Annotated in this window: 59 protein-coding genes (1 of these 59 only partly in view); 25 read left to right on the forward strand and 34 right to left on the reverse strand. The window is 68.6% G+C overall.

All coding sequences use genetic code 11. From position 1 onward, the window contains the following. From V2S85_RS08830 to queC, 6 genes are all read left to right on the forward strand, one after another. Positions 1-761: the 3' portion of a cold-shock protein gene (locus V2S85_RS08830; protein ID WP_330702498.1), read on the forward strand. Its footprint begins 37 nt before the window's first position; 761 of the gene's 798 nt are visible here — the last part of the coding sequence; its start codon lies off the left edge, out of view; its stop codon occupies positions 759-761. A gap of 188 nt (positions 762-949) precedes the next feature. Next, positions 950-2,140: an aspartate aminotransferase family protein gene (locus V2S85_RS08835; protein ID WP_330702499.1), complete on the forward strand. Its 1,191-nt coding sequence runs from the start codon at positions 950-952 to the stop codon at positions 2,138-2,140. Then, a complete protein-coding gene (gene argF, locus V2S85_RS08840) occupies positions 2,137-3,075 on the forward strand; it encodes an ornithine carbamoyltransferase (RefSeq protein ID WP_330702639.1) in 939 nt (312 codons plus the stop codon). Before V2S85_RS08835 ends, argF begins: the two co-directional genes overlap by 4 nt. Further along, positions 3,072-3,980, forward strand: a complete 909-nt coding sequence (locus V2S85_RS08845; protein ID WP_330702500.1) for an Hsp33 family molecular chaperone HslO — start codon at positions 3,072-3,074, stop codon at positions 3,978-3,980. Before argF ends, V2S85_RS08845 begins: the two co-directional genes overlap by 4 nt. A gap of 81 nt (positions 3,981-4,061) precedes the next feature. Beyond that, complete coding sequence (locus tag V2S85_RS08850; RefSeq protein ID WP_330702501.1) at positions 4,062-4,460, forward strand: hypothetical protein; 399 nt, start codon at positions 4,062-4,064, stop codon at positions 4,458-4,460. A 38-nt stretch (positions 4,461-4,498) separates the two neighbouring features. Then, entirely contained in the window at positions 4,499-5,209 is a 711-nt protein-coding gene (gene queC / locus V2S85_RS08855; protein WP_330702502.1) for a 7-cyano-7-deazaguanine synthase QueC, read from the forward strand. 143 nt (positions 5,210-5,352) lie between these two features. Here the strand turns inward: queC and V2S85_RS08860 are convergent, their stop codons facing one another. The 19 genes from V2S85_RS08860 to V2S85_RS08950 form a co-directional block, all read right to left on the reverse strand. Then, a complete protein-coding gene (locus tag V2S85_RS08860) occupies positions 5,353-6,372 on the reverse strand; it encodes an OmpA family protein (protein WP_330702503.1) in 1,020 nt (339 codons plus the stop codon). A 189-nt stretch (positions 6,373-6,561) separates the two neighbouring features. Beyond that, entirely contained in the window at positions 6,562-7,020 is a 459-nt protein-coding gene (locus tag V2S85_RS08865) for a DUF2793 domain-containing protein (RefSeq protein WP_330702504.1), read from the reverse strand. A gap of 22 nt (positions 7,021-7,042) precedes the next feature. After that, a complete protein-coding gene (locus V2S85_RS08870) occupies positions 7,043-9,235 on the reverse strand; it encodes a phage tail protein (RefSeq protein ID WP_330702505.1) in 2,193 nt (730 codons plus the stop codon). A 1-nt stretch (position 9,236) separates the two neighbouring features. Next, complete coding sequence (locus V2S85_RS08875; RefSeq protein WP_330702506.1) at positions 9,237-9,650, reverse strand: hypothetical protein; 414 nt, start codon at positions 9,648-9,650, stop codon at positions 9,237-9,239. A gap of 8 nt (positions 9,651-9,658) precedes the next feature. Then, positions 9,659-10,483 (reverse strand): DUF2163 domain-containing protein, encoded by an 825-nt coding sequence (locus tag V2S85_RS08880; RefSeq protein WP_330702507.1) that lies wholly within the window; start codon positions 10,481-10,483, stop codon positions 9,659-9,661. After that, positions 10,480-12,822, reverse strand: a complete 2,343-nt coding sequence (locus tag V2S85_RS08885; RefSeq protein WP_330702508.1) for a DUF2460 domain-containing protein — start codon at positions 12,820-12,822, stop codon at positions 10,480-10,482. The genes V2S85_RS08880 and V2S85_RS08885 overlap by 4 nt, the downstream gene beginning before the upstream one ends. Positions 12,823-12,833: 11 nt before the next feature. After that, positions 12,834-13,394, reverse strand: a complete 561-nt coding sequence (locus V2S85_RS08890; protein WP_330702509.1) for a tail tape measure protein — start codon at positions 13,392-13,394, stop codon at positions 12,834-12,836. Beyond that, positions 13,384-13,575 carry a phage tail assembly chaperone gene (locus tag V2S85_RS08895; protein WP_330702510.1) on the reverse strand — a complete coding sequence of 64 codons (192 nt, stop codon included), beginning with the start codon at positions 13,573-13,575 and terminating at the stop codon, positions 13,384-13,386. Before V2S85_RS08895 ends, V2S85_RS08890 begins: the two co-directional genes overlap by 11 nt. Beyond that, on the reverse strand, positions 13,572-13,880 hold the full coding sequence (locus V2S85_RS08900; protein WP_330702511.1) for a gene transfer agent family protein: 309 nt from the start codon (positions 13,878-13,880) through the stop codon (positions 13,572-13,574). Before V2S85_RS08900 ends, V2S85_RS08895 begins: the two co-directional genes overlap by 4 nt. Continuing rightward, positions 13,877-14,284 (reverse strand): phage major tail protein, TP901-1 family, encoded by a 408-nt coding sequence (locus V2S85_RS08905; protein WP_330702512.1) that lies wholly within the window; start codon positions 14,282-14,284, stop codon positions 13,877-13,879. Before V2S85_RS08905 ends, V2S85_RS08900 begins: the two co-directional genes overlap by 4 nt. Positions 14,285-14,325: 41 nt before the next feature. Continuing rightward, the gene (locus V2S85_RS08910) at positions 14,326-14,715 is read right to left on the reverse strand and encodes a DUF3168 domain-containing protein (protein ID WP_330702513.1); all 390 of its coding nucleotides are present in this window, start codon (positions 14,713-14,715) and stop codon (positions 14,326-14,328) included. Between the two features lie 3 nt (positions 14,716-14,718). Further along, positions 14,719-14,892, reverse strand: a complete 174-nt coding sequence (locus V2S85_RS08915) for a hypothetical protein (protein ID WP_330702514.1) — start codon at positions 14,890-14,892, stop codon at positions 14,719-14,721. After that, on the reverse strand, positions 14,889-15,446 hold the full coding sequence (locus tag V2S85_RS08920) for a head-tail connector protein (protein WP_330702515.1): 558 nt from the start codon (positions 15,444-15,446) through the stop codon (positions 14,889-14,891). The genes V2S85_RS08915 and V2S85_RS08920 overlap by 4 nt, the downstream gene beginning before the upstream one ends. A 199-nt stretch (positions 15,447-15,645) precedes the next feature. Further along, complete coding sequence (locus V2S85_RS08925; protein ID WP_330702516.1) at positions 15,646-16,785, reverse strand: phage major capsid protein; 1,140 nt, start codon at positions 16,783-16,785, stop codon at positions 15,646-15,648. A gap of 144 nt (positions 16,786-16,929) precedes the next feature. After that, positions 16,930-17,334: an HK97 family phage prohead protease gene (locus V2S85_RS08930; protein WP_330702640.1), complete on the reverse strand. Its 405-nt coding sequence runs from the start codon at positions 17,332-17,334 to the stop codon at positions 16,930-16,932. Further along, positions 17,334-17,642, reverse strand: coding sequence for a DUF6127 family protein (locus V2S85_RS08935; protein ID WP_036529483.1), 309 nt, complete (start codon positions 17,640-17,642; stop codon positions 17,334-17,336). Before V2S85_RS08935 ends, V2S85_RS08930 begins: the two co-directional genes overlap by 1 nt. Beyond that, a complete protein-coding gene (locus tag V2S85_RS08940) occupies positions 17,639-18,787 on the reverse strand; it encodes a phage portal protein (RefSeq protein ID WP_330702517.1) in 1,149 nt (382 codons plus the stop codon). The genes V2S85_RS08935 and V2S85_RS08940 overlap by 4 nt, the downstream gene beginning before the upstream one ends. Positions 18,788-19,004: 217 nt before the next feature. Then, the gene (locus tag V2S85_RS08945) at positions 19,005-20,315 is read right to left on the reverse strand and encodes a DNA-packaging protein (RefSeq protein ID WP_330702518.1); all 1,311 of its coding nucleotides are present in this window, start codon (positions 20,313-20,315) and stop codon (positions 19,005-19,007) included. After that, positions 20,308-20,817 carry a hypothetical protein gene (locus V2S85_RS08950; protein WP_330702519.1) on the reverse strand — a complete coding sequence of 170 codons (510 nt, stop codon included), beginning with the start codon at positions 20,815-20,817 and terminating at the stop codon, positions 20,308-20,310. The genes V2S85_RS08945 and V2S85_RS08950 overlap by 8 nt, the downstream gene beginning before the upstream one ends. Positions 20,818-21,160: 343 nt before the next feature. On the opposite strand from V2S85_RS08950, the gene V2S85_RS08955 reads away from it, so the two are divergent. From V2S85_RS08955 to V2S85_RS08965, 3 genes are all read left to right on the forward strand, one after another. Next, the gene (locus tag V2S85_RS08955; protein ID WP_330702520.1) at positions 21,161-21,796 is read left to right on the forward strand and encodes a YqaA family protein; all 636 of its coding nucleotides are present in this window, start codon (positions 21,161-21,163) and stop codon (positions 21,794-21,796) included. A gap of 401 nt (positions 21,797-22,197) precedes the next feature. Then, positions 22,198-22,503: an usg protein gene (locus V2S85_RS08960; protein ID WP_271180815.1), complete on the forward strand. Its 306-nt coding sequence runs from the start codon at positions 22,198-22,200 to the stop codon at positions 22,501-22,503. Between the two features lie 77 nt (positions 22,504-22,580). Continuing rightward, the gene (locus V2S85_RS08965) at positions 22,581-23,126 is read left to right on the forward strand and encodes an NADPH-dependent FMN reductase (RefSeq protein ID WP_330702521.1); all 546 of its coding nucleotides are present in this window, start codon (positions 22,581-22,583) and stop codon (positions 23,124-23,126) included. A 137-nt stretch (positions 23,127-23,263) separates the two neighbouring features. Here V2S85_RS08965 and spt read toward each other — a convergent pair whose 3' ends face one another. The 3 genes from spt to V2S85_RS08980 form a co-directional block, all read right to left on the reverse strand. After that, the gene (gene spt, locus V2S85_RS08970) at positions 23,264-24,472 is read right to left on the reverse strand and encodes a serine palmitoyltransferase (RefSeq protein ID WP_330702522.1); all 1,209 of its coding nucleotides are present in this window, start codon (positions 24,470-24,472) and stop codon (positions 23,264-23,266) included. Positions 24,473-24,478: 6 nt separating this feature from the next. Beyond that, complete coding sequence (locus V2S85_RS08975; protein WP_330702523.1) at positions 24,479-24,718, reverse strand: acyl carrier protein; 240 nt, start codon at positions 24,716-24,718, stop codon at positions 24,479-24,481. Positions 24,719-24,806: 88 nt separating this feature from the next. Beyond that, a complete protein-coding gene (locus V2S85_RS08980) occupies positions 24,807-25,169 on the reverse strand; it encodes a response regulator (protein WP_008827772.1) in 363 nt (120 codons plus the stop codon). A gap of 51 nt (positions 25,170-25,220) precedes the next feature. Here V2S85_RS08980 and V2S85_RS08985 point away from each other — a divergent pair, with 51 nt between their 5' ends. Genes V2S85_RS08985 through V2S85_RS09005 form a run of 5 tightly spaced genes read left to right on the forward strand, consistent with a single transcriptional unit; the run spans position 25,221 to position 28,481 of the window. Next, on the forward strand, positions 25,221-25,505 hold the full coding sequence (locus V2S85_RS08985; protein WP_330702524.1) for a DUF3572 domain-containing protein: 285 nt from the start codon (positions 25,221-25,223) through the stop codon (positions 25,503-25,505). Then, complete coding sequence (locus V2S85_RS08990; protein ID WP_330702525.1) at positions 25,502-26,149, forward strand: HAD family hydrolase; 648 nt, start codon at positions 25,502-25,504, stop codon at positions 26,147-26,149. Before V2S85_RS08985 ends, V2S85_RS08990 begins: the two co-directional genes overlap by 4 nt. Then, complete coding sequence (locus V2S85_RS08995; RefSeq protein ID WP_330702526.1) at positions 26,136-26,600, forward strand: RidA family protein; 465 nt, start codon at positions 26,136-26,138, stop codon at positions 26,598-26,600. Before V2S85_RS08990 ends, V2S85_RS08995 begins: the two co-directional genes overlap by 14 nt. Next, positions 26,581-27,348 (forward strand): glycerophosphodiester phosphodiesterase family protein, encoded by a 768-nt coding sequence (locus V2S85_RS09000; protein ID WP_330702527.1) that lies wholly within the window; start codon positions 26,581-26,583, stop codon positions 27,346-27,348. Before V2S85_RS08995 ends, V2S85_RS09000 begins: the two co-directional genes overlap by 20 nt. Then, positions 27,345-28,481 (forward strand): GNAT family N-acetyltransferase, encoded by a 1,137-nt coding sequence (locus V2S85_RS09005; RefSeq protein WP_330702528.1) that lies wholly within the window; start codon positions 27,345-27,347, stop codon positions 28,479-28,481. The genes V2S85_RS09000 and V2S85_RS09005 overlap by 4 nt, the downstream gene beginning before the upstream one ends. A 1-nt stretch (position 28,482) precedes the next feature. Here V2S85_RS09005 and V2S85_RS09010 read toward each other — a convergent pair whose 3' ends face one another. Next, positions 28,483-28,806 (reverse strand): hypothetical protein, encoded by a 324-nt coding sequence (locus V2S85_RS09010; RefSeq protein ID WP_330702529.1) that lies wholly within the window; start codon positions 28,804-28,806, stop codon positions 28,483-28,485. A 349-nt stretch (positions 28,807-29,155) separates the two neighbouring features. On the opposite strand from V2S85_RS09010, the gene dksA reads away from it, so the two are divergent. The 5 genes from dksA to V2S85_RS09035 all read left to right on the forward strand — a co-directional run bounded on the left by dksA (position 29,156) and on the right by V2S85_RS09035 (position 32,486). Continuing rightward, on the forward strand, positions 29,156-29,614 hold the full coding sequence (gene dksA, locus V2S85_RS09015) for an RNA polymerase-binding protein DksA (protein ID WP_330702641.1): 459 nt from the start codon (positions 29,156-29,158) through the stop codon (positions 29,612-29,614). A 241-nt stretch (positions 29,615-29,855) separates the two neighbouring features. Continuing rightward, on the forward strand, positions 29,856-30,236 hold the full coding sequence (locus tag V2S85_RS09020; RefSeq protein ID WP_330702530.1) for a PilZ domain-containing protein: 381 nt from the start codon (positions 29,856-29,858) through the stop codon (positions 30,234-30,236). Between the two features lie 41 nt (positions 30,237-30,277). Further along, positions 30,278-31,786 (forward strand): ABC transporter substrate-binding protein, encoded by a 1,509-nt coding sequence (locus tag V2S85_RS09025; RefSeq protein WP_330702531.1) that lies wholly within the window; start codon positions 30,278-30,280, stop codon positions 31,784-31,786. A 46-nt stretch (positions 31,787-31,832) separates the two neighbouring features. Beyond that, complete coding sequence (locus tag V2S85_RS09030) at positions 31,833-32,246, forward strand: DUF4112 domain-containing protein (RefSeq protein WP_330702532.1); 414 nt, start codon at positions 31,833-31,835, stop codon at positions 32,244-32,246. A 24-nt stretch (positions 32,247-32,270) separates the two neighbouring features. Next, positions 32,271-32,486, forward strand: coding sequence for a hypothetical protein (locus V2S85_RS09035; protein WP_330702533.1), 216 nt, complete (start codon positions 32,271-32,273; stop codon positions 32,484-32,486). Between the two features lies 1 nt (position 32,487). Here the strand turns inward: V2S85_RS09035 and arfB are convergent, their stop codons facing one another. The 4 genes from arfB to pabB form a co-directional block, all read right to left on the reverse strand. Next, positions 32,488-32,898 carry an alternative ribosome rescue aminoacyl-tRNA hydrolase ArfB gene (gene arfB, locus V2S85_RS09040; protein ID WP_271180826.1) on the reverse strand — a complete coding sequence of 137 codons (411 nt, stop codon included), beginning with the start codon at positions 32,896-32,898 and terminating at the stop codon, positions 32,488-32,490. Beyond that, positions 32,895-33,569, reverse strand: coding sequence for an RNA pseudouridine synthase (locus V2S85_RS09045; RefSeq protein WP_330702534.1), 675 nt, complete (start codon positions 33,567-33,569; stop codon positions 32,895-32,897). The genes arfB and V2S85_RS09045 overlap by 4 nt, the downstream gene beginning before the upstream one ends. A 153-nt stretch (positions 33,570-33,722) precedes the next feature. Next, complete coding sequence (locus V2S85_RS09050) at positions 33,723-34,889, reverse strand: pyridoxal phosphate-dependent aminotransferase (protein ID WP_330702535.1); 1,167 nt, start codon at positions 34,887-34,889, stop codon at positions 33,723-33,725. A 141-nt stretch (positions 34,890-35,030) separates the two neighbouring features. Next, positions 35,031-36,827 carry an aminodeoxychorismate synthase component I gene (gene pabB / locus V2S85_RS09055; protein WP_330702536.1) on the reverse strand — a complete coding sequence of 599 codons (1,797 nt, stop codon included), beginning with the start codon at positions 36,825-36,827 and terminating at the stop codon, positions 35,031-35,033. A gap of 127 nt (positions 36,828-36,954) precedes the next feature. On the opposite strand from pabB, the gene V2S85_RS09060 reads away from it, so the two are divergent. Next, a complete protein-coding gene (locus tag V2S85_RS09060) occupies positions 36,955-38,565 on the forward strand; it encodes a helicase HerA-like domain-containing protein (protein ID WP_330702537.1) in 1,611 nt (536 codons plus the stop codon). A gap of 6 nt (positions 38,566-38,571) precedes the next feature. Then, positions 38,572-41,205: a M1 family metallopeptidase gene (locus V2S85_RS09065; protein WP_330702538.1), complete on the forward strand. Its 2,634-nt coding sequence runs from the start codon at positions 38,572-38,574 to the stop codon at positions 41,203-41,205. A 31-nt stretch (positions 41,206-41,236) separates the two neighbouring features. Here V2S85_RS09065 and V2S85_RS09070 read toward each other — a convergent pair whose 3' ends face one another. From V2S85_RS09070 to V2S85_RS09090, 5 genes are all read right to left on the reverse strand, one after another. Then, complete coding sequence (locus tag V2S85_RS09070; protein WP_330702539.1) at positions 41,237-42,682, reverse strand: sensor histidine kinase; 1,446 nt, start codon at positions 42,680-42,682, stop codon at positions 41,237-41,239. After that, positions 42,682-43,428 (reverse strand): response regulator, encoded by a 747-nt coding sequence (locus V2S85_RS09075; RefSeq protein WP_330702642.1) that lies wholly within the window; start codon positions 43,426-43,428, stop codon positions 42,682-42,684. The genes V2S85_RS09070 and V2S85_RS09075 overlap by 1 nt, the downstream gene beginning before the upstream one ends. Positions 43,429-43,460: 32 nt before the next feature. Further along, positions 43,461-44,171: an EF-hand domain-containing protein gene (locus V2S85_RS09080; protein WP_330702540.1), complete on the reverse strand. Its 711-nt coding sequence runs from the start codon at positions 44,169-44,171 to the stop codon at positions 43,461-43,463. A gap of 186 nt (positions 44,172-44,357) precedes the next feature. Then, entirely contained in the window at positions 44,358-44,759 is a 402-nt protein-coding gene (locus V2S85_RS09085) for a cupin domain-containing protein (RefSeq protein ID WP_330702541.1), read from the reverse strand. Position 44,760: 1 nt separating this feature from the next. Then, complete coding sequence (locus V2S85_RS09090) at positions 44,761-46,587, reverse strand: aminopeptidase P family protein (RefSeq protein WP_330702542.1); 1,827 nt, start codon at positions 46,585-46,587, stop codon at positions 44,761-44,763. A gap of 287 nt (positions 46,588-46,874) precedes the next feature. Here V2S85_RS09090 and V2S85_RS09095 point away from each other — a divergent pair, with 287 nt between their 5' ends. From V2S85_RS09095 to V2S85_RS09110, 4 genes are all read left to right on the forward strand, one after another. Beyond that, on the forward strand, positions 46,875-47,210 hold the full coding sequence (locus tag V2S85_RS09095) for a GIY-YIG nuclease family protein (protein WP_330702543.1): 336 nt from the start codon (positions 46,875-46,877) through the stop codon (positions 47,208-47,210). Between the two features lie 188 nt (positions 47,211-47,398). Then, the gene (locus V2S85_RS09100) at positions 47,399-49,459 is read left to right on the forward strand and encodes a S9 family peptidase (RefSeq protein ID WP_330702544.1); all 2,061 of its coding nucleotides are present in this window, start codon (positions 47,399-47,401) and stop codon (positions 49,457-49,459) included. 118 nt (positions 49,460-49,577) lie between these two features. Further along, complete coding sequence (locus V2S85_RS09105; RefSeq protein ID WP_330702545.1) at positions 49,578-49,970, forward strand: acyl-CoA thioesterase; 393 nt, start codon at positions 49,578-49,580, stop codon at positions 49,968-49,970. A 95-nt stretch (positions 49,971-50,065) separates the two neighbouring features. Continuing rightward, complete coding sequence (locus V2S85_RS09110) at positions 50,066-51,823, forward strand: cation:proton antiporter (protein ID WP_330702546.1); 1,758 nt, start codon at positions 50,066-50,068, stop codon at positions 51,821-51,823. Between the two features lie 21 nt (positions 51,824-51,844). Here the strand turns inward: V2S85_RS09110 and V2S85_RS09115 are convergent, their stop codons facing one another. After that, complete coding sequence (locus V2S85_RS09115) at positions 51,845-52,273, reverse strand: hypothetical protein (RefSeq protein ID WP_330702547.1); 429 nt, start codon at positions 52,271-52,273, stop codon at positions 51,845-51,847. Continuing rightward, positions 52,270-54,672: a DNA translocase FtsK gene (locus V2S85_RS09120; protein ID WP_330702548.1), complete on the reverse strand. Its 2,403-nt coding sequence runs from the start codon at positions 54,670-54,672 to the stop codon at positions 52,270-52,272. The genes V2S85_RS09115 and V2S85_RS09120 overlap by 4 nt, the downstream gene beginning before the upstream one ends. Between the last annotated feature and the right edge of the window lie 10 nt (positions 54,673-54,682).

Consider the following 54,682-nt stretch of genomic DNA (forward strand, 5'->3'; position numbering starts at 1 on the left):
ACAATAAGCGGGGCGGAGAAGACGAGTTCGATCCGTTCTTCGCCGGCCAGGATCGCTTCGGCGGCGGTGATCGCTTCGGTGGCGGCGGCTTCGGCGGCGGCGACCGTGGTGGTTTCGGCGGCGGTGGCGGCTACAGCGGTGGCGGTGATCGCGGCGGCTTCGGCGGCGGCGGTGGCGGCTTCGGCGGTGGTCGTAGCGGCGGTGGCGGCTTCGGCGGCGGCGGCGGTGGCTTCGGCGGCGGTCGTGGCGGCGGCGGTGGCGGCGGCATGCCTGCCCAGGTCGTTGGCCAGGGCAAGGGCGTCGTCAAGTTCTTCAACGCAGCGAAGGGCTTCGGCTTCATCCAGCGCGATGAAGGCGGCGACGACGTGTTCGTGCACATCAGCTCGGTCGAGCGCGCCGGCCTCGAAGGCCTGGCCGAAGGCCAGCAGCTCGAATTCCAGCTCGTCGATCGTGGCGGCAAGATCTCGGCTACCGACCTCGTGGTCGTTGGCGACGTGATCCCCGTCGCCAAGCGCGAGCCGGCGCCGCAGCGCCAGCTCACCGGCGAGAAGGCCACCGGCACGGTGAAGTTCTTCAACTCCATGAAGGGCTTCGGCTTCATCACCCGTGATGACGGTCAGCCGGACGCGTTCGTGCACATCAGCGCGGTCGAGCGTTCGGGCATGTCCGGTCTCAACGAGGGCGATCAGGTCGAGTTCGATATCGAGGTCGATCGACGAGGCAAGTACTCGGCGGTCAACCTGCAGCCGCGTCAGGGTTGATCCTGCCAGCACTACTCCCGGCCAGAACCCCTTAGGGACGTTTGACCGGGAGGCTGCAAACATCTAAACGCGCGCAAATGGCGGTCCGGTAGGGCCGCCATTTGTCGTTTGCGATCTTCAAAGCGAGATTTCTCTACGGCCCGCCAAGACCCGCGTTCTGGGGGCTCGATTCTGCAAGGAATGCCGACATGTCCATTACCCCGCTGATGCCCGTCTATCCCCGGAATGGCGTACGCCCCGTTCGCGGTGAGCACTGCCATCTCATCAGCGAGGACGGTCGCCGATTCCTGGACTTCGCCAGCGGCATCGCGGTGAACGCACTCGGCCATTCGCACCCCGGCCTCGTCGGCGCGATCCAGAAGCAGGCCGAGACGCTGATGCACGTCTCCAACCTCTACGGCAGCCCGCAGGGCGAGGCGGTGGCCAAGCGGCTGATCGACCTGACCTTCGCCGACACCGTGTTCTTCACCAATTCGGGCGCCGAGGCGGTGGAATGCGCGATCAAGACCGCGCGCGTCTATCACCAGTCGGTCGGCAACGATCACAAGTTCGAGCTGATCACCTTCAACAACGCCTTCCACGGCCGCACGATGGCGACCATCAGCGCGTCGAGCCAGGAGAAGATGCACAAGGGCTTCCTACCCCTGCTGCCGGGCTTCAAGTACATCGAATTCGACGATCTGGAGGCCGCGAAGGCCGCGATCGGCCCCAACACCGCCGGCTTCCTGGTCGAGCCGATCCAGGGCGAAGGCGGCATCCGTATCGCCTCCGACGAGTTCATGAAGGGCCTGCGCGCGCTGTGCGACGAGCATGACCTGATGCTGGTGCTGGACGAAGTGCAGAGCGGCGTCGGCCGCGCCGGCACGTTCTACGCCTATGAACAGTACGGCATCGAGCCCGATATCATGTCCACCGCCAAGGCCATCGGCGGCGGCTTCCCGGTCGGCGCCTGCCTCGCCACCGAGAAGGCGGCGCGCGGCATGACCTTCGGCACCCATGGCTCGACCTATGGCGGCAATCCCTTCGCCATGGCCGCGATCAATGCGGTGCTCGACGTCATCCCCGACGAGGCCTTCCTCGCCGACGTGCGCGCCAAAGGCGAGCGGATCAAGGCGCGGCTCGAGCAGTTCATCGGCAATTATCCCGAACTGTTCGATTTCGTGCGCGGGCGCGGCCTGTTCATCGGCCTGCGGATGAAGGTCGAACCGCGTGCCTTCGTGGCCCACATGCGTGACAATCACGGGTTGCTGACGGTTTCGGCCGCCGACAACGTGGTGCGGATACTGCCGCCGCTGGTGATCGACGACAGCCACATCGACGAATTCATGGAAAAGCTCTCCGCCGCCGCGGCGGACTACAAGCCCGAAGAGACTGCCTGATGGCCGATTTCCTCAATCTTGCCGACGCCGGCGGCGATGCCATCGCCGCCATGGTCAACGACGCGATCGACCGCAAGGCGGCGCGCCGTGACGCTGGCGGAGCCTGGCCGAAGGGCCGCGCCGACGCCGATGCGCCGCTCGCGGGCCATGTGCTCGCCATGATCTTCGAGAAGAACTCGACGCGCACCCGCGTCTCGTTCGACATGGCGATGCGCCAGCTCGGCGGCTCGGCGCTGATCCTGGAGGCGGGCAGCACCCAGATCGGGCGCGGCGAGACGATCGCCGACACCGCGCGGGTGCTCAGCCGCATGGTCGATGCGATCATGATCCGCACCGACGATCACGCCAAGATCGAGGAACTGGCGCACTACGCCGAAGTCCCCGTCATCAATGGCCTGACCGACCTCTCGCACCCGTGCCAGATCGTCGCCGACCTGCTGACGGTGGTGGAGCACGGCCATGCCCTGCCCGGCCTGCAGCTGGCGTGGCTGGGTGACGGCAACAATGTCGCCAACTCGCTGATCGAGGCGGCGGGCCTGATGAAGTTCACCATCCGCATCGGCGGTCCGGCCGGCTACGAGCCCGACGCCGGGTTCATCGCCCGGGCCCGCGCGGCCGGCGGCGAGGTGATCCTGACCAACGACCCGCGCGAGGCGGTGGCGGGCGCGCAGGTCGTCGTCACCGACACCTGGGTATCGATGGGCCAGCCCGGCGGCGAGGTCCATGTCGCGGCGATGCAGCCCTATCAGGTCGATGCGGCGCTGATGGCGGCGGCCCATCCGGGCGCGACCTTCCTCCACTGCCTGCCCGCGCATCGCGGCGAGGAAGTGACCGACGAGGTGATGGACGGGCCGCAGTCCGCCGTCTGGGACGAGGCCGAGAACCGCATCCATGCGCAGAAGTCGGTCCTGCTCTGGGCCCTGGGCAAGCTGTGACCGACGACGACCTGCTGCCGCGCGACGACACCGGGTTCGACCGCGTGCTGGCCTTCTCCGTGCCCGCGCGCAGCGTGCGCGGGCGCATGGTGCGGCTCGGCCCGGTGCTGGAGACGGTGCTGTCGGCGCACGACTATCCCAGGGTCGTCAAGCACGTCCTGGCCGAGGCGCTGGTGCTGACCGCGCTGATGGGCTCGCTGCTGAAGGAGGAGCATGCCCAGCTGACCTTCCAGGCGCAGGCCGAGGGCGGGGCGGTGGACCTGCTGGTCTGCGACTACCGCAACGGCGAGGTGCGCGGCTACTTGCGCCACGATTCGGCGAAGGTCGGGGCGCTGGAGGAGAACTGCTCGCTCGAGACGATCTTCGGCAAGGGTTACCTGGCGATCACCTTCGACCTTCCGACCACCAAGGAACGGTATCAGGGAGTGGTGCCGCTGGAAGGCGATTCGCTCGCCCACGCCTGCGAGAACTACTTCGCCCAGTCCGAGCAGGTGCCCACGCTGATCCGCATCGCCGTGCGATCGAACGGGCCGCGTTGCAGTGCCGGCGGGATGCTGCTGCAGCATCTTCCCGATGGCGAGGAGGGTCGTGCGCGCCTCCATGCGCAGGAACAGCATCCGGACTGGGAGCATGCCGCGATCATCGCCGGCACCGTGCAGGACGGTGAACTGGTGGACCCGGTGCTCAGTCTGGAGCAACTCGTCTGGCGCCTGTTCCATGAAGAAAGCGAAGTGCGTGTCGAGCCGCTGCTGCCGCTGCAAAGAGGCTGCCGCTGCACGGTGGAGCACTATCTCTCTGTTCTATCAGGTTTTCCTGAGGATCAACTGGCCGACATGCGCGATGATGACGGAACGATTCCGGTCGATTGCGCGTTCTGTTCCAAGATCCTGCGCGTGCCGGCCTGACGGCATGCCCGCGCGAGGCTTGAATTTGCGGCCTCGGCTCCCGATACAGAGTGCGATAGGGCGGTATCAGGAAGCGATGGAATGAATGTGAAGTCGATTCTCTTGCCCCTCGGCCTGGCCGGGGTGGCTGTCGCTGCTCCGGTTCATGGGCAGCGACAGTCGCTGGCGATGCTCGATGAACTCGATCACGGCGGCTGGGAACTTCGAGAGCGTGGCGGGCCGGTGCGCAACATCTGCCTGGACAGTGGCCGGCGGCTGATCCAGCTGCGCCATCCCGGCATGGCCTGCAGCAGCGTCGTGGTAGAGGACAGGAACGATCAGGTGACCGTGCAGTACACCTGCCGTGGGCAGGGCTACGGTCGCACGCAGATCCGGCGCGAAACCGATGCGCTGATCCAGATCGACAGCCAGGGCATCGTCAACGGGCTGCCGTTCTCGTTCTCGGCCGAAGGGCGCAGGACCGGCGATTGCCGCAGTTGAGTATTGTCCCCCCGGCGCCGGAGGCGTAGCGGGGGCACATGCAGGAAACGACTTCTTCCCCCTCCCACCCGGCCCCGGCCCGGCAGGCTGTGGTGCTGCTGTCCGGCGGCCTCGATTCGATGGTCTCGGCCGGCATCGCCCGCGAGCAGGGCTTCGCGGTCAACGCGCTTACCATCGATTATAACCAGCGGCACCGGCGCGAACTCGACGCCGCGGCCGAGATCGCGCGCGTCATCGGGGCGAGCCGCCATGTGGTGCTGCCGCTCGACTTGCGCAGGTTCGGCGGCTCCGCGCTGACCGACGACATCGCGGTGCCGAAGGAGGGCGTGGGCGCGGACATTCCGGTGACATACGTGCCGGCGCGCAACCTGGTGTTCCTGTCGCTCACCCTGGCATGGGCGGAGGCGATCGGGGCCGCCGACATCTTCATCGGCGTCAATGCGCTCGATTATTCGGGCTATCCCGATTGCCGCCCCGAATTCATCTCGGCCTTCGAGGATATCGCGACGCTGGCGACCAAGGCCGGGGACGAGGGCACGAAATTGCGCATCCATGCGCCGCTCCAGTTCATGAGCAAGGCCGATATCGCACGCGAGGCGGACCGGCTGGGCCTCGACCCCGGGATGAGCTGGTCGTGCTACGATCCGCAGCCCGATGGCCATGCCTGCGGCTTGTGCGACAGCTGCCGCCTGCGCAAGGCGGGCTTTGCCGAGGCCGACCTCGTGGACCCGACGCCTTACGCGGCCTGAGTTTCTCCGACAAACGCGCGAAAAGGGCCCCGGAATTCGATTCCGGGGCCCTTTTCGTGTCTGCGATCCGAAGTCCGGAGACGGGCAAAAGAAAAGGGGGCCGGATTGCTCCGACCCCCCGATCTTGTACCGTTGCCGGTCGCTTACATGCCCGAACCCGGACCGTAAGTGATCTCGACGCGACGGTTCTGCAGCTCGCGCACGCCGTCCGCGGTCGGAACGCGCGGGTTGGCTTCACCGAACGCCTGGCTCGAGATCGAGCCGTCGGGGATGCCGTGGCTGGTCAGGTACGAACGGACCGACGAGTTACGACGCTCGGACAGGCCGAGGTTGTACTTCGGGGTACCCGAACGGTCGGTGTAGCCGGCCAGCATGATCGGCACGCTATCGCAGTTCGCGTAGGCGCTGACGGCGCTGTCGAGGATGGTCGAAGCCTCGGGCGTGATGTCCGACTTATCCCAGTCGAAGAACACGATGTACGGGCCCTTGTTGCACACCGGCGGCGGAGGCGGCGGCGGCGGGGGGGGCGGCGGAGGCGGCGGCGGGGGCGGCGGGGGCGGCGGCGGAGCCGCTTCTTCGCCACCGAAGTTGTAGCTCAGCGTGCCGAGCAGCGAGTGCGAGCGCCAGCGGGTACGGCCCGAATCGCCGGCCGAGTCGACGAGGTCGACCTTGCTGACGTTCATGAAGCGGTACTTCAGACCCACGTCCCAGTGCGAGCTGATCGGAGCGCGGATACCCGCGATCGCCTGCCACGCGAAGCCGCTGTCCGAATCGTCGATCACGTCGGCATGGACGCGAGCAACGCCGGCACCACCGCCGACGAAGCCCTGGAGGCCGTCGTCGGGACCGAAGTCGAGCAGGCCGTTGACCATGAACGACAGGTTGCTGACGTCAGCGCCGCCGCTGTTCTTGATCGAAGCCTGGCGGTAGCTGGCTTCGGTTTCCAGACGGAACGGACCGAAGTCGTAACCGAGGACGCCGCCGCCATCGAAGCCCTTGTTGAAGTCGATCGTGTCGGCAGTGACGCCATCGACCTTAACGTCGGCGTCTTCGACGATCATGCCGCCGAAGTCGAGTTCGAGATACCAGGACTTGTCGCGCGCGAGCGCAGGCGTAGCGATGGCCGTCGAAGCCAGCGCCATGCCAAGGAGGAGTTTCCTCATACGTTTCCCCTACAAAGAGATTTGGAGCCACCGAGTGCGAGAGTGTCTAACCCCTCGGCTTTACGTGTGCAAGCGCACATTAAACGCGACTGTTGCAAATTTGTCGCGTTTTCGAGAGCTTGGGGGTCGGTTTCGACCTCATAGTCCAAAACTTGCAACACCCCATGCGTTCCCTGTTTCGTGCACCCGTCAAACCGATGGGAGAATACCCAAGGCTTTGAGAGCCGAGACCAGATCATTGATCGCGGTCCGAGCCTCCCCATCAACAATCGTCCCTCCAAGTGGTTCCACGGGCAGCGAAGCTTTTCTCCAGGAACCGAAAAACAGCATTTCGCCGCCGTGCTGCGTATCGAGCACGCGCATGCCGTCGCGCGGCTCTGCGAAGGCCCAGCCATCGCCCCGGCGGATCGCCAGGCAATCCTCACGTCCCGCCCATTCTCCGGTTGCGGGATTCGCAACCAGCCAGGTGTCGCCTTCCTGGTGATTTTCCGTAGGAGCCGGTGCCGAGCCCCTGATGGCGCAGTGCATCAATGCATCGGTCAGCATCAGCGCCTCGTTGACGAAGACCTCTTTCTGCGCCTGTGCGGCATGGAGCAGGGGAAGCGCGAAACGGGGGCTGGCGCTGGCGAAGTTCAGCGTATCGGGCATGCGGGAATCTCCGTGGTTGCGGTCAGTCCAGGGTGCCGAGCGGCAGCGGATGGGAAAGCGCGTGCGTACCCTGTTGCCGGACGTGCAGGGCGGCGCCGGCGGCAGAGCCGGTCAGCGAGGCGATCGTTGCGGCGTCGATTTCGAGCGAGGTGCCGGTCGTCGTCCATGCCGCGATGGGCGAATCGATGGGGCCGAGCGTCACCAGGTACTGCTCGGCCTGCTCCACCAGCGGCGCGTCCACGCCGTCCTGCCATGTCCAGGCGCCTCGCGCGCGGCGGGTCCAGCCGAGCGCCAAGCCTCCGTCCGGCGTCGCGGTGCGGCGGGGATGGACGGGCGAGAGCGGGCGCAGGCCGATGCCGTCGAGGTGAACGGGGGAACCGACCGGGTCCGCGTCGCCCCGGCCGACGGCGAAGACCTGCCGCGCCGTATCGGTCCCGAGCGTGGCGGCGTTGAGCGTCGTCAGGCCGGCTTCGAGCAGTGCGAACGGCTCGCTCGCGGCATGGGCGCCGATCGCCGCCTCGGTCCCGCCGCGTCCGCGCAGCAGGCCTGCAAGGCGCCACTCCCCGTTGCCGAGCGGGGTGGCGGCGAGGAACTGCACCAGTTCCTCGCCCACCAGCGCGAGGTTGGCGCCATAGGCGAGCTGGCGGGTGTCGACGCTCGCCAGTTGCATCGCGGGATCGGGCAGCGAGACGACGAGCTGCGAGGCACGGTCGAACAGCAGCGGGCTGGCCGCAGGCAGCGCGGTGAGCGCGGTGCCAAGGGCGGCGCGCGCGCGTCCGCTCGGCCCCAGGGGCGTCAGCGTGCCGTCGCCGGGATCGGCGTAGAGCGCGGCCCCGGTCCATGCTGCGGTAGTGCCGGAAACGGCGGCCACGGTGCGGGGCACGTCGGGCGAACCGGCGGCGGTGTCGCAGGGCAGTTCGAGCGCGACGATCCGCGTTTCGCCGGGAGTGACATCGAGCGGGGCGTTGGCCCGGCCCGGATCGGCGGCCTGTCCGGGCGTTTGTGCGGAGGCCACCGGCAGTGCGCGTTCCAGCGTCAGTTCGACGCCGCTGTCGCGCCATTCCCACTCGCGCACGCGCCAGTGGCCGGCGATGCCCGGCAGGCTGACGAGCGCGCCGGGCCCGACCTCGGGATCGAGTTCGCAGGTGCGCCAGGAAATGCGGTCGCGGCTCCAGTCGACGCGGCGCGAGACCTGCTCGATCAGGTCGCGGGCGCTGGCGGCGTCCAGTGCGGCGGGCAGGTCGATGGTGCCCGGTTCGCCCTGCCGCGCGCGGCCGGTCGCGCGCTGGACGCTGGCCTGGTAGTCGCGATCGAGGTCGTAGTAGCGCAGGATGCTGGGCGGGCTGTCGGACGGGGCGGCGCGCTGGCGGGCGAAGCCGGACGCGGCGCCGAAATCGCCGTCGCCGGTGGCGATCGCGGCTTCGGGCAGGGCGATGGCGCCGCCCTGCCGGCGTTCGCGGGCGACGATCAGTTCGTCCCCGGCGGCGTCGATCTCCAGCGGCATGATCTGGTCGAAGGTCTGGAGGTCGAGCGCCGGGTCGGCCTCGCTGGTGTAGCCGGTGATCGGCGTCAGCGGCACTTCGGCCGCGATCGCCTCGATGGCGTCGCCGATCACGTCCTGCAGGGTGAAGTCGTCGTCGGCGATGACCTCGAAGGTCAGCGAGGGGATGCGGTTGTAGAAGCCCGACAGGTCGAGATCCTCGAACACGACGTAGGCGATGCCGCGATAGGCCGGGCACAGGGCCTCTCCCTCGGCGGCGAGCATCAGCGGGTCGGGCGGCTGGTCGCCGGCGCCGGTATAGATGCGCAGGGTACCGGCGGCCTTGAGATCGCCTTCGGCCCCGCGCAGCAGGTTGCCGTCGGCCCAGATCCGGCCGATCCCGCGGATCGGGCGGCTGGCGAGGGCGACGGCGAAGTTCGCCGAATAGCTGTAGGTCGTGACCGAGGGACTGCCCTTGCCGCTGCCCTGCACTTCGCTGCGCTCGACGAGGTCGGTGGCCCAGATCACGGTGCCGGCGGTGCGCATCCGCCCGAAGTGGCGCGGTAGCGTCTGGCCGTAGCTGGAAGCGGTCACCGCCAGTTCCTTGAGGCGGGCACCCCGGCGCGAGGTACCGAACAGCGCGCTGTCGAACTGGCGGCCGACCAGCGTGCCGATCGCCCCGCCGACGGGGCCGCCCAGCATCGCGCCCAGGTTTCCGAAAGCAAGCGTCGCCATGTCAGTTCCTTGTATCCGGGGGAAGGCGCCAGTGACCGTAGCGGGACCACTGGTCGGGGAGCGGTCCGAGCACCACCTTGCGCAGTCCCGCATGGGCATGGACCACGGCGGCGGGCGAGACGGCGAGGACCAGGTGGAACTGGCAGGGAGATGGTCGCAGCAGCAGCACGTCGCCGGCCGCGATGGCGCCGTCCGTTCGTTCGAGGCCGAGGGCTGACGCGAGCGCCGCGGCATCGGGCAGGTCGCGGGCTCTCAGGCGATAGCCGTTGGGCAGGCGGCAGCGCATGCCGGCTTTCGCGAAGGCGGCCTCGATCACGCCCACGCAGTCCAGCCCCGAAGCGGGATCGCGGCCATGCAGGCGGAACGGACTGCCCACGAGCCCGCGCGCCGCGATGGCGAGGTCTTCCCCGGTCATTGCGCCCGTCACTGCAGGGGCCCCGGATAGCGGGTCAGCATGTCGTTGCCGGGCAGGAACGGCTCGCCCCGGAAGTTGACGGCATTGGCGAAGCGCGTCGCGCAGGTTTCGAGGGTATGGTCGCAGCCCTGGCGCAGCAGCGCGCGGGTACCGGCGGGGGACGCTTCGTCGAGCGGCAGGTCGAGCACCAGCGCGCCGTTCGAACCGCCACCGACGACCATGGTTTCGGCGCCGGCCTGCGGTCCGTCGAGCCAGCGCAGGCGCCCGCCGACATGCGGGGCGACCTCGGGATCGTCCTCGAAGAACGCCGCGTTTTCCGCCGGATCGATCCCGGCCAGGCGGACCTCGCGGGTGAAGGCCTGCGGGTTGAGGTTGCACCCCGGCGCGCAGAAACCGGCGCGGCAGGTCGGGCTCGTGCGCGGGGTGGCATCGCGGGAAAGTTCCGCCTTGCGTGAGACGAGTTCGGCGGAAAAGGCCCCGTCCTCTTCGCTGACGGTGCCGATGGTGCCGGCGTAGAGCACCTGGCGCTCCAGCGTCTCCCAGTCGACGAGGCCGATGCGCACGCGCGCGCCGTCGAAGCGTCCGGCGGCGAGATCGGCGCTGTCGATCGCCTCGTCGGTGAGCGAGCCGCGCACTTCGGCGCTGTCGGCCTCGAAATCCGCGCTCTTGCGGATTGCGCTGGGGACCATGCCCGGCGAGGCGCGGTGAAGCACGCCGTCCAGCCACAAGTCGGCATCGTGCGAGGTGAAGCCCAGCGTCACCCCGTCACGCCGCAGGATGCACCAGAACGTGGCGATGGTCTCGAGGTCGTCGGCGAACCAGTGGCGGGTCATGATGCCTCCCGAATCTCGACGACGGGGACGCTCGGCGCTTCGCCGGCGGCGAAGGCGGCGCCCGAGACTTCGAGGCTGTCCTCGGCGAAGCGGACCGGCACGTCGAACAGGAAGCCTGCGCGGATGTCCGCGCCGACGGGCGGGGCGTCGTCGAAGGTGACGACGCCATGCGCGGCCAAGGTCCAGTTGCCGACCTGCACCACGCCGTCGATGGAGACGAGCATCGTCGCGAAATCAGGCCGGGTGATGCGGCGGACCTGGGCGTCCTCGCTTTCGCCGTAGCGCTTGATGAGCGGGAATTCGGCGGTGAGGCCGTTTCCCGTGCCGAGCTGTTGGTCGAGCGGGCCGGGAGCGGCGACCATGCCGTTCGAGCTGAAGTCGCTGGGATCGCGCAGCCGGAAGCCCCGCGCGGGGCCTCGGCGGGCGCGGAAGAAGGCGATGAGTTGGCCGAGTTCCGCCTCGGACCGCACGCCGGGGCCGACGTCGAAGCGCAGGCGCGCGTTGGACCACAGCGAATTGCGCCGTTCGAACCCGGAGGCGGTGACCGAGACGCTGGTGGAGAACTCGGGCACCACCGTCGCGTCGCGGCCGAGTGCGAGCGGGTAGAGCACGTCGTCGAAGGCCTGCATGGGGTCGGCTCCTGAGGTTGGCGGCGGGGGGAGGCGCACGTATCCGTCACGCGCGACCTGGGGCAGCGCCCAGACGACGACTTCGTGGGGGGCGCGGGTCAGGGCTTCGTCGATCCCGGCATCGATGCGGCGCCACTGGTCGCGCTGTTCGGGGGCGAGGACGAAGCCCGCGAGGTAGTCCTGCTCGCGGGGCGGGTAGCTGAGGCGGGCGTCGACTTCGGCATGGGCCATGCGGCGGTGGGCGTCGGCCCCGGCGGTGAGCCAGTCGTAGTCTTCCACCTGCAGCCGGTCGAACGCGGGCGCGGCCCAGCCGAGTGGCAGGTTGGCGCGCTTCAGTTCGGGCATGTCGGGCGCGAGCAGGGTGGGGGTGAAGACCAGTGCCAGCGCTTCGACCGGCGAGGGCGCGACCGCCGTGCGTACGGCGGAAACGAGGTTGGCGGTCGATTGCGCCAGCAGCGCGCCTGCCTGATCGAGCAGCGCCGTCTGCGCCGGGGCGAGCGGTGCGCGCATGTCGGGAATGGCGGCGGGCGACCCGCCGAATGCGGCCCTGGCGGCATCGTCGTAAAGGCAGATGCGGCCGTCGCCGAAGGTCCACCACCATGGTTCGCCGACCTGAAAGCGGACGGGTGCGCCCACCTCGGCGAGCAATCCGGCGAAGGCCGCGCTGACCGTCTGCAGCCAGGCCATCGCCTCCGCATTCGCGGGGGAGAGCAGGGTGGAGGGCGGCTCCCAGCCGGTCAGCGCCGGGGTGCCTTCGAGGTCGCGCTGCTTCCACGCTTCGGGACAATGCTGGTCGAGCAGTTCGTAGGACAGCGAGGCCATCGGGCTCAGCCCCGCTTCGACGCATCCGGCGAAGAAGGCGCGGTGCCAGCTGCGGGTCGGGCCGTTCAGCGGATCGCCGCCCTGCCCGGCGAGGTATCGGCCGTCGCTTGCCGTGAGCCGGAAGTAGTGGCTCATGCCGAGGTAATGCACCACCGATCCGCGATAGCCGAGCTGGCGCACGGCGCGGATCAGGCGGGCCGGGGTCTGAATGCCCTGATCGTCGTAGCCGGTCGCCATGGCGAGGCCGTTCGCGGGCATGACGACGTCGCCGATCTCCAGCATGGCGCGGGCGCCGTCGGTGGCGATTTCGGACATCTCGAACCAGCCTTCGGCCTCGGCGGGGAGCGGGTCGGGGCTGGCGCCGTCGTAGCCGGGCGGGGCGAAGGAGATGAACATTCGCTCGATCGCGCCGGGCCAGACGCGGTCGGCGTCGGCGGGCAGGGCGTAGCCGCCGTCGAGCGCCGAGAAATCGAGCGTGACGAAGGCATCCTCGCCTGTCCCTTGCGCATAGTTCCAGAGGCGCACGTACCAGGTATGCGGCGCGCCCGCTTCGTCGCGGCCCTCGATGGTGAGGGTCGGGCCGTTGATTGCGTCGAGCGGGATCAGTCCGCCCGAGCGCCAGCGGAAACGCAACGAGGTATGCGCGTAATCGCGGTCGGTGCGGTAGGCGAGCAGGGGGTGGTCGAGCGTATCGACACTGTCCCAGATCAGCCCGCCGAGGTCGGCGCGGCGCAGGAACGAGGCTTCCACCCGCAGCGCATCGGGGGCGGTGGACACTACGGTTGCCACCATCGGGCGGGGGAAGTTGACGGTCCAGAAGCGCGGGTCGAAGCGCATGAGCCAGTCGCTCGCCTGCCCCTCGCGCTTGCTGGCGAGCCAGAATGCCATGGCGTCTCTCCTCAGTTCGAGAGGGCGCGGCGCACGGCGCTCGCGACCTGGCGGCTGGAGCGCTGCAGCGACTGCGGCGCGCTGGAACCGCGCGGGGCCGAGAGGTTGATCGCCACGCGCACGTCGCGGCTGGCTGAACCACTGGTCTCGATGCGGCCGGCGGAGGTCGGCACGAACAGTTCCGGCCCGCGCTCGCCCACGACATAGCCCCGCCCGGGAGACACGTTGCCGCCGCTGGCGCGGCCCGGCAGGCCGAGCGCGCCGGTCAGCAGGCCGGAGAGGTCCAGCCCGCCGCCCGCGCCGCTGCCGCCGACCAGCGCCGAGGCCAGCGTCTGGGCGGCCTGCCCGGCGATGGCGTCGAGCGTCGAGGCGGCGGTGCGCTTGAGGTCGTCGAAGCCGAGGCTGCCTTTGCGGATCGCGCCGGAAAGGCCCTTTTCCAGCGCGTCGCCCGCGCGGGTGAAGCCGGAGACGAGGTCGCCGTCCACGGCGCCGCGCATCTGCGCGATGTCGCGGACGAAGCCGTCGGTGCCGGCGCGGACCTCGACGAGGAGGCTGTCGATTTCATCGTCCATGATCGGTTTCCATCAGCTTGACGAGGGTGTCCCGGTCGAAGCCCGCAGGCGCGCCGGGGGAGAGCAGGCCGAGCGCGGCGGCCAGTTCGGCCGGGGTGGCGGCCCAGAACTCGGCGGGCCGCCACCCCAGCGTGCGCGCTGCCGTGGCGCAAAGGCCCAGCGCGGCCGCCGCGAAGGTCACGCGCTGCCCTTGAGCACTTGCGCGAGCAGCACCCGCAGCGGCGCGGCGCAGGCGGCGAGGCCCTGGGCGACGATCGCCGCGCCCACCGTTTCGCGGCTTGGCCGGTCGGCTTCGGGCAGGCAGTGCCAGAACAGCGTGGCCATCTCGGCGAGGCGAAGTTCGCCCGCGCCCGCCCGCTCGACGAGGGCGAAGAGGGGACCGAGTTCCGCCTCGGCGGCGACCAGCGCGGTGAAGCTGGGGCGCATCACGTAGGCGCCGGGGCCGATGGCGATGGCCGCCTCGCCGCGCAAAGGGTTGGGCGTCATGCCGGGATCACCTCGCCCGAGCTTTCGAGCTGGAGCGTGTAATTGCGCTCGCCGTTGAAATCGCCCGCGTAGTCGAGGCGCTGGACGAGGAAACGCCCACGCAGCCGCTCGCCGTCCTCGAAGCTGAGTTCGTAGTCGTCGAGGGTGCCGGCCATGGCGTTGGCGCGCACCTGCGCCTCGGCGGCGCTGCCGAGGAAGATCCCCGCCGCGCTCACCGAGACCGAGCGCACGCCCGCGCCCGACAGCAGTTCGCGCCAGCCGCCGCTGTCCTTGGAGGTGACGACGACGGCGTCGCCGGTGACCGACATCTGCGTGGTGCGCAGCCCCGCGACGGTCTGGTAGGCGGCGGGGGTGGCGCCGTTGGAGATCTTCAGGAGGAAGGCGCTGCCTTTCTGGGCGGGCATGGTGAGGCTCCTTTGGAATTGGGGGAAGGGGGGATGACGGATCAATTGGCCAGCAGGCGAAACCTGTATTCGAGCAGGATCGCGCGGCGGCTTTCCCCGCGCTGCTCGGCGCGGGCGCGCAGGAACTGGATCGAGGCGATCTGGAAGCCCGGCTGCACGCGCGGCAGGCTGTCCACTCGCGCCTCGATGGCGGTGACGAGGTTCGCCGCCGCATCGGGCGCGTCGCCCCGGCAATGCAGTTCCAGCGCCACGCGGACCTCGCGGCCCGGTGCGGTCTTGCAGCTCCAGTCGGTGCTGGCGCTCGACGCGATGGCGAGCCAGGGCAGGCTGGTGCGCGAGGGGGCTTCCTCGACCACCGCGTTGAGGTTCGCCGCGAGTGTCATGTCGGCGGCCAGCCACGCGGTCAGGGCAGAGCGAAGGGCGATTTCCATGGCCTATCCTTTCGCGAACAGCGGCCAGACGAGGCCTGCGCGGCGCCAGCGGGCGTCGTCCTGACGGGCGGCAAGGCGGCGGCTGGTGGCCCAGGCGACGGCGAGCGTGGCGGCGCTGGCAGTCAGTCGCCGGGCGAGGGCGTCGAAGTCGGTCTCGGCCTTCATGGCGCCCGTCATTTCAGGCGCATCCGGCGCCACGGACGCCACAGCGCGGCGACGGAGGCGGGCGGCAATGGCGCTGCCCCGTTACCGTCACGCTCGCGGTGCTGGTGCGCGGCGAGGCGGACGACGCCGTGGCGCAGCGCTTCCGGCAGGGCGTCCCACTCGGGCGAAAGACCGGCGGTGAAGCGGACCGCGACGCGGCTGTCGGCGCCGGGCAGCGGCAGGTGCACGCGGCCGGTGCCGTCGGCGTCGAGGTCAGCCTCCCAGCTGCCGGAGGCGAGCGGGGTGCGGGTGCCGTCCGCCGCGATCGTCTCGACTGAGGCAATGGCCTGCACCGGGCGCGTCGCCAGCGTGTGCCAGAGTTGGTGCCTCTCGGCGCGGGGGGAGAGCACTTCCTCGCACTCGGCCTCAATCGGCAGAGTGCCGGTGAAGGCCTCGCAAGTGTCCAGCGCGGCGGCGAGCAGCGCGGTCAGCGGGGCGTCGTCGGTGGCGGTGGTGATGCCCAGCCACTGCTTCAGTTCGGCCAGTGCCGGGGGCGGCAGCGTGGGCGGGGTGAGGATGACCCGCATGGTGGGTGTCTCCGATACGAAGAGAGGGGACGTCGTACCGGGCTCGATCCGGGACCGGTGGCGGGCCTTGAGGCGGAGCCTCGCCGGGGCCTGGGTGCGGCCCGGCCAGCGGTCCCGGATCAAGTCCGGGACGACGAGGAAATGTTACCCGCGCCGCCGGGAGGGGGAACGGCGGCGCGGGCTCTCTACCTGCGGGGCGTCAGGCGGAGATGCGCAGCAGCTTGATCGCGTCGGAATCCAGCACCTGCCCGCCGATCCGCTTGGTGGCGTAGAAGTGGACGAAGGGCTTGTTGGTGAACGGATCGCGCAGGATCGAGGTCGCGGTGCGCTCGGCGATGAGGTAGCCGGCGCGGAAGTTGCCGAAGGCGATCGGCAGGGCGTTGGCGGCGATGTCGGGCATGTCCTCGGCCTCGACCACCGGGTAGCCGAGCAGGCGGTTGGGCTGGCCTTCCATCAGGCCCGGCTGCCACAGGAACGAGCCGTCCGCCGCCTTCAGCTTGCGCACCTGCGCCAGCGTCTTCGAGTTCATCACCCAGCTGGCGCCCTGGCGATGACCGGCCTTGAGCGAGTGGACGAGGTCGATCAGCTTCAGTTCGGGCGAGGTGTCGAAGCCCGCCGCATTGCCCGAGACGATGTGCTGCAGCTGGCCGAAGGTGCGGGCGCCGTCGGCCGAGGTGCTGGTGGTGCCGGTCAGGAAGCCGCGCGGCTGATTGGTGCCGGTGCCGCTGACGAAGGCGGCGCCTTCCGCACGGGCGAATTCCATCGCGATCTCGTCGGCCAGCCACGACTGGATGTCGAAGGCGGCATCGTCGAGCATCGCCTGGCTCGCCGCCGGGTTGGCGTAGAGTTCGCCCGAGGGCGGGGCGATCTCGGCGAAGCTGGGCGTCGCGGTTTCGGGGCGCGTGGCGGTCTCGCTCACCCAGCCCGAGGCGGTGCCGCCGGTGGTGATGAGCTTGCGGTAGCCCGCCGTGCTGGTCTGCACCACCTGCGCGATCGCGCGGATCGGGCTGATGTTCTTGAGCCGGGCTGAGATCAGCGCATCGATCTCACTCGGGACGGCATAGCCGCCGTCGGCCAGGGCCGCGCCGGAGAGCGACTTGAGTTCCGTCTCGCGGCCCGAGCGCAGGTAGCCCTGCACGAAGCTCTTCACTTCGAGCGAGGGCGCGGCGCCCATGCCCTCGATCAGCGGGCGCGATGCGGCGCGCGAAACGCGGTCGAGGCGGGCCTTCACGTCGTCGACGTCGGTGCGAAGCGCGGTGACGGCGGCGTCGGTGGCGTCCTGGCGCGCGACCAGGTCGAACGAGGCGTCGATCGCCTCGACGGGAGCAGTGGATTCCATGGGTAGGCACCTTTCTGTGGTGGGGAAGGGGGAGCCATGACGTCGTCCCGGGCTCGACCCGGGACCGGTGGCTGTCTTTAGGCGGTGGCTGTCACTCCGGGCGCCTTGACGAGGGTTGGGCGCGGCTAGGCCAGCGGTCCCGGATCAGGTCCGGGACGACGGGGAAATCAGATGCACCCGCGCGCCGTGCTGCATCGGGTGGGTGACGAGGCTGACCTCGAACAGCTCAACGTCGAGCAGTTCGCGGCCCGCATCGGAGCGGCGGGAGGAGCGGGCGCGGTAGCCGAACGAGAGGCCGGTCACCGAGCCGCGCTTGAGGGCAAGGCCCGCCGCGCCGTCCGGGTTGTCTACGCGCGCGACCACGCGCAGGCCGCGCGCATCCTCGGCGGCGGTCTCGACCCAGCCGATTCGGAGGTCCGGGCGGTGCTGCCAGTAGAGCGGGATGGGATCGCGGCGCTCGGCCAGCGAGCGGGCGAAGGCGCCTGCGCGGATGGTGTCGCGGCTGGCATCGGGCTGGCCGAACAGTGCGGCGTAACCGGCGAAACGCATCATCGCAGCAGCTCCGTCGCACCCAGCCGTACGGTCAGGCCGAGCAGCAGCAGGGCGAGGGCGCCGCGCATGATCCAGCTGAGCACCGTGCGGCGCGCGCTCGACTTGGCGTCGCGCCAGGCCTGCAGCAGTTCACGCAGTTCGCTGACGTCCTGCGGCGCGGTGGCGTCGCCCAGGCCGATGCGGGCGAGCATTCGTTTCGCGCCCAGTTCGCTCGCTTCCTCGACCACGGCGCGCAGGGTGACGAGGTCGCTCCCCTCGGATGCCGCCTGCGCGAGCAGACCGGCCAGCATATCGTTTGAGTTCATGATTTGTTCCCTTCTTCAAGGCCCAGAAGGCGGCGCTTCTCGGACGGGTCGAGGAAATCGGCGGCGCTCACCTGCGACCATAGCCGCTCGCGGTCCTCGGCCAGCGCGGGCACGCGGTCGAGGTCGATGGCGAGCGCCGCATCGGGGAACCACGGGGCAAGGCCCTCGCCCAGCGCGGCGAAGATCTTCGCCGCCAGCGGCAGCAGGGTAAGCCGCCACAAGGCGCGGTTGGCCTCGCGGTAGTTGTTGTAGGTCGCATCGCCCGGCAGGCCGAGCAGCATCGGCGGGACCCCGAAAGCGAGCGCGATGTCACGCGCGGCGGCGGCCTTGAGGGTGGCGAAATCCATGTCGGCGGGCGTCATCGCCATCGCCTGCCAGCTGAGGCCGCCCTCCAGCAGCATCGGCCGCCCGGCGTTCGCCATCCCGGCATAGGCAGCGGTGAGTTCGGCCTTGAGGCGGTCGAACTGCTCAGCCGTCAGCGCGGCGCCGTCCGGGCCTTCGTAGACCAGCGCCCCGGAAGGCCGCGCGGCGTTCTCCAGCAACTGCCGGTTCCAGGCCGACGCGGCGTTGTGCGTGGCGATCGCCTCGTCGGCCGCGCACAGGCATCCGGCGCCGTAGTGATCGTCGCCCGGATGGAAGTGGCGGATGTGGATCACGTTGGGCGAGGCATCCTCGTCCAGCAGCGGGATCGACAGGCGCCGCCCCGCGACTTCATAGGCATAGGCGGCAGGCCAGCCGTCCTCGCCCGCGACCACGCTGACCCGCTCGGGCCGCAGCGCGAACAGTTCGACCGGACGGCCGCGCGCGTCCTTCATGACCTGCACATAGGCATTGCCATGAAGCAGCAGCTGCGAGGCGAGCGTCTCCAGCAGCGACTGCCCGGCGCTGGTGTCGGTGACGAGCGCGGCCAGCGCCGCATCGGTAGGCTTGAGCGGCGCGCCGCCGATGCCCTCGGCGACAAGCCGTACGGCACGCTGGGCGACCGGGTTTTCGAGATAGGCACGGCGGACGGCCTGCGTATATTCGAAGGGGATACGTCCGTCGCCGCTCTGGCTGAAGAACCACGGCGATGCCGATCCGCGCGCGAGCACAGGCCGGTCACTTGCGCCTTTGAAAGCGGCGACGAGCGATTCGAGGAAGGACACGGGAGAGGGTTCCTTTCGAAGAGGGAAATCAGGGAAGGGAAGTCCTGGGGCCATTGCCCCAGACCCCGCAACTGTCGTCGTCGTGCGCGTAGCGGCCTCAGCCCAGATGGCGCCGCAGGCTATGTCTCCCGGCTCACAGTGGGCGCGGGACGAGGCGGCGCGCGGAACCTCGACGGTAATGGGGGTGCAGGGGGGCTATGCTCCCCTGCGTTTTTCTTCAGGCAATTCGCACTTTCGGATCTGAAACCTTCCCGAGCATCAGCTCGCTCAAGGCCCAGACCAGCGCGTCTGCCCGGTCGGGAGAGCGTCCCGGCCCCTGATAGCCGCCGCCGGCCAGCAGCCCGCACATCTGGTCTTCCAGTGCCGCGAACGTCCCGGCGTGGCGGACCCGGCCCGCTTCGTACAAGGCCGCGACCGGTTCCGCCCGTGCCGCCTTGCCCCGGCTGGCGTGGACCAGCTTGAGCGGCAACGACACTTGCGCCGCGCGCAGCACCGAGGCGACCATCGCGCCGCCCTGGTTCGCTTCGGCGACGACGCGGTCGGCGTTCCAGGCCTCGGCGGTGGCGGCCACGGTGCGGGCCCAGCGTTCCGGCCCGGCTTTCTCGACCGAGGCATCGGCGAGGACGTGCGCGGTGCCGTCCGCCGCAAGCCCGGCGACGACGATGCCGCAGGCGTCTCCCCCGGCCGAAGCGGGGGGATCGACGGCCACGACCACACGCATCAGTTCGGGCGCGGCGTCGACGCGGCAGGTTTCCAGCAAGGCGCGCGACCACAGCGCGCCTTCGACTTCGGCGATGAGTTCGCCGTCCAGTTCCTGCCTTCCGAGCAGGGTGCCGCCGTACGTCCCGCGCATCGCGTCGAGGAATTGCGCGGGCAGGTTGGCGGCGTTGTCGAACGTGCTGCCCTGCGTCACCGTGACGCGCTCGGCCGCGATCAGCCGTGTCACCAGCGGTACGCCGCGCGGCGTGGTAGTGGCGACCACGCGGCAGTCGGTGCCGAGGCGCAGGCCCATCATCAGGTTGTCCCATGCGCTCGTCGCACGGGCGGAGGCGTTGTCCCACTTGGCGATCTCGTCGCACCACGCATGGCTGTGCTGCGGGCCGCGCAGCGATTCGGGCTCGGCGGCGGAGTAGAGCGTGGCCTGCGCGCCGTTCGGCCATGTGAGGCGGCGCAGCGAGGGTTCGAACACCGGCCGCCGCCATGGCGCACCGACGTTGAGTAGGCCGCTCTCGCCCTCGACCATCACGGTACGCGCTTCACCGAGATTGGCGGCGACGAGGGCGATGCGCGCGGTGGGCTCGGCCTCGGCGATCGAGGACGTCCATTCGGCGCCGCAGCGGGTCTTGCCGAAGCCGCGCCCGGCCATGACCAGCCATACGCGCCAGTCGCCGGCGGGCGGCCGTTGTTCAGGGCGCGCCCAGAGATTCCAGTGCCACGCCCATTCGCGGCGATGCTCGGGATCGAGCGCGGCGATATGATCCTCGATTTCGGTTTCGGTCGCCTCGCGCAGCCAGTCGTAATCAGCCATCCGCGGCGTCCTTCGTCTCTGCGCTGCGGCGGGCGATGACCTGGCGGCGCAGCTGTTCCAGCTTCGCGTCGATGGCGGCGCGCACGACGGCGACGTCCTCGTTTTCGCGCATCGCCCTTTCGCGCGCCACGTTCTCGCGGTGGAGGCCGAGCAGGCGCAGGGCATTGGCGTTGTCGAACTTGACCGCGCCGTCCTTGTCCTCGCCGAAGCGCAAGCGGTGGAGCACTTCGAGTTCGAGGTTCTGGTAGCCTTCGAGCAGCGCGGTCTGCCACTTGCGGGCGAACTCCGGGTCCAGCCGGCGCACCTTGTAGGCACGGCTGGGGTGAGCACCGGCGATGGCGGCCGCGGCGGTGACGTTCGAGGTTTCGGCCAGCGCGGCAAGGAAATACTTGCGCCAGTGCTTGTTGAGGTCGCCCTCTTCCTCTTCCATTAATGCGGCGCTGATCTTGGTTCGCGGACGGCGCGTCTTCGCGCCGGGCGAAGCCTGCTTCGGCTCGACCATGGGGGGGATCCTGTACTGGAGAGGCGGGCACGTCCGCGAACCGGAGAGAGCGGCGGGACGACTCGGGGGTGTCTGCGTTGTTCCTGTTATGTACCCAAATGGCGGAACAATGTCAACTAAGATAACCAAATTGGTTTTCGTGTTGATGCTTGCCGCGATGCAGCGCGGCTTCTAGATCACGATAACTTTACTGCGAACTCGTCATTGCGAGCGAAGCGAAGCAATTCAGGGCGTTCTGCACTGCCCTGGATTGCTTCGCTTCGCTCGCAATGACGAGGGGTGGTTGGATCCTATCATCGCGCCCTGACCAGGGTGCCGACTGTCTCCCGGGGGGAATTCTCGAATGCTGCGCGGCCTCTACGAATGGACCATGGCCAAGGCCTCGCACCGCCATGCCGGCTGGTGGCTGGCCGCTTTCGCCTTCATGGAGGCGAGCTTTTTCCCTGTCCCGCCGCACCCGCTGCTGGGCCTGATGTGCCTGGCCGAGCCGAAGAAGGCGATTCGCTATGCCGCGATCGCCACGGTGGCATCGGTGGCGGGCGGATTGCTGGGCTATGCGATCGGGCACTTCGCCTATGCCGCTTTCGGCGAAGCGCTGCTGCACGCGCTGCACTTGTCGGAGAGCTTCCCCAAGGCCGCCTGCTATCTGCGCGATTACGGCGCCGAGATCATCATCGTGAAGGGCGCGACGCCGATCCCCTTCAAGCTGCTGACGATCACGGCGGGCTTCATCGGCATGAACCTGCTGGTTTTCGTGGGCGCCTCGATCGTCTCGCGCTCGATCAGCTTCATGATCGTGGGCGTGCTGTTCCGCTTGTTCGGTGCGCCGATCAAGGCGGTGATCGACAAGCATCTGGGCAAGGTGACGGTGGGTTTCGTGGTGCTGATCATCGCCGGGTTTCTGGCGGTTTCGCTGCTCGGCGGCGGATCGAAGGAAACGACGGAGAAGTGCGCTTCGGCGGTGGCCGCGGTCGGCTGATCGCGCTGTTTCACCCGCACCGCTCGTGCTGGGTTTGTCGAGGCATGGGAACTCACGCGGTATCCCGAGGCCTTCGACAAGCTCAGGCAGAGCGGGGGGCGGAAGTCGGCGCAGTCATGGCGCCTCCGCCCGGCGTCACCCTGAACTTGTTTCAGGGTCCATTATGCAACGCGCGCGGTGCCATGCCGCAGCAAACCGCCCGATCCTCTGGGCGAACCGACCTTCCGGCGCCAACTGCCCGATGGACCCTGAAACAAGTTCAGGGTGACGGCGTGGGGGAGGCGGTGGCGGCGGCCCATCAACTCCGGAAATTTCCGCCCCTCGCAGTGACTTGACGGCTGTAACCATTGTGTCATCCTCTCCGTGCTGCACCGCAAGGTAGCGGTGCCGGAAGGAGGGCTATGGCTGGTCTACCGGTTGGAGCATCGTCGGATTTCCGTGCTTCCGCGGATTTCCTCAGGCAGCTTGAGGGCTATGGGCTCACGACTGTCGAGATCCACTATTTCCTGCCCGACCATCCCCGGTTCCTGCAGCTCTTCGCTTTCCAGCAATACGACGTGGCGCCGCGCTTTCCGGTGCTGCGCGATTTCCTCGACTATTGGACGCGCGAGATCGAGGGGCCGCTCCATTCGGTGCGGATCGCCCACAATCACCTGATCGGGCCGCAGGAATGGCGGGCAGTGGACGGGATCATCTCGATCCACTGACAGACAGGCCACTGACGGGGTCTTGCTCCTGACATGCTGCGGGTGGATACCCGGCGCATCCGAAAGAGGAGACAGCCATGTCCAAGATCGCCGTCGTCGTCGGCAGCCTGCGCGCCGAATCGTTCAACCGCAAGCTGGCCGAGGCGCTGATCCGCCTGCCCGCTGCGCAGGGGCATGATTTCACTTTCGCCGACATCGGCGCGCTGCCGCTCTACGATCAGGACGACGATGGCGATCAGGCGGAGAGCGTCAAGGCGCTGAAGGCGCTGATTTCGGGTTCGGACGGGGTGATGTTCGTGACGCCGGAATACAACCGCTCGATGCCCGGCGTACTCAAGAACGCGATCGACAATGCCTCGCGGCCTTATGGGCAGAGCGCCTGGGCGGGCAAGCCGGCGGGCGTGATCGGCGTGTCGGTGGGCGCGATCGGGACGGCGCTGGCGCAGCAGCACTTGCGCAACGTGCTGGCCTATCTCGACATGCCGACGCTCGGCGCGCCCGAGGCGTTCCTGCAGTGGAAGGACGGGCTGCTGAACGAGGACGGCACCGTGGGTGCGCAGTCGGCCGATTTCCTCGGCGGCTGGATGACGGCTTTCCTGAACTACGTGGCCATTCATAGCTGACGTAGTTCCTCCCCGAGCTTGCTCGGGGAGGGGGACCACTCGAAGAGTGGTGGAGGGGGAGAGGCGAGGCGATTCCCCCTCCGTCAGCCCTGACGGGCTGCCACCTCCCCGAGCAAAGCTCGGGGAGGAATGCGAGGTCAGATGATCCCCACCACAGTCCCGGCGCGGGTGAACATGCCGATGATCTGCTGGACCTGCTCTGCCGAATGCTCGGCGCAGAGCGAGCAGCGCAGGAGGGTCATGTTCGCAGGCGTCGCCGGCGGGCGGGCGAGGTTCACGTAGAGCCCCTCGTGCAGCAGCGCTTCCCACATCATCGCGCCGCGTTCCAGATCGGGCATGATGACCGAGATGATCGCGCTCTGCGGCTCGGTGGTGCCGAGCTGGAAGCCCGCGTCGGTCAGGCCCTTGTGAAGCGTGCGCGAACTGTCCCACAAGTGCGCGCGCTTCTCGCCCGCGTTCATCAGCTTGCGGATCGAGGTGGTCGCGGTGGCGACGACGCTCGGCGGCAGGCTGGCGGTGAACACGTAGGGGCGGCAGACCAGGCGCATGATCTCGAACTTGGGATGGTTCGAGACGCAGAAGCCGCCGACGGTGCCGACCGACTTGGAGAACGTACCGATCACGAAATCGACGTCGTCGAGGCAGCCCTGCTCCTCGGCCACGCCGCGCCCGTTGGGGCCGATGAAGCCCATCGAGTGCGCCTCGTCGACCAGCACCATGGCGCCGTACTTCTTGGCGACCGCGATCATTGCCTTGAGCGGGGCGATGTCGCCCAGCATCGAATAGACGCCCTCCAGGATCACCAGCTTGCCGGCGCCCTCGGGAATGCGCTTGAGGCGCTTTTCCATCGCCTCGATGTCGTTGTGCTTGAAGGGCACGACTTCGGCGTCGCCCATCTTGCAGCCGTCCCAGATCGAGGCGTGGCTGTCGATGTCGAGGACGATGTAATCGCCCTTGCCGGCGATGGTCGAGATGATCCCGAGGTTGGCCTGGTAGCCGGTCGAGAACACCATCGCGTGGTCCATGGCGTAGAAGTCGCAAAGCGCCTCTTCCACCGCCTTGTGGCCCGCGTAGGTGCCGTTGAGTACCCGGCTGCCGGTGGTGCCCGAGCCGAAGTCGTCGAGCGCCTGCTTGCCCGCCGCGATCACGTCGGGGTCGAAGGTCATGCCCATGTAGTTGTAAGTGCCCAGCAAAATCGTCTCGCGCCCGTTGCACAGGGCGACGGTGGGCGAGATCACCTTCTCCATGACCAGCCCGAACGGATCGGTGACGCCGGTGGCGAGCAAGTCGCTGCGCATCTTGATCAGCGGGTCGAACTTGCTGAAAAGATCAGTAGTATCAGACATTTGCAATCAGCCCTTGAGCTTGACCACGGCATCGACGAGCTGGCCGAAGTTCTCGATCTCGGCCTGCGCATTCATCGAGATGATGATGTCGAACTCGTCCTCGATGGCGGCGACGAAGTCCATCACCGTCAGGCTGTCGAATTCCAGGTCGTCGGTGAAACGGGTGGCGTCGGTCACTTCGACGCCCTTCTTGTTGAAGGGCTCGATCAGCGCGGCGATGCGGGCCGAAGTCTCTGCGCGGTCCATGGGTATCTAACTCCGAAAGCGTCGGGCGGCTCTCTGGCCGGGAATTGCGGCGCAAAAGCGGCGCGGGTGTAACATGTCAAGGGCGCGCTTACAGCAGCGCCCGTACCGCCTGCATGAACGGGCCGATCGAAACCGGCTTCGCCAGATAGCCTTCGGCGCCTGCCTCGCGGATGCGTTCCTCGTCGCCCTTGCCGGCGTAAGCGGTCACCGCGAGCACGGGAATCGTGCGCAGGACCGGGTCCTTCTTCGCCGCCTCGATCAGGTCCAGCCCCGAGACATTGGGCAGCTGGATGTCCATGATCACGAGATTCGGCACGAATTGCCGCGCCTTGTCGAGCGCGTCGAGGCCATCGGCGCACGGCTCCACCGCGTAGCCCTGACTGCGGAGCACGTCGCAAAACAGCTTCCGGTTGAGATCGTTGTCCTCGACAACGAGGATTCGCTTTGCCATTCGACGCCCTGATGACCATCTGGGGTAATACACCCCGTCTATTCCGTCCGAGTGAGACTGACAATTCTTCGAGAGCCCTCATCCCCATCCGATCCGCAGGCGCTGGCCCTGAACGCCCTCGGCTGGGTGCTGAGCGATCAGGACCGTGCCGAGCGTTTCCTCTCGCTCACCGGCCTGACGCCGGAGGAACTGCGCGCCTCGCTGGGTGATCCCTCCACGCTGGGTGCGGTGATGGATTTCCTGTGCGCGCACGAGCCGGACCTGCTGGGCGCGGCCGACGCGCTGGGCGTCCAGCCCGAGATGCTGGTTGCCGCACAAAGGAAGCTGGGCGCATGACGAAACCGCTGCTCATCACCGACTGCGACGAAGTGCTGCTCCACATGATCAAGCACTTTCGCGACTGGCTGGCCGAGGAAGAAGGCGTCCACTTCGACATCGAGAACGGCGAGTTCTACAAGTCGATGCGCCGGATCGGCAGCGACACGCCGCTGGAACAGGCGGAGATGTGGACGCTGCTCAACGGCTTCTTCGATTCGCAGATGCACCGCCAGACGCCGATCGAAGGCGCCGTCGATGCGATCGCCGCGATCCGCGAGCACGCCGATGTGGTGGTCCTCACCAACCTCATGGATTTCCGCCGCGAAGCCCGCGAGGCCCAATTGATCGAGCACGGCATGCCGCTGCGCGTCTTCACCAACCAGGGGCCGAAAGGCCCGGCGCTCCAGGCGATCCTCGACGAATACCAGCCCAGCCGTGCGGTCTTCATCGACGACTTGTCGCAGCATCACGGTTCGGTCTTCGAGGTTTCCCCCCATGTCCGCCGACTGCACTTGTGCGGCGAACCGAAGATCGCCCCCAACATCAAGTGCGCCCTCCAGCTCGGCCACGCCCATGCGCGGATCGATGACTGGAAGACCGCGCTTCCCTGGCTGCTCGACAGCCTGACCCGCGAAGAAGAGGAATTCCATGAGCAAGATTGATGACCGTCTCGCCGAACTCGGCCTGACCCTGCCGGAAGCTGCTGCTCCCGTCGCGGCCTACGTCGCCGTGGTCGAGACCAATGGTCTGGCTCACGTTTCCGGCCAGTTGCCCTTCGTCGACGGCAAGCTCGTCACCGGCCGTCTGGGCGAGGACGTCTCCATCGAGGCAGGCACCGAGGCGGCGCAGGCCTGCGGCGTGATGATCCTGGCGCAGCTCAAGGCGGCGCTCGGCTCGCTCGATCGGGTGGAGCGGATCGTCAAGCTGGGCGGCTTCGTCAATTCCACCGGTGATTTCACCGACCAGCCCAAGGTCATCAACGGCGCCTCCGAGCTGATGGTCGCGGTCTTCGGCGATGCGGGCAAGCATGCGCGCAGCGCGGTCGGCGTGCCGGTGCTGCCGCTGGGCGCCGCCGTCGAAGTGGACGCCATCGTTGCCGTTCGCCCTGCTTGATCGCTGGCGTGCACCTGCACCCGATCCGCGCAAGGTCGCGTGGATCGGGGCGCAGGACTATGCCCATCGGGGGCTACACGGCAGCGGCGTGCCGGAAAACTCGCGCGCGGCCTTTGCCAGGGCCATCGCGGCGGGCAACGGCATCGAACTGGACGTGCAGCGTTCCGGCGATGGGCAACCGGTCGTCTTCCATGACGATACGCTCGACCGCCTGACCGACGAGAGCGGCCCCACCGAGCGCCGCAGCGCCGCGCAGCTGGGCACCATAACTCTGTCGGGCACGGCAGAGACCATTCCGACCCTGCGGCAGGTTCTGGCGCAAGTCGGCGGCAGGGTGCCGGTGCTCATCGAGATCAAGTCCGATCGCAAGGTGCGCATCGCCGCGCTGTGTCTGGCGGTGCGCCGGGTGCTGGAGGGCTATACCGGCAACCATGCCGTCATGAGTTTCGACCCGCGCGTCTCGCGCTGGTACTGGCGCCATTCGCCGCATACCGTGCGCGGCCTCATCATTTCCGAGGGTGAGGATCGCGCGTTGGCGGGCAAGATCCGTCGCCGTCTGTGGCTCTGGCATGCGCGGCCCGATTTCCTCGCCTACGACGTGCGCGATCTGCCGAGCCGCTTCGCCGCCGCCCAGCGCCGCCGGGGCCTGCCGGTGGCGACCTGGACGGTGCGCGCGCCCGAGCACGACGAGCGCGCGGAAAACCATGCCGACGCGGCCATCTTCGAAGTGCCCGAAGGGAACGCGTGAGCGAGGGCGCCTTCACTGCCCGCCTGCTCGGTGCCGTGGGCGAGTTGCCTGCTGCGCAGTGGGATGCACTGACTGACGGCGCCAACCCCTTCGTCAGCCACGCTTTCCTGACCGCGATGGAGCTATCTGGCAGCGTCGGCGGGCGGAGCGGCTGGACACCGCTGCCCCTGGTGATCGACGGCCCTGACGGCCGTCTCGCCGCCGCGCTGCCGGCTTATCTCAAGGACCATTCGCAGGGTGAGTACGTCTTCGATCATGCCTGGGCCGATGCCTGGCACCGGGCGGGGGGATCGTACTATCCCAAGCTCCAGATCGCGGTGCCGTTCACCCCGGCAACGGGCCCCCGTCTGCTGACCCCGCACCCCGAACTCATGCTGCCGTTGCTGCGTGCGGCGGAAACGCTGTGCCGTGACAACGGCTTGTCCTCCGCCCACGCCACTTTCATCGAGCCGGATCAGGTGACGGTGTTCGAGGGGGCCGGCTGGCTGCTGCGCGAGGACATCCAGTTCCACTGGGAAAACCGGGGCTATGCCAGCTTCGACGATTTCCTCGGGCAACTCTCCTCGCGCAAGCGCAAGGATTTGCGCAAGGAGCGCGAAAAGGCCCAGGAAGGCGTCGAAATCCGGGCACTGAGCGGTGCCGAGATAACCCAGAAGCACTGGGACGCGTTCTGGGACTTCTACCAGGACACCGGAGCGCGCAAGTGGGGCCGACCCTACCTGACGCGCGAGGCGTTCAGCCTGCTGGGCGAGACCATGGCGGACCGTATCCTCATGGTGCTTGCCTTCATCGACGGGCAGGCGGTGGCCGGCGCGCTCAACTTCATTGGCGGCGAGGCGCTCTATGGCCGCTATTGGGGGGCCACGATCGACAAGCCGTTCCTGCATTTCGAGCTGTGCTATTACCAGGCGATCGACGCCGCGATCCGGCTAGGTCTCGGCCGGGTCGAAGCCGGTGCGCAGGGCGGCCACAAGCTGGCGCGTGGCTATGAGCCTGTGCGGACCATCTCGGCGCACTACATCGTGCACGAGTCATTGCGGAGCGCGATCGCCGACTATCTCGAGCAGGAGCGCGCCGGAATCGCCAGCGATCAGATCCGGCTGGGCGGCCATTCGCCCTTCCGGAAAGAGTAGCTCAGGCCGCCTTCCGGGTGGTCGCGCCAAGCCACTGGCGCGCGCGGCGCTGGGCTTCGGCGATTTCGCGGGCGGTCATGTCGTCGGCCACTTCGGCGCGGCAGACGGTGGCTTCCTCGTGGCCACCGACGGCGGCGAGGTTGAACCACTTGTGCGCCTCGATCAGGTCACACGGTGCCCCGTGGCTGCCGGTGGAGAACGCGACGCCGAGATCGAAATAAGCCGAGGCATCGCCGGCGGAGGCCGATGCCAGCGCCTCGGCGATGAGCATGTCGCCCGCGAAGTCGCCGGCGGCAAAGTCGTTGGCAGCGGCCGGTTTGGCCATATCCTGGTTAATGCGGACAGTTTCCATCGTAATCCCCGTACCCTTGAAAAGGTTGTGACCGCGTGGACCTCAATCGTTTGCAACCGGCCCTGGCGTTCGATGAGGCAAATCTGGATCACGGGGGTCAACATATGGTTAACACGTAATCCGCAGTGATCCTCCCGCAGATTAACTCTGTGTCACCGGGAGACTGCGTTAAGAATTTTGTGGACGGGTACGCTTATACGCTTGTGCCGTCAGGGGCAGCGACTTATAGGCCGCCTCAACCGCGGATCGTTGTACGGTTACCGGAAAAGTCCGGGGCTGCAGGGCGTTGGCGATCCGAGGAAGCACTGCGGAGTTTCTCTGGATGGCAACGGCCCTAGCTGACGAAATCGATGTACTCGCCAAAGCAAAACGCGCGATTGGCGGCGCCTACATTTCCGAACCTGACGAAGAATACATGAATGAGTCGCAGCAGGATTATTTCCGCAAGCTGCTTCTCGCCTGGAAGAAGTCGATCCTCGATGCGGCAGCGGGTACGCTGCAGCAGTTGCAGGACGGCCCGATTCGCGAACCCGACCTCAACGACCGCGCTTCAAGCGAGACCGACTGGGGTATCGAACTGCGCACCCGCGACCGTCAGCGCAAGCTGATCGCCAAGATCGATTCGGCTTTGCGCCGCATCGAGGAAGGCGAATACGGCTATTGCGAGGTCACCGGCGAACCGATCGGCCTCGGTCGTCTCGAGGCCCGGCCGATCGCCACGATGACGGTCGAGGCGCAGGAAGCGCACGAACGTCGCGAAAAGGTCTCGCGCGACGACTGATCGTCAGGAACGCGGCGTCGGTCCGTAATCTCCTCAAATGGAGGTCATGGACCGGTGCCGTATTCCGGACGATCAGGTCAAGAGCCGGCTCAGCCACTGTCCGGAGCCGGGACATTAAGCCTTTGTTTGCCATTGCGGGCTAGGAATCGCCGCCATGGCACGATATTTTCCGTGCATTGGCTGCTCGATCGTGACGAGCGGCTTCTGACGTTGAAGCCTCAGGCGCCCGGACGAAGATCGCATGACCCAAGCTGACAATCGACAATCTGACAACCGACAGATCGCGCGTGACAGCCTGTTTCTCATGGCGGACTTGCGCATCGATGGCCTCGACGGCGAATTTCGCATCAAGGTGCGCAATCTTTCCGCCGGCGGCATGATGGGCGAGGGCACGGTGCGCGTGGTGCGCGGCACCGTTGTCGCGGTCAACATCCGTAATATCGGCTGGGTCGAGGGTTCGGTGGCCTGGGTCCAGGACAGTCGATTCGGTGTCGCCTTCCGCGAGGATATCGACCCGCGCCTTGCCCGCGCGCAGCCGGACAAGGTGGAACACATGACGCCGGACTATCTGCGCAATTATGCGCCGCCCGCCGCCGACACCACTTTGCTGCGCAAGATCTGAGAACCTTTTCGGAAATTTCCGCTGCTCCATTTGCGGTGCGCGTGAAATCGACTACTCGGGTTGGCATGCTGTTCAAGCGCCAAGCCTTGCGGGTGCTGGCCGTCCTGGCCGCATCCACGCTCGTTTCCTGTAGCGGCTATGACAATTCGGCGCTGGGTGTCGCGGTGGTCGGGAAGCCGGGGGAGGTGTTCGCCGACGACGGCGTGCTGGTGCAGTCCTCCACGGCCGAGGGGCTCGTCGCCTTCGACGATGCCGGCCGGGTCATCCCGGCGCTGGCCGACCGTTGGATCGTCACCGATGACGGGCAGAGCTACATCTTCCGCCTGCGCGACGGCAACTGGGCCGACGGCTCGCCCATCACCGCCGATTCGGCCCGCCGTGCGCTCAATGCCGCGCTCAAGGGGCTTGCCGAGCGGCCGCTGGCGCTAGACCTCGCGGGGATCGACGAGATTCGCGCAATGACGGGGCGGGTCATCGAGGTTCGGCTGAACCGGCCGATGCCCTATCTCCTCCAGTTGCTCGCGCAGCCCGAACTGGGCCTCTATCGCAAGGGCAAGGGCACCGGCCCGATGGAGGCCACGCGCGCCGGAGATGTCCTGACGCTGGGCGCGATCGATCCGGCCCGGCTGGGCATGCCGCCGATCGAGAACTGGGCGGAGCGGACCCGGCAGATCCGGCTGCGCGCGCTGTCCGGCGCGGCGGCGGTGGGAGCGTTCAACGACGGCAGTGCCGACCTCGTGCTTGGCGGGCGCATCCAGGATTTCCTGCTGACCCGCTCGGTCGGCATCCTGCGCGGCACTATCCAGCTCGATCCGGTGGTCGGGCTGTTCGGGCTGCAGGTGATGAACGACCGGGGCTTCCTCGCCGAGCCGGGCAACCGCGAGGCGCTGGCGCTGGCGATCGATCGCGAGGGGCTGATGGCGCCGTTCGGTGTCGGCGGCTGGGTGCCGACGACGCGCATCGTCACCCCCAGTCTCGATGGTGATCTCGGCGTCGTCGGTGAGCGCTGGGTCGAGCAGACGCTGGACGAGCGGCGGGCTATCGCCGCTGCCCGCGTACGGGCCTGGCATGGCGCGCCGGTAGCGGGCGGGGGGCAGCCGCCCGGGACATTGCGTGTCAGTCTGCGCCTGTGGCTGCCCGAGGGCGGCGGCTCTACCGTGCTGTTCAACCGGCTGAGTGCCGATCTGGGCGCCATCGGCATCGGGCTGGAGCGGGCGAAGGAGGCGAAGGAGGCCGATCTCGCGCTGGTCGACGAGGTCGCCCGCTATCCGCGCGGTGCCTGGTATCTCAACCGCCTGTCGTGCCATGCGGGCACCGGGCTGTGCTCGCAGGAAGCGGACGAGCGCGTCGCCGAGGCCGCTACCGCCGCCACCCCGGCCGAGCGCGCCGCCTTGCTGGTCGAGGCGGAGCGGGTCATGACCGGGGCCAACGTGTTCATCCCGTTCGGCACGCCGATCCGATGGTCGCTGGTACGCGGCAGCGTGGATGGCTTCGCGGCGAACCCCTGGGGCTGGCATCCCTTGATGCCGCTGGCCTGGCTTCCCAAATGAGGTTGCGTGGCGCCTGACGCCGCGGTTCGAATTGAGGCAGGTACTGGTGGTCACCCAATCGGCACGGCGCATCGACTACGATCTTCCGCTCGGCAACGATCCCGCTTCGGTGCGCCGGCGCGTCGAGGCGCTGGAGAGGGTGCTGGAACGCGCTTTCACAGTGCCGGGCCTGCGCCGCGAAGTCGGCCTCGATGCCGTCGTCGGCCTGATCCCGGTCGCCGGTGACGTGGTCGCGGCGGCCATGGGCCTCTACCTGGTGTGGGAGGCGCGCAATCTTGGCATGTCGAAGTGGCAGCTGGCGCGCATGACCGCCAATGTCGCCTTCGATACCGCCGTCGGCGCGATCCCGGTGGCGGGCGACCTGTTCGACTTCCTGTTCCGTTCGAACAGTCGCAACCTCAAGATCATCCGCAAGCATCTCGACCGCAAGTATCCGCATACACGGGTGATCGACGCGTGACGATGCCGCGGCTATGAGCGGGGCATGAGACCCGTCGTCCTGCTGATCCCCGCCGTGCTGTCGCTCGCCGCCTGTTCCAAGCCGGATACCGCGGCGGGGCCCGGCGGCGTGACCATGGGTGAGGCCCGCGCGCTCGACGAGGCGGCGGCCATGCTCGACGAGCGGCGCCCCGGTCCCGAAGTGCTGGGCCCCGAAGTCGTGGGTGCCGCGCCAAGCGGGGCCACCGAAGCGGCGCGATAGTTCAGTCGAAGCTGACTTTGCCGCGCCCAGCCTTGACCGAGCCGCGCAGCTTCTTGCCTTTCAGGCGCTGTTCCTTGCCGACGCGGTTGAGGCGGCTCTTGGCGCGCTTTTCCGGCAGCTTGTGGGCCTCGGTGATAAGGTCGGCGAGGCGTTCGCGGGCATCGGCGCGGTTCGCTTCCTGCGTGCGGAAGCGGCGCGCGGTCAGCACCAGTTCGCCGCGCGCTGTCATGCGGCTGCCGGCGAGTTCCTTGAAGCGGGCGAAGACCGGCGGGGTGAGACGCAGGGCGTAGACGTCGAGGCGCAGTTGCACCGCCGTCGCCACCTTGTTGACGTTCTGCCCGCCCGGGCCGGTCGAGGCGATGAAGCTCTCGGTCGCGAGAGCCCAGGCGCGCTCGACGACCTCGTCGCTCATTCGGGGGCTGCTTCCGGGGTCACGTCCTCGAAACCGAGGGCGGCGAAGTCGGCAGGCAGGGGCGCGACCGCTACGATCGGCGCCTTGTCACCGCGCGGGACGGTCAGGCCGGCCGCGTGAAGCATGGTGCGCGGGGCGCCGCCCTTGGTGCCGTAGACCGGATCGCCCAGCAGCGGGAAGCCGAGGCCCGAGGCGGCATGGACGCGAATCTGGTGGGTGCGGCCAGTCTCGGGGCGGAATTCCACGAGGGTCAGGCCGTCCCGTACATCCAGCTTGCGCCAGTGCGTGACGGCGGGCTTGCCCTTGCGCGCCGGGATCATGCGCCAGCCATCCTTCGCGGTGCTGACCTTGGAGAGGTTCAGCGCGATCGTACCTTCGTCCTCGCTGACCTCGCCAGCAACTACGCCGAGATAGCGCTTTTCGACCGTGCGCTCCTCGAAGGCGGCGGAGAAGCGCTTGAGCGCCTTGGGGTTGCGTGCCAGCAGCAGGCAGCCCGATGTGTCGCGGTCGAGGCGGTGGACCGGCGCGGGTTCGCGGTGAAAGCCGAGCTTGAGTTCGTCGAGCCGGTCTTCCAGGCACTGGCCGCCCGCGCGGGGACGGTCGAGCGGAAGGCCCGCAGGCTTGTCGATGACGAGCGCTTCGCCGTCTTCGAAGAGGATTTCGAGTTGCATGGTGCTTTCTTTCATCGTCCCGTAATCTGCAGGACCATTCGCTTGATGCGTCTTTAGCCTAAATGTTCGTCATTGCGAGCGCAGCGAAGCAAGCCAGGGCGGTTTGCTCGACTCTGGCTTGCTTCGCTGCGCTCGCAATGACGAAGGAAAGGATTATCCCACCGCCTCGGCAATCCGCCTGCATGCCTCGACCAACTGGGCCTCATCGGCCGCGAAGCTGATGCGGAAGCCGTCCTTCCCGCCGAAGGCCGAGGCCGGGACGATCGCCACGCCGTGGTCCAGCAGGTGCAGCGCGAGCTTCGCGTCGTCGCCGAAGCGCTCCATCAGCGGGCCGGCATCGACCATGCAGTAGAACGCGCCGTCGGGCACCGGCGTCGACAGGCCGGGGATCGCATTGATCGCCGAAACCACCAGGTCGCGCCGGGCGCGGAAGCGTTCGCACCATTCGGCGAGAAATTCCTGCGGCCCCTCGAACGCGGCCACGGCGGCAGCCTGACTGATCGAGCAGGGGTTGCCCGAGGAGTGCGACTGCAGCCGCTCCATCGCCTTGATCAGCCATTCCGGCCCGGCGGCGACACCGATGCGGAAACCCGTCATCGCGTGGCTCTTGGAGACGCCCGAGACGGTCAGGATGCGGTCGGCAAGGTCCGGGCACAGGTTCGCCAGCGTGGCATGCGGGCCGCCCGTATAGTTGATCGGCGCGTAGATATCGTCCGACATCACCAGCACGCGCGGATGATGGCGCAGCACCTCGCCGATGCCGAGCAGCGTTTCCGCGGGCAGGCAGGCGCCGGTCGGGTTGCCGGGGCTGTTGAGCAGCACCCACAAGGTGTTCGGCCCGATCTGCGCTTCGAGGTCGGCGGGCGTGAAGCGGAAGTTGTCCTTGGCGTGGGTGTGCAGGGGCACGACCTTGCCACCGGCGAAACGCACGATTTCCGGATAGCTGACCCACCATGGAGCGGGGACGATCACCTCATCGCCCTCGCTGATCGTGGCGAGCATGGCGTGGAAGATCGCCTGCTTGCCGCCCGCGCTGACAGTCACTTGCGACGTCGGAACCTCGATCCCCAGGTCGCGTGCGAAGTGCAGCGCGGCGGCCTGCTTGAGCCGCGAGGTGCCGCCCACGGGGGTGTACTTGGTCTGCCCGCCGTCGAGCGCGGCCTTGGCGGCTTCCAGCACATGCGGCGGGGTGGCAAAGTCGGGCTCGCCGACCGAGAGCGAGATGATGTCGCGCCCGGCTTCGCGAAGCTGGGTGGCGCGGTCGGTCATCGCCGTGGTCTGCGACGGGGCGATGCGGGAAAGGGCGGTGGACAAGTGCATTGTGGGGCGTCTCTTAGAACAGGAGCCGAGGATCGCAAAGCATCGTCCGGCGGGGGCTTCGACAAGCTCAGCCTGAGCGGAATTTAAAGACCTGCTCTCAAAACCGCTCAGGCTGAGCTTGTCGAAGCCCCCTCAGGCCACTTACAGCAGCCGCGCCGGGATCAGCCCACGCAGGGCATTGCCGATGAAGAACCCGCCGGCCAGATCGTCCAGCGTCAGTTCGGATTCCACCGCGCGGCCCGCGTCCAGCAGCGAGCGGCGCAGCACGCCCGGTAGCAGGCCCAGCGTCGCGGGCGGGGTCAGCAGCGTGCCGCCGCGCTCGACGAACAGGTTGGTGAAGCAGCCCTCGGTCACCAGGCCATCGTCGCGTAGCAGGATCGCCTCGTCAGCACCGTTCGCGCGCGCCACTTCGAGACCCTTGTCGTAGAAGCCGCGATCGGTGGTCTTGTGGGCGAGGCGCCAGTCGCCGCTGTCCACCGGCAGGCGCAGCACCGCGACGGTCGCGGGCTCGGCGAGAGTGTCGGGCAGATCGGTCAGTTCCAGCGAGAACGCCCCGGTGCGGCCGACGACGAGGCGCAGCTTCGACGGAGCTTCGGCTTCGAAACACAGCGCCTGGATGGCGTTGCGCACCGCATGCCGGTCGAACCCGAAGCCCAGCGCGGCGGCGCTCGCGGCAATGCGTTCGAGGTGCAGTTCGAGCAGCGCGATGCCCGCCTCGGGCGTGAAACGCATCGTCTCGATCAGATCGAAGCTTGCAGGCGACACCACTTCTCCGGCAACCTGCACTTGCGACTCTCGCACGAAACCCCCTTTGACCAGGCATTCCCGCCATTCGGGAAGCGCTTGCGAATCCGCGACCACGGCGGACCCGACCCCTAGGACAGCGCGACCGTCACGGTCGAGACGCAGAGTGCGGATTGCCACATTGAAAGCCGCATCGCCAGAGGGTTCGATATAGCCGATGGAGCCGCAGTAGACCCCGCGCGGTGTCCGCTCGACCTCGGCGATCAGTTCCATCGCGCGGATCTTCGGCGCGCCGGTGATCGAGCCGCACGGAAACAGCGCGCGCAAGAGGTCGAGCGCGCCGCGCCCCTCGGGCAGGGTGGCGCGCACCGTCGAGACCATCTGGTGGACGGTTGGATAACTTTCTATGGTGAAAGGATTTTCCACCCTTACACTGCCCGCCCCGGCCACGCGCGACAGGTCGTTGCGCATGAGGTCGAGGATCATCAGGTTCTCGGCGCGGTCCTTGGCGCTGGCGGCGAGATCGACGGCGAATGCGGCGTCCTCGGCGGCGCCGCGGCCGCGCGGGCGAGTGCCTTTCATCGGCCGCACTTCGACCTCGCGGCCCGAAAGGGTGAAGAACAGTTCCGGCGAAAAGCTGAGATGCCAGCGCGCGCCGTCGTGGATCACCGCGCCGTATCCGGCCGCCGCGCGCGGGCGCAGCGCGGCGTAGAGCGCTAGCGGATCACCGCTCCATGGCCCGGCCAGGGGCAGGGTGAGGTTGGCCTGGTAGATGTCGCCTGCCTCGATCGCGCCGTGAATGGCGGCAAAGGCCTGTTCGTAGCCGCCGAGATCGACTTGCGGTTCGAGCGGGCCGATTGCCGGCCGCTCCGACCCGGCGCGCGCGGCCAGCCAGAGCGGCACCTGGGCGGGTGCCAGCGCCTCGTAGCCTTCGAAGGCGCCGAACCACAGCAGCGGCCCTTCAGCGGCGCGCAGGCGTCCGGCGAGGCGCGGCTCCAGCGCCAGTCCGGCTTCGTACGTCATGTAGCCCGCAATGTGCAGGCCCTGCCGCGACAGCGCCTGAAGCCGTTCCAGCGCGGGCAGGACGTCCTCGCCGCGCATCGCCACGACGGTTTCGCGGCGCGCGCGGTAGAGCCGGGCATCGGCGGCGCCTTCCTTGCGGGCGTCATCGAGGAGGACGAAAGGTTCGGTCATGGGATTGCGCGGGCCTTTAGCGGGAGTTTGCCGCTCTGCCCACCCCGCGCACGAGCGAGGGATGGCACTTCCGCAGCGCCCCCGGCCACGCTACACCGATGCCGCGACAGGGCTTGGAGACGACGGGATGAGCGAGATTTTCCTCGGACTAGGCGGCGGCAGTGGAGAGGGCGGCGAGCGGCAAGTGCTGCGGCTCGACCGCGCCAACCGGCACGGCCTGATCGCGGGCGCTACCGGCACCGGCAAGACGGTGACTCTACAGACCATTGCCGAGCAGTTCTCCGCCGCCGGGGTGCCGGTGTTCATGGCCGACGTGAAGGGCGACCTTTCGGGCGTGTGCATGGCCGGGAGCCCGCAGTTCAAGAACGCCGCCATCCTCGAATCGCGGGCCAGGGAGATCGGCATCACCGACTATGCCTATGCCGACAACCCCGCGGTTTTCTGGGACATTTACGGCGAGCAGGGCCATCCGGTGCGCACTACCATCTCCGAGATGGGGCCACTGCTGCTGGCCCGGCTGATGGACCTCAACGAGACGCAGGAGGGCGTGCTCAACATCGTCTTCCGGCTGGCCGACGACGAGGGACTGCTGCTGCTGGACCTCGAAGACCTGCAGGCGATGCTCGCTTACGTGGCACTCAACGGCACTCAACTGGCACTCAAGTACGGCAATGTGTCGAAAGCGAGCGTCGGAACCATCCAGCGCCAGCTCCTCGCGCTGGAAAGCCAGGGCGCGGCGCAGTTCTTCGGTGAGCCCGCGCTGGAGATCGCCGATTTCATCAAATGCGACGATCAGGGACGCGGCTATATCAACGTGCTCGCTGCCGACAAGCTGATGCGCAGCCCGAAGCTCTACGCCACGTTCCTGCTCTGGCTGCTGTCCGAACTGTTCGAGGTGCTGCCCGAGGTCGGCGATCCCGAGAAGCCCAAGCTGGTGTTCTTCTTCGACGAGGCGCACCTGCTGTTCGACGATGCGCCCAAGGCGCTGCAGGACAAGGTCGAGCAGGTCGTCCGCCTCGTCCGCTCCAAGGGCGTGGGCGTCTACTTCGTGACGCAGAACCCGATCGACATTCCCGAGGAGATCGCCGGGCAGCTGGGCAACCGCATCCAGCATGCGCTGCGCGCCTTCACCCCGCGTGACAAGCGCGCGATCAAGGCGGCGGCCGAGACCTTCCGCATCAACCCCAAGCTCGACGTCGAGGCGGCGATCACCGAGCTGAAGGTGGGCGAGGCGCTGGTCTCCACGCTGGGCGACGACGGCGCGCCTTCGGTGGTGCAGCGCACGCTGGTGGCGCCGCCGCGCTCGCGGCTGGGGCCGATCACCGACAAGGAGCGCGCGATCGTCCAGTCGATCAGCCCGTTCGAGGGCAAGTACGACACCCGCGTCGACCGCGAGAGCGCGGAGGAAGTGCTCGCCGCCAAGGCCGCCGACGCCGCCGCCACTGCGCAGGAGGTGGAGGAGAAAGGCCGCGACGAGGTCGCCAAGCAGGAGCGCAGGAGCCCCGGCTTGTGGGACGGCATCGGCGGCAAGGTCGCCAAGGCTGCCGCCGGAGCCGCCGCCGCCAGCGCCGGGTCGATCCTGGCGCAGACGATGCAGGGCAAGAAGAGCCGCGCCAGCCCCAAGGCCTCGGCCGCCAGCGCCGCTGCCGGGACGGTGGGCGACGCGCTGGGCAAGGCGATCGGCTTTCCCGGACTTGGCAGGTTCGCGCGCAACCTCATCGGAGGGTTGATGCGCTAGAGTGGGATGAGGTCACGTAGAGCCCCTCTCGTCCTGCTGCTGGCGCTGCTGCTGGCCACCTTCGCCGGCATTGCCCATGCCCAGCCGGTCCTGCCGGGGCGGCTGGGAGACGCGGCCCGGCCGCTGGCCTACCGGCTGGACCTGACCGTCGATCCGGCGCGCCCGCGCTTCTCCGGGCATGTCGAGATCGACGTGGTGCTCGCCGCCGAGGCGTCCTCCATCGTGCTGCACGGGCGCGGCCTTGCCGTGTCGCGCGTCGCGGCGAGCGGCGGGGGCCGGTCCATCACCGGGCGCTGGCACCAGCTCGATCCCGTCGGCGCGGCGCGGGTGGACTTCGCCCAGGCCCTGCCGGCCGGACCGGTGACGCTGGCGTTCGATTACGACGCGGCTTTCGCCGATGGACCGGCGGGACTGTTCCGCCTGCAGGTCGATGGCGCCTGGCATGTCTGGTCGCATTTCGAGGCCATCGATGCGCGCGCGGCCTTCCCCGGTTTCGACGAGCCCGGCTTCAAGACCCCCTTCGCGCTGACCTTGCGCACCCCGCCCGGCCTCACCGCGATCGGCAATGCCCCGGAAGCGGGCGCGCCGGCGATCGAGGACGGGCTTGCCGTCCATCGTTTCACGCCCACCGCGCCGCTGCCCACTTACCTCGTCGCGGTGATGGTCGGGCCGTTCGCGGCGCTGGCGGGGGAAGCGCCGCCGCGCGGGGACCGCGTGGGCCCGCTGCCGCTGCGCATCGTCTCGACGCGGCAGAACGCCGGGCGGCTGGCCTTCGCGCTGGAGGGCACGCAGCGGATCACCGGGATGCTGGAGGATTATTTCGGCGCGCCCTTTCCCTTTCCCAAGCTGGACCAGGTGACCACCCCGATCCTGCCCGGCGCGATGGAGAATGCGGGCGCGGCGCTTTACCGCGACGACCTGCTGGTGATGGACGGCGCGGCGCCGGTAAGCCGGCAGCGGGCCTTCGGCGCGATCGTCGCGCATGAACTGGGGCACCAGTGGTTCGGCAACCTCGTCACCCCGGCCTGGTGGGACGACCTGTGGCTGAACGAAAGCTTCGCCAACTGGATCGGCTATCGCATCGGCGACGCCTGGCGGCCGGACCTCGGCATCGCCGGCGGCGCCCTGGTCGCGGGGTTCGAGGCGATGGAGACCGATGCGCTGCTCGCCGGGCGGCCGGTGCGCCAGCCGATCACGGACAGCCGCCGGATCGACACCGCCTTCGATGCGATCACTTATGGCAAGGGTGGCCACGTCGTCGGCATGGTGGCGGCCTGGCTGGGCGAGGACGTGTTCCGCCGGGGCGTGCGCCGCTACATCGCCGCCCATGCCGGAGGCAGCGCCGGCAGCGAGGACTTCTTCGCCGCGCTCGCCGAAGTGGCGGACAATCCGAAGCTGGTCCCGGCGATGCGCAGCTTCGTCGAGCAGCAGGGGGTGCCGCTGCTCGCCATGCGGCGGGAGGGGGACCGGGTGACGGTGACGCAGCTGCGCTACACCACCGCCGGGGTGGCGCCGCCCGGCACCCGCTGGACCATTCCGCTGTGCCTGCGCCGGGGCACGCAGCGCACTTGCGTCATCATGGACCAGCGCACGCAGGCCTTCACGGTCCCCGGCGAAGGGCCGGTGTTCCCCAATGCGGGCGGCACCGGGTACTACCGGTTCGAACTGGGGGCTCACCACTGGCAGGAACTGATCGCCGGGGCCGGCACCTTGCCTGCCGGCGAGGCGCTGGCGCTGGTCGATTCGCTCTGGGCCTCGATCCGCGCGGGGCGCGGCACGATCGGCGAGATGGCGCGGCTGGAGCGGGCGCTGATCCATCATCCCGATCCGCAGGCCGCCGACGCCCCCGACCGGGCGCTGTCGCGGCTGGTGCGCGAGAACATCGTCGGCGCCAGCGGGCGGCGCGGCTACCGCCTGCTGCGCGAGAAGCTCTACGCGCCGCTGCTGCGCGCATACGGGTTCGATCCCGCCGCCGGGGCCTATGCGCAAGAGGCAGCGGCGCGGGCGCAGCGGCGGGTGCAGGTGGTCAACGCGATGGTCGGCGTCACCGGCGGCCGCCGGCTGCGCCAGCAACTCGACCAGGCGGCGACGGCCTATCTCGCCGGGGACCGGTCGGCGCTCGATCCGGTGTGGTTCGACCATGCCTTCGACATCTACCTGTTCACGCGCGATGCGGCGGCGGCACGGGCACTGCTGGAGAAGGGGCTGGCCTCCGAAGACCCGGTGTTCCGTCCTGCCGCGCTGGCGGCGGCGGCGCGCACCGGATCGGCGGGCATGGCGGCCTGGTTGCTCGCCCTCGACGACCCGCGCCTGCGCGAGACCGAGCGGCGCGATCTGCTGGATGGCATCATGGCGCGCAGCACCAGTCGCGAAGCCGGCTACGCCTGGGCCCTGGCGCATATAGCCGCGCTGCTCGGCGGGGCGGACGGGGCGGCGTTCTCGACGCGGCTGCCGCAGATGCTGGGGCGGTTCTGCTCGGTCGCCCGGGCGGATCGCATCGGCCGGGACTTCACGGCGGCCTTCGCCGATACCCCCGGCGCGCTCGAACTCGCCCGCGCGGTCGAGCGGGTGCGCGACTGCGGCTTGCTGGACGACATGATGGGGGCGCAGATCGACGCCGAATTCGCGGCGCTGCGCTGACGTTCCTCTCCGGGCCTGCTCGCGGTGGGCTTCAGGCCAGCGGCAGTTCCAGTCTCACCGTCAGCCCTTCGACCGCACCGGCGGGCGTGAGGCGGTTCGTCAGCACCAGCGCGCCGCCGTGCTGGTCGGCGATCGCCCGGGCGAGCGCGAGGCCGAGCCCGGCGCCGCCGGTCGCCTTGTTGCGCGAAGGGTCGCCGCGGGTGAAGGGGTCCATCATCGCCTCGATCTCGCCGTCCGGGATGCCGGGGCCGTCATCCTCGATGCGGATCACCGCGCGGCCGTCCTCGCGGTGCAGCGTCACCCGGGCGACCTGGCCGTAGCGCAGCGCGTTGTCGACGAGGTTGCGCAGCGCGCGGCGCAGCCAGGTCGGGCGCAGTTCCAGGGCGATGCGCTCGGTATCGCCCAGTTCCACCGGCTCGCCCATGTCCTCGTACTCCTCGATCACCGAGGCGACGAGGGCGGAGAGTTCGGTGCGCTCGCGCGGGTCGCTCGGGCGGCCGACGCGGGCGAGCGAGAGGATGTCGTCGAGGGTGTGGACGATGTCCTCGATCGTCGCCGCCATGCGGCCGCGCTCGGTATCGTCCTCGACCGATTCGATGCGCACGCGCAGCGCCGCCAGCGGTGTCTTGAGGTCGTGGCCGATGGCGCCCAGCATCACGTCCTTCTCGTCCAGCATGGCGACGATGCGCGCCTCCATCGCATTATGGGCGACGATCAGGCGCTGCATGTCCTCGGGGCCGCTGGGCTGCAACTGCCCCGCCGAGCCGGGGATGAAGGCGAACTGCTCGACCCGCCGGGTCAGCGCCGCCAGCGGCTGGGTGATGCGCCGCAGGATCAGCGCTACGGCGCCGACCAGCACGAGGTAGATGATGACCGTCTGCACCATCAGCGGCCGGATCATGGCGTTGAAGGCGCGCGGGCTGCGGACGCGGGCGATCATCCAGTCGGCCTTGCCCGGCTGCTTGATCCCGGCGACGAGCAGGTGATCGTCCATCATCTGGTCCATTTCCGGACCGTCGAGCCTGCCCTGGCGGGCACGCCGCTGCGTGTGGGCGTTCGAGAAGGAATCCCGCCCCACGGTGCGGTGGACGACGACGATCTCGGAAGCGGGAAAGCCCTGGTCGGCCAGGGTCTGCGTCAGTCGCTGCTCGGCATCGTGGTCGCGGGTCTCGCCGGGGTGGAGCGGCGAGGCGTTGCTGAATTCCAGCGGGAAGCCGCGCACCGGCGGGCCGCCGAAGGGCGCGCGGTCGCGGTCGTGATCGTTGCCCCGCATCATCCGCCCCAGCGCCCCGCGCCCCCGCGTCTCGCCGATGAGCTTGAAGGCGACGGCATTGGTCATGCCCGCCTCGTAGCCTTCGCGCTGGGCGCGGTAGACCAGGATCGCGCCCAGCCCCTGCACCAGCAGCAGCGCCGCCGCGACGGCGAGCAGCATCTGGCCCATCAGGTTGCGGGGACGGGGTATGTGCAGTTGAGGCATCAGTCCTCGATGGTGATGCGGCGGACGTCGGCGGCGAGCATGTAGCCGCCGCCCCAGACCGTCTGGATGAGTTGGGCGTTGCGGCTGTCGTGCTCGATCTTGCGGCGCAGGCGGCTGACCTGGTTGTCCACCGCGCGGTCGAACAGGTGCGCCTCGCGGCCCTGCACCATGTCGAGCAGCCGGTCGCGGTTGAGCACCTGGCGCGGATGTTCGAGGAAGGCGGTGAGCAGGCGGAACTCCACCGAGGAGATCGCCACCACCGCGCCGTCCGGATCGATCAGCCGGCGCTTGAGCGGATCGAGGCGCCAGCCCTCGAACTCGAAGGCCTCGTTCTCGACCGCGGTGGGCGCGACGCGCGAGGCGCGGCGCAGGACGCTGCGGATGCGGGCGACCAGTTCGCGCGGTTCGAAGGGTTTGACCACATAGTCGTCGGCGCCGATCTCCAGCCCGACGATGCGGTCGGTCGCCTCGCCGCGCGCGGTGAGGAAGATCACCGGCACGTCCTGCGCCTCGACCAGGTGGCGGCACAGCGACAGGCCGTCCTCGCCGGGCATCATGATGTCCAGCAGGACGAGGTCGAACTTCTGGTCGCGCAGGCGCGAGCGGGCCTCGGCGGCGCTCGCCGCCTGGATGGTGGCGAACCCCTGCCGCGACAGGTAGTCGCTCAGGGGTTCGCGAAGGGATGCCTCGTCGTCGACGATCAGCAGGGTGGGAGGCGTGATCTGGGAAAGCGCGGTGTCGTTCATCGGATAATCCATGGCGTCGCCGCGCCTTCCTGTCAGTTCGCGGGCTTCTTGTCAGCCCTCTTGGCCTGCCATTCGGCCTTGCGGGCCTCATGGGCGGCCTTGCGTTCCTCGGGCGTCACCTTGCCGTCGTGGTTGGTGTCCTGGGCGTCGAAGCGCTTGAGCGCGGCGGCGACGAATTCGGCCTGGGTGACCGAGCCGTCCCGGTCGCCATCGAACCTGCCCCCGAACTTGCCGGGCCCGCGGCCCATCATGCCGTGACCGCGCGGACCGCCGTGGCCGCGATCCATGCCGTCGCCGGGAGGCGGCGGGGCTCCGTCCGGACCGGCATCGCCGGGGGGCGGGGGCGGCGGACCGTCCATTCCGTCAGGGCCGGGACCGCGACCGTCAGGACCGCGACCACGGCCGTCAGGGCCGCGTCCTTCCGGTCCCTTGTCGGCCATGAACTCGGCCTTGGAGATCGCGCCGTCGCCATTGGTGTCGAGCTTCGCGAAGATCTTCTCGCGCATTTGCTGGCGGGCCAGTTCGCGATCCGCCTTGTCGAGCTTGCCGTCCTTGTTGACGTCGAGCCTGGCGAACATCTCGGTCGCGCGGGCCTGCGCCTCGGCGCGGGTCTCGACGTGCGTGCGTTCGGCCTTCGAGGCGGCGTCCTTCTTCGGAGCGGCGGGCGCCTGGGCGCAGGCGACGCCGCCGATCGTGAGCGCCGTGGCCGACAGGCCCAGCAGCAGGGTCTTGATAGTGGTCATCCGTCGTGTCCCGTCGTGAATTGGATGAGAACCGCAGGACATAGGGAAGGGAGGGGGAAGACTGTCCTGCGGCTCTCTGTGATCCGTTCTAGGGGCACCTTGTCGCGCAGTTATGCCGGGAGGGGCGTTTATTGTCGTCAATTGTCACAAGCGGCGCCGGCCGTTCATCGGGCCGAAAACCGGCGGTCAGCGCGGGCGGGCCTCGGTGCCCAGCCCGGCGGTGACGAACAGCATGCTCGCCGCCTGCGCGACGTCGGCGGTGTGCCAGACGCCGGCCGGGTTCACGATGTACTGCCCCGCGCGCAGCGTCTCGGAATGGAGGCGGCCATCGGGGTATTCCTGGATCAGCGTCACTTCGCCGGACAGGCAGACGACCAGTTCGTCGCCCTGCGGGTGCATTTCCCACATGTCCCAGCCGGAGGTGAAGTCGTACAGGCTGACGAGCCGCCCCTCGCCTCCGTCCGCCACGGTGCGCTGCGCATAGGCCGCGTACCAGTCCATGCCGGTGAACGCGGGCTGGGCCTCGACGCGCGCGCCGAGGCCCAGGTGGACCGGGAAAGTCCGCAGGTCGCGGGCCTGCGTGGTCATGTCAGAGCGGCGCGCACTGCGCTTCGAGCCAGGCCAGCGCGGCAGCCGAACCGGGCCCCGAAAGCTGCGGGCCGACGATCTCCAGCACCCGCGCGTGATAGGCGTTCCACCAGGCGATCTCACCCTCGCTCAGCAGCGCGACATCGACCAGGCGGCGCTCGATCGGGACGTGGGTGAGCGTCTCGAAGCCGTAGAATTCGCCTTCCGCGCCCGCGATCGCGCGCGGCTCGACGAGGATTAGGTTCTCGATGCGGATGCCGTATTCGCCGGTCTTGTAGTAGCCCGGCTCGTTCGAGAGGAACATGCCCGGCAGCAGCGCCTGCTCGGTGCCGGCCTGCCCGCCGCCCGACTTGGCGATGCGCTGCGGGCCTTCATGCACCGACAGGAAGCTGCCGACGCCGTGGCCGGTGCCGTGGGCATAGTCGAGCCCCGCCTGCCACAGCGCATGGCGCGCCAGCACGTCGAGCTGGCTGCCCGCCGTGCCCCTGGGAAACACCGCGAGGGCGAGCGCGATGTGGCCCTTGAGGACGCGGGTGAAGCGGTCCTTCACTTCGGCGAAGGGGGCATCAGGCCCGACCCAGACGGTGCGGGTGATGTCGGTGGTGCCGTCCGGATACTGGCCGCCCGAGTCCACCAGATAGACCGAGTTCGGCTCCAGCGTGCGGTTGGTCTCGTCCGAGACGCGGTAATGCACCACCGCCCCGTTCGGCCCCGCGCCGGAGATCGTGTCGAACGACAGGTCGCGCAGGTCGCCGGCCTCCTGGCGGCAGAGCTGCAGCTTGTCGGCCGCGGACATCTCGGTGACCTCGCCCTTCGGCGCCTCGACCGAAAGCCAGTGCAGGAAGCGGGTGACGGCAGCGCCGTCGCGCGCCTGCGCGGCGCGGTGGCCGGCCTGCTCGACCGGGTTCTTGACCGCCTTGGGCAGCACGGTGGGATCGCGCTCCTCGACCAGCGTGGCGCCGGCCTTGCGCAGTTCCTCGAAGATGGCGCTGACGGCGCGCTCGGGATCGACGGCGACGCGCTTGCCCGCCAGTTCGCGCAGGCCCGCGACGAAGGCGGCGCGATCGCGGATGGTCACCGCGTTGCCGAGGTGGCGCTTCAGTTCATCGGTCACCTTCTCGGGTGCGATGAACACGTCGGCGGTGCCGTCCGCGCGGGCGATCACGTAGGACAGCGCGACGGGCGTGCGCTCGACGTCGGTGCCGCGGATGTTGAGCAGCCAGGCGATCGAATCGAGCGCCGTGACGACGGTGGCGTCGAGCCCCTTGGCGCCCAGCCATTCGGAGACGGCGGCGCGCTTGGCCTCGCTGGCCTCGCCGGTGAACCGGTCGGGGTGGACGAGGGCGGGGGCGTCCGACGGGGCGGGGCGATCCTGCCACACGGTGTCCACCGGATTGCCCTCGACCGCGACGAGGGCGCCGCCCCTGGCCGCCAGCGCCTGCTCGACGCCCTGCGCCCACTTCGAGCCGTGGAGCCAGGCGTCGTAGCCGATCCTCGCCCCTGCGGGGGCATGCGCGCCGAGCCATGCGGCGACGCTGGTGGCGGGCACGTTCTCGTAGGCGTAGAGGCGGCCGTCGACCTGGTCGCGCACCTGCAGGGTGTAGCGCCCGTCGACCAGCATCGCGGCGGCGGGGCTGAGCGCGGCGTCGGTCAGCACGATCGCGGTGCCGGCCGAGCCGCCGAACCCGGTCAGCCAGGCAAGGCGCTGGGCATAGCCGCCGACGTATTCGCTCATGTGCTCGTCGGAGATGGGGATCACGAAACCGTCGAGCCCGCGCGCCTTGAGTTCCTTGCGCAGGGCATCGAGGCGGGCTTCGTGGGTGTTCATCAGCATGTCATGGCCTTCGGTATCTCGGGGGTATTGCACGGAACATAGGACGGGCGGGGCGCAAGGGGAAGCGGGGCGCGTGAAGGTGAGGGCGGATGGCCGGCGCGATGGGTCTGCCGCCGCAGGCTCCGGGGCGGCCGAGGGATGGACCCTGAGCCGGAGGCCAGCGCAGCTAAACGAGTTCAGGGTGACGGGCTGGGCGAGGGATAGGGGGTGAGGGGTTAACCTTTGGCAATCCCGTCATGCTGAACTTGTTTCAGCATCCATCGCGCCGCACACCCGCAGCCATGCGGCAGGAACGCCAGCCTTGCGTCTACATCCTTGCCAGCGGCCACTACGGCACGTTGTACATCGGCGTCACGTCGAACCTGATCGGCCGATTGTGGCAGCATCGCAACGATGTCCTGCCCGGGTTCACGTCCCGTTACGAGGTTCACCGGCTGGTTCATTTCGAGATGTTCGGGGACATGCTGCGGGCCATCGCCCGGGAAAAGCAGCTGAAACGCTGGCATCGGCAGTGGAAGATCAACCTCGTCAACGCGGCGAACCCTGAGTGGCGGGATCTGGCGGTGGGGCTGGGCTTGCCCTCGCTGGCGCAGGGCAAACCGACGAATGGACCCTGAAACAAGTTCAGGGTGACGGGGTGTGTGGATCAAGCGGTCCCGCCCGCCCCTTCTTCGTCACCCTGAACTCGTTTCAGGGTCCATCGCGCCGCACACCCGGGGCCATGCGGCAGGAACGCCAGCCTAGCGTCTACAGTTTTTCGTCAAGGCGCTTCAACTCGGCCTGCACAAACTCTAGATGGGTGCCCATGGCAGAAACCACCCAGACCCTCGGTCCTCCGCAGGCGGCGAAGAAGCCGCATTCCTTCACGCATCACGGCACCACCGTCAGCGACGACTACGCCTGGCTGCGCGATCCCGGCTATCCCGAGGTGAAGGACAAGGAGGTTCTCGCCCATCTGGAGGCGGAGAACCGCTGGTTCGAATCGAAGATGGACCAGCACAAGGGCCGCATCGACGATCTGTTCAAGGAAATGCGCGGCCGCATCAAGGAAGCCGACTCGTCGGTCCCGCAGAAGGACGGCGACTGGCTCTACTGGATCGAGTTCGAGGAAGGCGCGGAATACAAGAAGTGGTGGCGCAGGCCCGTCGCGGGCGGCGAACCCGAACTCATGCTGGATGAGGTCGCGCTGGCCGAGGGCAAGGACTACTTCCGCCTCGGCGCGATCTCGACCACCACCGATGGCCGCCTGCTCGCCTATGCCTATGACGACAACGGCTCGGAGCGCTTCACCGCGCGGATCAAGGATCTGACCACCGGGCAGCTGCTGCCCGACGAGATCCCCGGCACGCTCTCCTCGCTGGTCTGGGTGGCCAAGGACAAGGGCCTCGTCTACTCGCTGGCCAACGAGCAGTGGCGCACCGACAATGCCCGCCTGCACTGGCTGGGCCAGCCGGTGGAGAGCGATGTCGAACTCTTCCACGAGGACGACGAGGGCTTCCGCGTCGGCTCCTCGCTCTCCTCGAACGAGAAGTGGCTGCTGATCGGCACCAGCGATCACGAGACCAGCGAGTGCCGCATGGTCCTCGCCGACGATCCGCTGGGGCCGCAGATCCTCGTGAAGGCCCGCGCCAAGGGGGTGGAATACGACGTCGATGAGCGCGACGACGTGCTCTACATCCACGCCAACGACACCCATGAGAACTTCCGCCTCGCCACCGCGCCGCTGGCGAACCCCGGCGAGTGGACGACGCTGATCGAGGGCACCGACGAATTCTACCTCACCGGTTTCGACCTGTTCCGCGATTTCTACGTGATCGAAGGGCGCCGTGCCGGTCTGGATCAGATCGAGCTGCGCTATTACGACGATACCGCGCGGATCGAGCCGATCGCCTTTCCGGAGGCGAGCTATTCGGCGGGGCTGTCCAACAATCCCGAATGGCACATGGAGAAGCTGCGGCTGACTTACGAGTCGATGGTCGCACCGTCCTCGGTGATGGACTACGACGTCGCCGGCCGCACGCTGGAGACGCTCAAGGTCCAGGAAATCCCCTCGGGCTACGACGCCTCGCTCTACGCCACCGAGCGGCTGGAGATACCGGCGCGTGACGGCACGGCGATCCCGGTCTCGATCGTCTATCGCAAGGACCGGACGGGAGCCGGGCCGCTGCACCTCTATGGCTACGGCGCTTACGGAATCGCCATCGATCCCGGCTTCTCGACCTCGCGCCTCAGCCTGGTCGATCGCGGGTTCGCCTATGCCATCGCGCATATCCGCGGCGGCGACGACCTCGGCCGCGCGTGGTACAAGGCGGGCAAGCTGGAGCGGCGCGAGAATACCTTCAACGACTTCGTCGATGTCGCGAAGGGCCTGATCGAGCGCGGTTTCACCGAGGCGGGCAGGATCAGCATCTCCGGCGGCTCGGCCGGCGGCGAACTGATGGGCGCGGTCATCAACTCCGACCCCGAACTGTTCGGCGCGGTGGTGGCGCACGTGCCCTTCGTGGACGTGCTGAGCACCATGCTCGACGACACCCTGCCGCTGACGCCCGGCGAGTGGCCCGAATGGGGCAATCCGATCGAGGACAAGGCCGCCTTCGACCTGATCCTGAGCTACAGCCCCTACGACCAGGTCAGGGCGCAGGATTACCCGCCGCTGATGGTGACGGCGGGCCTCAACGACCCGCGCGTGACTTATTGGGAGCCCGCCAAGTGGGTCGCGAAGCTGCGCGAGCTGAAGACCGACGGCAACGAGCTGATCCTCAAGACCAACATGGGCGCGGGCCACGGCGGCAAGTCCGGCCGCTTCGAGAGCCTGAAGGAAACGGCGGAGGAGTTCGCCTTCATCCTGTGGCAACTGGGGCTCTGATCCTTCGACAGGCTCAGGATGAGCGGGCGTGGTGTAGTATTCCCCAAACCCGCTCAGGCTGAGTGCTGAGCTTGTCGAAGCATCGAAGCCCCACGCCGATCCAGCGAGTTCATCCGTCATGACCTTCACCCTCACCTTCACCGCGCTGCCGGAGCACATCGACGTGATGGGCCACGTCAACAACGCGGTGTGGGTGCAGTGGATGGAGGCGATGGCGGGCGCGCACTGGGCGGCGCTCGCCCCGGCGGAGCATCAGGCGAAATATGCCTGGCTCGTCACCCGGCACGAGATCGACTATCGCGGCAACATCCGCGAGGGCGAGAGCGTGACGGGAGAGACCTTCATTCCCGAAGGCCCCAGCGGCGCCCGCTTCGACCGGCGGGTGGATTTCCGCAACGCCGCCGGCAAGGTGATCGTCTCGGCCCGCACGACCTGGGCGATGATCGACATCGCCTCCGGCCGGCTGATGCGCGTGCCGCCGGACGTGGCGGCGCCGTTCGTCGGGGCCTGAGACCCCGGCCACCGACCAATGTATGGTTGGCCCCCGGCCCCCTCGCGTCTAAGAGGGGCCGGCTCTCCCCGAATGCGATCCCCTGAAAGGCCCCGATGGAAGAACATGCCCAGGCATTCCTGCTGCGCGACGGATTTTTCCTGCTGGGGACCGCGCTCGGCTTCGTGCTGCTGTTCCGGCGGCTGGGGATCGGTGCGACGCTGGGCTTCCTGACGACGGGGGCGGTGCTCGGCCCTTACGTCCTGAACCTCGTCGGCGATCCCGAAAGCAAGATGGGGATCGCCGAGCTGGGCATCACCCTGCTGCTGTTCATCGTCGGCCTCGAACTGGCGCCCGCGCGCTTGTGGAAGATGCGGCACGAGATCTTCGGGCTGGGCCTGCTGCAGGTGGTGCTGTGCGGGTTGGCGGTGACCGGGGTGATCTATGCCTTCACCGGCTTCAGCCTGGAGGCGTCGCTGGCGCTGGGGCTGCCGTTGGGCCTGTCATCGACCGCGCAGGTGCTGCCGATGCTGCAGAGCGCGGGGCGCCTGCACACGCCCTTCGGCGAGCGTTCGTTCGCGGTCCTGCTGTTCCAGGATCTGTCGATCATCCCGCTCATCACCATCATCGCGGCGATGAACCGCAACCCGGCGCTGCCTCCCGGGCCGCCGGGATGGGTGCTGGGGCTGGAGACGATCGCCGCCATCGTCGGCCTGATCCTGGCGGGCCGCTTCGCGATCCGGCCGTTGTTCCGCCTGATCGGCAACCTCGGCGAGCGCGAGATGTTCGTCTTCGCCGCGCTGTTCACGGTCATGGCCTCGGGCGCGCTGATGCAGGTGCTGGGGCTCTCCACCGCGCTGGGCGCCTTCATCGCCGGCGTCATGCTGGCCGATTCGCCCTACCGCCACGAACTCGAGGCCGACGTCGAGCCGTTCCGCGCGATCCTGCTGGGGCTGTTCTTCATGTCGGTGGGCATGCTGCTGGACCTCTCCGCCATCGCCGAGCGGCCGCTGTTCGTGATCGCCATGGCGCTTGCGCTGATCGCGGTGAAGGGCGGGATCATCTTCCTGCTCGGCCTCGCCTTCCGCATGGAGTGGCGCAGCGCGCTGGCGCTCGGCCTGCTGCTGAGCCAGGGCGGCGAGTTCGCCTTCGTGCTGTTCGCGCAGGCCAGCAACGCGATGCTGGTGGGGCCGGAGGCGACCAGCCTGTTCAGCGCCATCGTCACCCTTTCGATGGTGACCACCCCGTTCCTGATGATGGCGACGCGCGGCATCCGCGAGCGGCCCGAGGGCAAGAAGGAAGTGCGCGAAGGGCCGCACGAGGACGGCGCCAACGCCATCGTCGTGGGCTATGGCCGCTTCGGGCAGACGGTGGCGCAGATCCTCATCGCCGCCGACATTCCGGTGACCCTGATCGACACCGACATCGAGATGATCGACATCGCCAAGGGCTTCGGCGCGCAAGTCTGGTTCGGCGACGGCACCCGCATCGACCTGCTCCGCCAGGCCGGCGCGGCGGAGGCCGAACTCATCGTCTTCTGCATCGACGGCGACCAGCTAACCGATGGCTTCCTGCAGGCGGTGCACCAGGCGTTCCCCGATGCGCAGATCCATGCCCGCGTGTTCGACCGCCGCGCACTGCTGCGCCTGCAGGATTCGCCGGTGACCTCAATGGCGCGCGAGGTGATGGAATCGGCGGTGGTGCTGGCCCGCAAGGCGCTCAAGGGGCTGGACGTGGCGCTGTCCGACATCGACCGCGCCGAGCAGGCCTATCGCAAGAGCGACAAGGAGCGCCTGACGCTGCAGTACGAAAGCGGCGACTTGCGTGCCGCGCGCGAGCACATCATCACCCAGGCCCCGCGCGACCGGCGCTGACCCGGTCCGCCCGGTTCCGGTTCAGCGCGGCACGATGCCCTGGCAGACGTAGCGCAGGACCAGGCCGTCCTGCTTGTCCCACTGCACGCGCTCGATGGAGCCGGGGACTGCAGAGCCGTCCAGCACCGCGCCGCTCGCGCTTACCAGCTGCCACTGCTCCATGCGTACCCGCCCGGTGTTGCAATCGACGCTGCGCAGCGAGAACTGCCGGGTTCCCGCCGGATACCGGCCGCGCGCCTTCACCAGCACGTCGAGTTCGCGGAAGCTGCGGCCGAGGCCGCCTGCCGTCACGCTCGCCGCATCGACGCGGACGCTGCGGCCCAGCGCGGTCTCGACGTCGCGGGTGAACAGCCGCACCCAGCTGCCCGAAGCGGCGGTGAGCGTGGAAGTCGCCGCCGTTGCCGCGGCGAACGGCACGGTCGCCAGGGCCAGCGCGAGTGCGAGCCTCACAGCGGGTTTCCGTTCTCGTCGCGGTAGATGTCGCGGCGGCCGACGTGGTTGGCGGGGCCGACGTAGCCGTCCTGTTCCATGCGCTCCACCCACTTGGCGGCGGTGTTGTAGCCCACGCCCATCTGGCGCTGCAGCCAGGATACCGAGACCTTCTGGTTCTCGAACACGAGGTGGCAGACCTGGCGGTACTTGCGCTCGTCGGGCTGGTCCGAGGCGGTGGCGTCGAGGTCGTCGAAGCCGAAGCTGCCTTCCTCGGGCTCGTTGGTGACGGCATCGACGTAGTCGGGCTTGCCCTGTGCGCGCCAGTGGATCGCGACGTGTTCGACTTCCTCGTCCGACACGAACGGGCCGTGGACGCGCTTCACCGGGTCGGAGCTGGGCTTGTAGAGCATGTCGCCCTTGCCCAGCAGCTGCTCGGCGCCCTGTTCGCCCAAGATCGTGCGGCTGTCGATGCGGCTGGTGACGGCGAAGGACACGCGGGTCGGCAGGTTGGCCTTGATGACGCCGGTGATGACGTCCACCGAAGGACGCTGCGTCGCCATGATGAGGTGGATGCCCGCCGCGCGGCTCTTTTGCGAGAGGCGCTGGATCAGCACTTCGATCTCCTTGCCGACCGTGACCATGAGGTCGGCCAGCTCGTCGACGATGAGGACGATCTGCGGCAGCGTCTCGTAGTCGAGCTGGCGGTCTTCATACAGTTCCTCGCCGGTCTCGGGATCGAAGCCGATCTGGATGCGGCGGCCCAGCGGCTTGCCCTTGGCGGCGGCGGTGCGGACCTTCTCGTTGAAGCTGGCGAGGTTGCGGACCGAAATCTCGCTCATCTGGCGATAGCGGCGCTCCATTTCCTCGACCGCCCACTTCAGCGCGCGCACCGCCTTGGGCGGCTCGGTGACAACGGGCGAGAGCAGGTGCGGGATATCGTCGTAGCTTTTCAGCTCCAGCACCTTGGGATCGACGAGGATCAGGCGGCACTGAGCCGGGGTCAGGCGGTACAGCAGCGACAGCAGGATGGTGTTGAGGCCGACCGACTTGCCCGATCCGGTGGTGCCCGCGACCAGCAGGTGCGGCATCGTCGCAAGGTCCGCCACCACCGGCTCGCCGGCGATGTCCTTGCCCAGGATGATCGGCAGCATGCCCTTGTGATGGGCGAAGGCTTCCGAGGCGACCATCTCCTTGAAGGATACCATCTGGCGGTCGGCGTTGGGCAGTTCGATGCCCATCACCGTGCGGCCGGGGATCGAGGAGACGCGCGCCGAGATCGCCGACATGTTGCGGGCGATGTCGTCCGCCAGGCCGATCACGCGGCTGGCCTTGATGCCCGGCGCCGGCTCCAGTTCGTACATGGTGACGACCGGACCGGTGCGGACGGCCGTGATCTCGCCCTTGACGTTGAAGTCGTCGAGCACCGTCTCCAGCAGGCGCGCGTTACGTTCCAGGCTGAGCTTGTCGATCTTGGGCTGCGAATTGGGGGCCGGGTCGGCGAGCAGGTCCAGCGAGGGCAGCGCGTACTTGTCGAACATGTCCTTCTGGCGGCTCTCGGTGCCGAACTGCGCGGGCGTGGGCGCGGCCTTGGGGTCCGAGATTTCCGGAGCCTTGCGCGGCTTGTCCGATGCGGCCGAGGGCATTTCGGCGATGCGCGGCGCGGGGTCGGCCCGATCGGCGATCTCGGGGCGAGCGTCCTTCTTCTCGCGCCCTTTCGCCGGAGCATCCTCGGCAGCGGCGCGCTCGCCCGACAAGCCCGCGGGCAGGCGGCCGATGCGTCCCGGCAGCGTCAGCAACCGCGCCCAGTCGAGCGCGAAGACCCGTCCCGCCAGCATCAGGCCCAGCCCCAGGCACACCAGAGCGAGCGCGAACTTGATCCCGCCATGCGCCACTTCGGGGGCCAGGCCCGCGAGGCCGGTGATCGCCTTGGCGCCCAGCAGCCCGGAAATTCCGCCCATCGATGCAGGCAGCGAGCCGCCCGGCTTGGTGAACCACAGCGAGAGCACCGTAGCGATCAGCAGCATCGACAGCGCCAGCACGCTGACCGGCACCCACCAGCGCTGGTCGCTCGGCTCGATCTCGCCGTCGTCCTCCTCGACCAGCAGCCACAGCTTGCGGCCGAAGACGTAGAGCAGCGGCACCAGCAGCGCCGAGACCGGCCCGAACAGGAACAGTGCGCGCTCGGCCGTCCAGGCCCCGGCGCTGCCCATCCAGTTCTGCACCTCGCCCCCGGCGGCGGTGGAGGTGGAAGGGTCGGTCTGGTGGTAGCTCACCAGCGCGAGCGCGAGGAAGCCCATCGCCGCGAACAGCACCAGCGCCCCCGAAAGCTCTCCGGCGCGGCGCAGCGAGCGCTTGAGAACGGCGCGCCAGTCCGGCTTGGCGATGCGCCGGCCGGGCGCGATGGGGCGGGTGGCCATGATGAATTGT

It is taken from the genome of Novosphingobium resinovorum, from assembly GCF_036352595.1.
GTDB lineage: Bacteria > Pseudomonadota > Alphaproteobacteria > Sphingomonadales > Sphingomonadaceae > Novosphingobium > Novosphingobium resinovorum_B.

Bases quoted from the DNA above. Each gene is read 5' to 3' on its own strand.
- V2S85_RS08835 (WP_330702499.1), top strand. From the start codon at position 950: ATGTCCATTACCCCGCTGATGCCCGTCTATCCCCGGAATGGCGTACGC.
- V2S85_RS08850 (WP_330702501.1), top strand. From the start codon at position 4,062: ATGAATGTGAAGTCGATTCTCTTGCCCCTCGGCCTGGCCGGGGTGGCT.
- queC (WP_330702502.1), top strand. From the start codon at position 4,499: ATGCAGGAAACGACTTCTTCCCCCTCCCACCCGGCCCCGGCCCGGCAG.
- V2S85_RS08860 (WP_330702503.1), bottom strand. From the start codon at position 6,372: ATGAGGAAACTCCTCCTTGGCATGGCGCTGGCTTCGACGGCCATCGCT.
- V2S85_RS08865 (WP_330702504.1), bottom strand. From the start codon at position 7,020: ATGCCCGATACGCTGAACTTCGCCAGCGCCAGCCCCCGTTTCGCGCTT.
- V2S85_RS08870 (WP_330702505.1), bottom strand. From the start codon at position 9,235: ATGGCGACGCTTGCTTTCGGAAACCTGGGCGCGATGCTGGGCGGCCCC.
- V2S85_RS08875 (WP_330702506.1), bottom strand. From the start codon at position 9,650: ATGACCGGGGAAGACCTCGCCATCGCGGCGCGCGGGCTCGTGGGCAGT.
- V2S85_RS08880 (WP_330702507.1), bottom strand. From the start codon at position 10,483: ATGACCCGCCACTGGTTCGCCGACGACCTCGAGACCATCGCCACGTTC.
- V2S85_RS08885 (WP_330702508.1), bottom strand. From the start codon at position 12,822: ATGGCATTCTGGCTCGCCAGCAAGCGCGAGGGGCAGGCGAGCGACTGG.
- V2S85_RS08890 (WP_330702509.1), bottom strand. From the start codon at position 13,394: ATGGACGATGAAATCGACAGCCTCCTCGTCGAGGTCCGCGCCGGCACC.
- V2S85_RS08900 (WP_330702511.1), bottom strand. From the start codon at position 13,880: ATGACGCCCAACCCTTTGCGCGGCGAGGCGGCCATCGCCATCGGCCCC.
- V2S85_RS08905 (WP_330702512.1), bottom strand. From the start codon at position 14,284: ATGCCCGCCCAGAAAGGCAGCGCCTTCCTCCTGAAGATCTCCAACGGC.
- V2S85_RS08910 (WP_330702513.1), bottom strand. From the start codon at position 14,715: ATGGAAATCGCCCTTCGCTCTGCCCTGACCGCGTGGCTGGCCGCCGAC.
- V2S85_RS08915 (WP_330702514.1), bottom strand. From the start codon at position 14,892: ATGACGGGCGCCATGAAGGCCGAGACCGACTTCGACGCCCTCGCCCGG.
- V2S85_RS08920 (WP_330702515.1), bottom strand. From the start codon at position 15,446: ATGCGGGTCATCCTCACCCCGCCCACGCTGCCGCCCCCGGCACTGGCC.
- V2S85_RS08925 (WP_330702516.1), bottom strand. From the start codon at position 16,785: ATGGAATCCACTGCTCCCGTCGAGGCGATCGACGCCTCGTTCGACCTG.
- V2S85_RS08930 (WP_330702640.1), bottom strand. From the start codon at position 17,334: ATGCGTTTCGCCGGTTACGCCGCACTGTTCGGCCAGCCCGATGCCAGC.
- V2S85_RS08935 (WP_036529483.1), bottom strand. From the start codon at position 17,642: ATGAACTCAAACGATATGCTGGCCGGTCTGCTCGCGCAGGCGGCATCC.
- V2S85_RS08945 (WP_330702518.1), bottom strand. From the start codon at position 20,315: ATGGCTGATTACGACTGGCTGCGCGAGGCGACCGAAACCGAAATCGAG.
- V2S85_RS08950 (WP_330702519.1), bottom strand. From the start codon at position 20,817: ATGGTCGAGCCGAAGCAGGCTTCGCCCGGCGCGAAGACGCGCCGTCCG.
- V2S85_RS08955 (WP_330702520.1), top strand. From the start codon at position 21,161: ATGCTGCGCGGCCTCTACGAATGGACCATGGCCAAGGCCTCGCACCGC.
- V2S85_RS08960 (WP_271180815.1), top strand. From the start codon at position 22,198: ATGGCTGGTCTACCGGTTGGAGCATCGTCGGATTTCCGTGCTTCCGCG.
- V2S85_RS08965 (WP_330702521.1), top strand. From the start codon at position 22,581: ATGTCCAAGATCGCCGTCGTCGTCGGCAGCCTGCGCGCCGAATCGTTC.
- spt (WP_330702522.1), bottom strand. From the start codon at position 24,472: ATGTCTGATACTACTGATCTTTTCAGCAAGTTCGACCCGCTGATCAAG.
- V2S85_RS08975 (WP_330702523.1), bottom strand. From the start codon at position 24,718: ATGGACCGCGCAGAGACTTCGGCCCGCATCGCCGCGCTGATCGAGCCC.
- V2S85_RS08980 (WP_008827772.1), bottom strand. From the start codon at position 25,169: ATGGCAAAGCGAATCCTCGTTGTCGAGGACAACGATCTCAACCGGAAG.
- V2S85_RS08990 (WP_330702525.1), top strand. From the start codon at position 25,502: ATGACGAAACCGCTGCTCATCACCGACTGCGACGAAGTGCTGCTCCAC.
- V2S85_RS08995 (WP_330702526.1), top strand. From the start codon at position 26,136: ATGAGCAAGATTGATGACCGTCTCGCCGAACTCGGCCTGACCCTGCCG.
- V2S85_RS09010 (WP_330702529.1), bottom strand. From the start codon at position 28,806: ATGGCCAAACCGGCCGCTGCCAACGACTTTGCCGCCGGCGACTTCGCG.
- dksA (WP_330702641.1), top strand. From the start codon at position 29,156: ATGGCAACGGCCCTAGCTGACGAAATCGATGTACTCGCCAAAGCAAAA.
- V2S85_RS09020 (WP_330702530.1), top strand. From the start codon at position 29,856: ATGACCCAAGCTGACAATCGACAATCTGACAACCGACAGATCGCGCGT.
- V2S85_RS09035 (WP_330702533.1), top strand. From the start codon at position 32,271: ATGAGACCCGTCGTCCTGCTGATCCCCGCCGTGCTGTCGCTCGCCGCC.
- arfB (WP_271180826.1), bottom strand. From the start codon at position 32,898: ATGAGCGACGAGGTCGTCGAGCGCGCCTGGGCTCTCGCGACCGAGAGC.
- V2S85_RS09045 (WP_330702534.1), bottom strand. From the start codon at position 33,569: ATGCAACTCGAAATCCTCTTCGAAGACGGCGAAGCGCTCGTCATCGAC.
- V2S85_RS09050 (WP_330702535.1), bottom strand. From the start codon at position 34,889: ATGCACTTGTCCACCGCCCTTTCCCGCATCGCCCCGTCGCAGACCACG.
- pabB (WP_330702536.1), bottom strand. From the start codon at position 36,827: ATGACCGAACCTTTCGTCCTCCTCGATGACGCCCGCAAGGAAGGCGCC.
- V2S85_RS09060 (WP_330702537.1), top strand. From the start codon at position 36,955: ATGAGCGAGATTTTCCTCGGACTAGGCGGCGGCAGTGGAGAGGGCGGC.
- V2S85_RS09065 (WP_330702538.1), top strand. From the start codon at position 38,572: ATGAGGTCACGTAGAGCCCCTCTCGTCCTGCTGCTGGCGCTGCTGCTG.
- V2S85_RS09070 (WP_330702539.1), bottom strand. From the start codon at position 42,682: ATGCCTCAACTGCACATACCCCGTCCCCGCAACCTGATGGGCCAGATG.
- V2S85_RS09075 (WP_330702642.1), bottom strand. From the start codon at position 43,428: ATGAACGACACCGCGCTTTCCCAGATCACGCCTCCCACCCTGCTGATC.
- V2S85_RS09080 (WP_330702540.1), bottom strand. From the start codon at position 44,171: ATGACCACTATCAAGACCCTGCTGCTGGGCCTGTCGGCCACGGCGCTC.
- V2S85_RS09085 (WP_330702541.1), bottom strand. From the start codon at position 44,759: ATGACCACGCAGGCCCGCGACCTGCGGACTTTCCCGGTCCACCTGGGC.
- V2S85_RS09090 (WP_330702542.1), bottom strand. From the start codon at position 46,587: ATGAACACCCACGAAGCCCGCCTCGATGCCCTGCGCAAGGAACTCAAG.
- V2S85_RS09095 (WP_330702543.1), top strand. From the start codon at position 46,875: ATGCGGCAGGAACGCCAGCCTTGCGTCTACATCCTTGCCAGCGGCCAC.
- V2S85_RS09100 (WP_330702544.1), top strand. From the start codon at position 47,399: ATGGCAGAAACCACCCAGACCCTCGGTCCTCCGCAGGCGGCGAAGAAG.
- V2S85_RS09105 (WP_330702545.1), top strand. From the start codon at position 49,578: ATGACCTTCACCCTCACCTTCACCGCGCTGCCGGAGCACATCGACGTG.
- V2S85_RS09110 (WP_330702546.1), top strand. From the start codon at position 50,066: ATGGAAGAACATGCCCAGGCATTCCTGCTGCGCGACGGATTTTTCCTG.
- V2S85_RS09120 (WP_330702548.1), bottom strand. From the start codon at position 54,672: ATGGCCACCCGCCCCATCGCGCCCGGCCGGCGCATCGCCAAGCCGGAC.